51 protein-coding genes, 2 pseudogenes and 2 riboswitches are annotated in these 52,354 nt (G+C 71.7%); of the genes and pseudogenes, 27 read left to right on the plus strand and 26 right to left on the minus strand.

Translation table 11 applies throughout. The features are described 5' to 3' along the window. The first annotated feature begins 286 nt into the window (after positions 1 to 286). Positions 287 to 742, plus strand: coding sequence for a DoxX family protein (locus ACFYPM_RS06490; protein WP_387191909.1), 456 nt, complete (start codon positions 287 to 289; stop codon positions 740 to 742). A 107-nt stretch (positions 743 to 849) separates the two neighbouring features. Here ACFYPM_RS06490 and ACFYPM_RS06495 read toward each other — a convergent pair whose 3' ends face one another. Next, positions 850 to 1,155 (minus strand): ArsR/SmtB family transcription factor, encoded by a 306-nt coding sequence (locus ACFYPM_RS06495; RefSeq protein ID WP_387191911.1) that lies wholly within the window; start codon positions 1,153 to 1,155, stop codon positions 850 to 852. A gap of 91 nt (positions 1,156 to 1,246) precedes the next feature. Here ACFYPM_RS06495 and ACFYPM_RS06500 point away from each other — a divergent pair, with 91 nt between their 5' ends. From ACFYPM_RS06500 to paaN, 4 genes are all read left to right on the plus strand, one after another. Then, the gene (locus ACFYPM_RS06500; RefSeq protein WP_387191913.1) at positions 1,247 to 2,215 is read left to right on the plus strand and encodes a DMT family transporter; all 969 of its coding nucleotides are present in this window, start codon (positions 1,247 to 1,249) and stop codon (positions 2,213 to 2,215) included. A gap of 174 nt (positions 2,216 to 2,389) precedes the next feature. Then, a riboswitch (SAM riboswitch) is annotated at positions 2,390 to 2,525 on the plus strand. 10 nt (positions 2,526 to 2,535) lie between these two features. After that, the gene (thrC, locus tag ACFYPM_RS06505; protein ID WP_387191915.1) at positions 2,536 to 3,822 is read left to right on the plus strand and encodes a threonine synthase; all 1,287 of its coding nucleotides are present in this window, start codon (positions 2,536 to 2,538) and stop codon (positions 3,820 to 3,822) included. Positions 3,823 to 4,345: 523 nt separating this feature from the next. Beyond that, a complete protein-coding gene (locus ACFYPM_RS06510; RefSeq protein WP_387191917.1) occupies positions 4,346 to 5,365 on the plus strand; it encodes a GNAT family N-acetyltransferase in 1,020 nt (339 codons plus the stop codon). A gap of 254 nt (positions 5,366 to 5,619) precedes the next feature. Beyond that, positions 5,620 to 7,293 (plus strand): phenylacetic acid degradation protein PaaN, encoded by a 1,674-nt coding sequence (paaN, locus tag ACFYPM_RS06515; RefSeq protein ID WP_387191918.1) that lies wholly within the window; start codon positions 5,620 to 5,622, stop codon positions 7,291 to 7,293. A gap of 199 nt (positions 7,294 to 7,492) precedes the next feature. On the opposite strand, the gene ACFYPM_RS06520 is transcribed toward paaN, so the two are convergent. Continuing rightward, on the minus strand, positions 7,493 to 8,023 hold the full coding sequence (locus ACFYPM_RS06520) for a GNAT family N-acetyltransferase (RefSeq protein WP_387191920.1): 531 nt from the start codon (positions 8,021 to 8,023) through the stop codon (positions 7,493 to 7,495). Positions 8,024 to 8,305: 282 nt separating this feature from the next. Between ACFYPM_RS06520 and ACFYPM_RS06525 the strand changes: the two genes are divergently transcribed. The 3 genes from ACFYPM_RS06525 to groL all read left to right on the plus strand — a co-directional run bounded on the left by ACFYPM_RS06525 (position 8,306) and on the right by groL (position 10,767). Next, the gene (locus ACFYPM_RS06525; protein WP_088950422.1) at positions 8,306 to 8,509 is read left to right on the plus strand and encodes a cold-shock protein; all 204 of its coding nucleotides are present in this window, start codon (positions 8,306 to 8,308) and stop codon (positions 8,507 to 8,509) included. A 141-nt stretch (positions 8,510 to 8,650) separates the two neighbouring features. Further along, positions 8,651 to 8,875, plus strand: coding sequence for a hypothetical protein (locus ACFYPM_RS06530; RefSeq protein ID WP_387191922.1), 225 nt, complete (start codon positions 8,651 to 8,653; stop codon positions 8,873 to 8,875). Between the two features lie 269 nt (positions 8,876 to 9,144). Continuing rightward, the gene (gene groL / locus ACFYPM_RS06535; protein ID WP_030490078.1) at positions 9,145 to 10,767 is read left to right on the plus strand and encodes a chaperonin GroEL; all 1,623 of its coding nucleotides are present in this window, start codon (positions 9,145 to 9,147) and stop codon (positions 10,765 to 10,767) included. Between the two features lie 56 nt (positions 10,768 to 10,823). Here the strand turns inward: groL and ACFYPM_RS06540 are convergent, their stop codons facing one another. The 3 genes from ACFYPM_RS06540 to ACFYPM_RS06550 are packed head-to-tail and all read right to left on the minus strand — an operon-like array spanning position 10,824 to position 14,727. Then, positions 10,824 to 11,072, minus strand: a complete 249-nt coding sequence (locus ACFYPM_RS06540) for a hypothetical protein (RefSeq protein ID WP_357253725.1) — start codon at positions 11,070 to 11,072, stop codon at positions 10,824 to 10,826. Positions 11,073 to 11,129: 57 nt separating this feature from the next. Beyond that, positions 11,130 to 12,086 (minus strand): GNAT family N-acetyltransferase, encoded by a 957-nt coding sequence (locus ACFYPM_RS06545; RefSeq protein ID WP_387191925.1) that lies wholly within the window; start codon positions 12,084 to 12,086, stop codon positions 11,130 to 11,132. 40 nt (positions 12,087 to 12,126) lie between these two features. Further along, a complete protein-coding gene (locus tag ACFYPM_RS06550; RefSeq protein WP_387191927.1) occupies positions 12,127 to 14,727 on the minus strand; it encodes a S8 family serine peptidase in 2,601 nt (866 codons plus the stop codon). 273 nt (positions 14,728 to 15,000) lie between these two features. Between ACFYPM_RS06550 and ACFYPM_RS06555 the strand changes: the two genes are divergently transcribed. Then, a complete protein-coding gene (locus tag ACFYPM_RS06555) occupies positions 15,001 to 16,818 on the plus strand; it encodes a glycerol-3-phosphate dehydrogenase/oxidase (protein WP_387193361.1) in 1,818 nt (605 codons plus the stop codon). Positions 16,819 to 16,906: 88 nt separating this feature from the next. Next, complete coding sequence (locus ACFYPM_RS06560) at positions 16,907 to 17,440, plus strand: hypothetical protein (protein WP_387191929.1); 534 nt, start codon at positions 16,907 to 16,909, stop codon at positions 17,438 to 17,440. Positions 17,441 to 17,478: 38 nt separating this feature from the next. Here the strand turns inward: ACFYPM_RS06560 and ACFYPM_RS06565 are convergent, their stop codons facing one another. Further along, positions 17,479 to 18,879, minus strand: a complete 1,401-nt coding sequence (locus ACFYPM_RS06565; protein WP_387191931.1) for an FAD-binding oxidoreductase — start codon at positions 18,877 to 18,879, stop codon at positions 17,479 to 17,481. Between the two features lie 68 nt (positions 18,880 to 18,947). Between ACFYPM_RS06565 and ACFYPM_RS06570 the strand changes: the two genes are divergently transcribed. Next, complete coding sequence (locus ACFYPM_RS06570; protein WP_387191933.1) at positions 18,948 to 19,238, plus strand: DUF4031 domain-containing protein; 291 nt, start codon at positions 18,948 to 18,950, stop codon at positions 19,236 to 19,238. Here the strand turns inward: ACFYPM_RS06570 and ACFYPM_RS06575 are convergent. Continuing rightward, on the minus strand, positions 19,204 to 19,866 hold the full coding sequence (locus tag ACFYPM_RS06575) for a metal-dependent phosphohydrolase (RefSeq protein ID WP_387191935.1): 663 nt from the start codon (positions 19,864 to 19,866) through the stop codon (positions 19,204 to 19,206). The two genes, ACFYPM_RS06570 and ACFYPM_RS06575, sit on opposite strands and share 35 nt — an antisense overlap. A 139-nt stretch (positions 19,867 to 20,005) precedes the next feature. Here ACFYPM_RS06575 and ACFYPM_RS06580 point away from each other — a divergent pair, with 139 nt between their 5' ends. Further along, a complete protein-coding gene (locus tag ACFYPM_RS06580) occupies positions 20,006 to 21,208 on the plus strand; it encodes an aromatic acid exporter family protein (protein WP_387193364.1) in 1,203 nt (400 codons plus the stop codon). Positions 21,209 to 21,223: 15 nt separating this feature from the next. Here ACFYPM_RS06580 and ACFYPM_RS06585 read toward each other — a convergent pair whose 3' ends face one another. Further along, positions 21,224 to 22,489, minus strand: coding sequence for an aminotransferase class V-fold PLP-dependent enzyme (locus ACFYPM_RS06585; protein WP_387191937.1), 1,266 nt, complete (start codon positions 22,487 to 22,489; stop codon positions 21,224 to 21,226). 46 nt (positions 22,490 to 22,535) lie between these two features. Then, positions 22,536 to 22,656, minus strand: a riboswitch (SAM riboswitch). 23 nt (positions 22,657 to 22,679) lie between these two features. Here ACFYPM_RS06585 and ACFYPM_RS06590 point away from each other — a divergent pair. Continuing rightward, positions 22,680 to 24,161 carry a PrsW family intramembrane metalloprotease gene (locus ACFYPM_RS06590; protein ID WP_387191939.1) on the plus strand — a complete coding sequence of 494 codons (1,482 nt, stop codon included), beginning with the start codon at positions 22,680 to 22,682 and terminating at the stop codon, positions 24,159 to 24,161. Positions 24,162 to 24,185: 24 nt separating this feature from the next. On the opposite strand, the gene ACFYPM_RS06595 is transcribed toward ACFYPM_RS06590, so the two are convergent. Together ACFYPM_RS06595 and ACFYPM_RS06600 are read right to left on the minus strand one after the other, a co-directional pair. Continuing rightward, positions 24,186 to 24,353, minus strand: a complete 168-nt coding sequence (locus tag ACFYPM_RS06595; protein WP_357253742.1) for a hypothetical protein — start codon at positions 24,351 to 24,353, stop codon at positions 24,186 to 24,188. Between the two features lie 93 nt (positions 24,354 to 24,446). Next, positions 24,447 to 24,785, minus strand: coding sequence for a GroES family chaperonin (locus ACFYPM_RS06600; RefSeq protein ID WP_387191941.1), 339 nt, complete (start codon positions 24,783 to 24,785; stop codon positions 24,447 to 24,449). A 160-nt stretch (positions 24,786 to 24,945) separates the two neighbouring features. On the opposite strand from ACFYPM_RS06600, the gene ACFYPM_RS06605 reads away from it, so the two are divergent. Then, entirely contained in the window at positions 24,946 to 26,256 is a 1,311-nt protein-coding gene (locus ACFYPM_RS06605) for an AI-2E family transporter (protein ID WP_387191943.1), read from the plus strand. A 223-nt stretch (positions 26,257 to 26,479) separates the two neighbouring features. Here the strand turns inward: ACFYPM_RS06605 and ACFYPM_RS06610 are convergent. Together ACFYPM_RS06610 and ACFYPM_RS06615 are read right to left on the minus strand one after the other, a co-directional pair. Further along, positions 26,480 to 27,175: pseudogene (locus tag ACFYPM_RS06610) on the minus strand (ATP-dependent DNA helicase); the annotation flags it as partial. A 111-nt stretch (positions 27,176 to 27,286) separates the two neighbouring features. Continuing rightward, positions 27,287 to 28,642, minus strand: a pseudogene (locus tag ACFYPM_RS06615) (ATP-dependent DNA helicase); the annotation flags it as partial. A 143-nt stretch (positions 28,643 to 28,785) separates the two neighbouring features. Between ACFYPM_RS06615 and ACFYPM_RS06620 the strand changes: the two are divergent. Continuing rightward, complete coding sequence (locus ACFYPM_RS06620; protein ID WP_357253747.1) at positions 28,786 to 29,292, plus strand: DUF402 domain-containing protein; 507 nt, start codon at positions 28,786 to 28,788, stop codon at positions 29,290 to 29,292. Positions 29,293 to 29,311: 19 nt separating this feature from the next. On the opposite strand, the gene sigJ is transcribed toward ACFYPM_RS06620, so the two are convergent. Further along, positions 29,312 to 30,277 carry an RNA polymerase sigma factor SigJ gene (sigJ, locus tag ACFYPM_RS06625; protein WP_387191945.1) on the minus strand — a complete coding sequence of 322 codons (966 nt, stop codon included), beginning with the start codon at positions 30,275 to 30,277 and terminating at the stop codon, positions 29,312 to 29,314. Positions 30,278 to 30,504: 227 nt separating this feature from the next. Here sigJ and ACFYPM_RS06630 point away from each other — a divergent pair, with 227 nt between their 5' ends. The 3 genes from ACFYPM_RS06630 (at position 30,505) to ACFYPM_RS06640 (ending at position 33,219) form a co-directional block, all read left to right on the plus strand. Continuing rightward, complete coding sequence (locus ACFYPM_RS06630) at positions 30,505 to 31,446, plus strand: PPK2 family polyphosphate kinase (protein ID WP_387191947.1); 942 nt, start codon at positions 30,505 to 30,507, stop codon at positions 31,444 to 31,446. A gap of 128 nt (positions 31,447 to 31,574) precedes the next feature. Continuing rightward, positions 31,575 to 32,201: a DUF47 domain-containing protein gene (locus tag ACFYPM_RS06635; protein WP_053655020.1), complete on the plus strand. Its 627-nt coding sequence runs from the start codon at positions 31,575 to 31,577 to the stop codon at positions 32,199 to 32,201. Positions 32,202 to 32,205: 4 nt separating this feature from the next. Beyond that, entirely contained in the window at positions 32,206 to 33,219 is a 1,014-nt protein-coding gene (locus tag ACFYPM_RS06640) for an anion permease (protein ID WP_387191949.1), read from the plus strand. A gap of 51 nt (positions 33,220 to 33,270) precedes the next feature. Here the strand turns inward: ACFYPM_RS06640 and ACFYPM_RS06645 are convergent, their stop codons facing one another. Then, on the minus strand, positions 33,271 to 34,239 hold the full coding sequence (locus tag ACFYPM_RS06645) for a Gfo/Idh/MocA family protein (RefSeq protein ID WP_387191951.1): 969 nt from the start codon (positions 34,237 to 34,239) through the stop codon (positions 33,271 to 33,273). Positions 34,240 to 34,504: 265 nt separating this feature from the next. Between ACFYPM_RS06645 and ACFYPM_RS06650 the strand changes: the two genes are divergently transcribed. Next, complete coding sequence (locus ACFYPM_RS06650) at positions 34,505 to 35,338, plus strand: NUDIX hydrolase (RefSeq protein WP_387191953.1); 834 nt, start codon at positions 34,505 to 34,507, stop codon at positions 35,336 to 35,338. Positions 35,339 to 35,473: 135 nt separating this feature from the next. Here the strand turns inward: ACFYPM_RS06650 and pstB are convergent, their stop codons facing one another. From pstB to ACFYPM_RS06685, 7 genes are all read right to left on the minus strand, one after another. After that, entirely contained in the window at positions 35,474 to 36,250 is a 777-nt protein-coding gene (gene pstB / locus ACFYPM_RS06655; RefSeq protein ID WP_387191955.1) for a phosphate ABC transporter ATP-binding protein PstB, read from the minus strand. Positions 36,251 to 36,267: 17 nt separating this feature from the next. Beyond that, positions 36,268 to 37,356, minus strand: coding sequence for a phosphate ABC transporter permease PstA (gene pstA, locus ACFYPM_RS06660; RefSeq protein ID WP_387191957.1), 1,089 nt, complete (start codon positions 37,354 to 37,356; stop codon positions 36,268 to 36,270). Continuing rightward, on the minus strand, positions 37,353 to 38,444 hold the full coding sequence (gene pstC / locus ACFYPM_RS06665) for a phosphate ABC transporter permease subunit PstC (protein ID WP_387191959.1): 1,092 nt from the start codon (positions 38,442 to 38,444) through the stop codon (positions 37,353 to 37,355). The genes pstA and pstC overlap by 4 nt, the downstream gene beginning before the upstream one ends. Before the next feature lie 38 nt (positions 38,445 to 38,482). Next, the gene (pstS, locus tag ACFYPM_RS06670; protein ID WP_357370521.1) at positions 38,483 to 39,589 is read right to left on the minus strand and encodes a phosphate ABC transporter substrate-binding protein PstS; all 1,107 of its coding nucleotides are present in this window, start codon (positions 39,587 to 39,589) and stop codon (positions 38,483 to 38,485) included. 293 nt (positions 39,590 to 39,882) lie between these two features. Further along, on the minus strand, positions 39,883 to 40,809 hold the full coding sequence (gene mshD / locus ACFYPM_RS06675) for a mycothiol synthase (RefSeq protein WP_387191961.1): 927 nt from the start codon (positions 40,807 to 40,809) through the stop codon (positions 39,883 to 39,885). A 139-nt stretch (positions 40,810 to 40,948) separates the two neighbouring features. Continuing rightward, on the minus strand, positions 40,949 to 41,812 hold the full coding sequence (locus ACFYPM_RS06680; RefSeq protein ID WP_387191963.1) for a polysaccharide deacetylase family protein: 864 nt from the start codon (positions 41,810 to 41,812) through the stop codon (positions 40,949 to 40,951). A 154-nt stretch (positions 41,813 to 41,966) separates the two neighbouring features. Continuing rightward, entirely contained in the window at positions 41,967 to 42,686 is a 720-nt protein-coding gene (locus tag ACFYPM_RS06685) for a winged-helix domain-containing protein (protein ID WP_387191965.1), read from the minus strand. 242 nt (positions 42,687 to 42,928) lie between these two features. Between ACFYPM_RS06685 and ACFYPM_RS06690 the strand changes: the two genes are divergently transcribed. From ACFYPM_RS06690 to ACFYPM_RS06710, 5 genes are all read left to right on the plus strand, one after another. Continuing rightward, on the plus strand, positions 42,929 to 43,990 hold the full coding sequence (locus ACFYPM_RS06690; RefSeq protein ID WP_387191967.1) for a hypothetical protein: 1,062 nt from the start codon (positions 42,929 to 42,931) through the stop codon (positions 43,988 to 43,990). A gap of 104 nt (positions 43,991 to 44,094) precedes the next feature. After that, the gene (locus tag ACFYPM_RS06695) at positions 44,095 to 44,883 is read left to right on the plus strand and encodes a DUF2993 domain-containing protein (protein ID WP_387191969.1); all 789 of its coding nucleotides are present in this window, start codon (positions 44,095 to 44,097) and stop codon (positions 44,881 to 44,883) included. 92 nt (positions 44,884 to 44,975) lie between these two features. After that, positions 44,976 to 45,053: an Ms5788A family Cys-rich leader peptide gene (locus tag ACFYPM_RS06700; protein ID WP_310503780.1), complete on the plus strand. Its 78-nt coding sequence runs from the start codon at positions 44,976 to 44,978 to the stop codon at positions 45,051 to 45,053. Between the two features lie 206 nt (positions 45,054 to 45,259). Then, positions 45,260 to 46,108 carry a sulfurtransferase gene (locus tag ACFYPM_RS06705; RefSeq protein WP_357253771.1) on the plus strand — a complete coding sequence of 283 codons (849 nt, stop codon included), beginning with the start codon at positions 45,260 to 45,262 and terminating at the stop codon, positions 46,106 to 46,108. Between the two features lie 2 nt (positions 46,109 to 46,110). Then, positions 46,111 to 46,431: a DUF1416 domain-containing protein gene (locus ACFYPM_RS06710; protein ID WP_110563260.1), complete on the plus strand. Its 321-nt coding sequence runs from the start codon at positions 46,111 to 46,113 to the stop codon at positions 46,429 to 46,431. 69 nt (positions 46,432 to 46,500) lie between these two features. Here ACFYPM_RS06710 and ACFYPM_RS06715 read toward each other — a convergent pair whose 3' ends face one another. Beyond that, on the minus strand, positions 46,501 to 47,250 hold the full coding sequence (locus tag ACFYPM_RS06715; RefSeq protein WP_387191971.1) for a hypothetical protein: 750 nt from the start codon (positions 47,248 to 47,250) through the stop codon (positions 46,501 to 46,503). Beyond that, positions 47,240 to 47,425 carry a hypothetical protein gene (locus ACFYPM_RS06720; RefSeq protein WP_387191973.1) on the minus strand — a complete coding sequence of 62 codons (186 nt, stop codon included), beginning with the start codon at positions 47,423 to 47,425 and terminating at the stop codon, positions 47,240 to 47,242. Before ACFYPM_RS06720 ends, ACFYPM_RS06715 begins: the two co-directional genes overlap by 11 nt. Positions 47,426 to 47,765: 340 nt before the next feature. Between ACFYPM_RS06720 and ACFYPM_RS06725 the strand changes: the two genes are divergently transcribed. Next, on the plus strand, positions 47,766 to 48,251 hold the full coding sequence (locus ACFYPM_RS06725) for a winged helix-turn-helix domain-containing protein (RefSeq protein WP_387193367.1): 486 nt from the start codon (positions 47,766 to 47,768) through the stop codon (positions 48,249 to 48,251). A 59-nt stretch (positions 48,252 to 48,310) separates the two neighbouring features. Next, complete coding sequence (locus ACFYPM_RS06730) at positions 48,311 to 49,174, plus strand: hypothetical protein (protein WP_387191975.1); 864 nt, start codon at positions 48,311 to 48,313, stop codon at positions 49,172 to 49,174. 18 nt (positions 49,175 to 49,192) lie between these two features. Here ACFYPM_RS06730 and ACFYPM_RS06735 read toward each other — a convergent pair whose 3' ends face one another. The 3 genes from ACFYPM_RS06735 to ACFYPM_RS06745 form a co-directional block, all read right to left on the minus strand. Further along, positions 49,193 to 51,247, minus strand: a complete 2,055-nt coding sequence (locus ACFYPM_RS06735; RefSeq protein WP_387191977.1) for a glycogen debranching N-terminal domain-containing protein — start codon at positions 51,245 to 51,247, stop codon at positions 49,193 to 49,195. Next, the gene (locus tag ACFYPM_RS06740; protein ID WP_387191979.1) at positions 51,244 to 51,624 is read right to left on the minus strand and encodes an SCP2 sterol-binding domain-containing protein; all 381 of its coding nucleotides are present in this window, start codon (positions 51,622 to 51,624) and stop codon (positions 51,244 to 51,246) included. The genes ACFYPM_RS06735 and ACFYPM_RS06740 overlap by 4 nt, the downstream gene beginning before the upstream one ends. 78 nt (positions 51,625 to 51,702) lie before the next feature. Next, positions 51,703 to 52,077 (minus strand): DsrE family protein, encoded by a 375-nt coding sequence (locus tag ACFYPM_RS06745; RefSeq protein ID WP_030490116.1) that lies wholly within the window; start codon positions 52,075 to 52,077, stop codon positions 51,703 to 51,705. Positions 52,078 to 52,089: 12 nt separating this feature from the next. On the opposite strand from ACFYPM_RS06745, the gene mtfM reads away from it, so the two are divergent. Further along, entirely contained in the window at positions 52,090 to 52,194 is a 105-nt protein-coding gene (gene mtfM / locus ACFYPM_RS06750) for a small membrane protein MtfM (RefSeq protein ID WP_030327764.1), read from the plus strand. Positions 52,195 to 52,354: the final 160 nt, after the last annotated feature.

Below are 52,354 nucleotides of genomic sequence, written 5' to 3' on the forward strand. Positions count from 1 at the left end.
GGCGATCAAGGGGGTGGGGGCCTGGATCTGCCCCGATGTGGGGCAGCTCGACAGGCCGTACCCACAGTATGGGAGCGTGCCCACGGCGATTGGCGCGTCCTCGAATTTGTTCTATCCGCAGCTCAGGGGACATGGCCTCGCGCCTGCGACGTTACGGGCGCTCGACGTGGGACTGTGGACACCGGTACATTCCGACCAGGGACTTTCCCACTAGCAAGGAACTTGTAACCTTCGATACTTTCATGCCTCACATTGAAGAGATCCGCACCCTTCGATGGAGGTACCGATGAACGCTTCTCGGCTCGGCGGGCCGACCCTGTCCCTGTTCCGCATCGTGATCGGCCTGCTGTTCACGTTGCACGGCCTGACCTCGGTCTTCGGGTTGTTCGGCGGCAATCCGATGACCGGTACGGCGATACCCCTCGGCACCTGGCCGGGCTGGTGGGCCGCACTGATTCAACTGGTGTGCGGCGTACTGGTGCTGGCTGGGCTCTTCACCCGGCCCGCCGCACTCCTCGCATCCGGCTCGATGGCATACGCCTACTTCGTCGTGCACCAGCCGGACGATCTGCTGCCGCTGCACAACGGTGGTGAGCTGTCGGCGCTCTTCTGCTGGTCGTTCCTGCTGGTCGCGGCCCTCGGCCCGGGTTCCTGGGCGCTCGACACGCTGCTCGCCCGTCGCCGCGACGTTCGGCCCGCGCCAGTGGTGCCGGCGACCGAGCCCAGCTCGATGGTCATCTGACTGCACCCGTACCGCGCGTCGCCGGAGCCTCGACGAGGCGGCCCCGGCGACGCGCCCGGTCAGTCGCACCCGCCCCACGCGAGGGTTGGGGCGACGACGCGGGAGCGTCAGGCCGAGGTGCGTGCGCCGAGCACCGCGTCCAGGAGGCCGGGGTAGAGGCGGTCCAGTTCGTCGCGGCGGAGCCGGACCAGGCGGCTGGTGCCGGCGGCCCGGGTGCGGGTCAGGCCGGCCTCGCGCAGGACCTTGAGGTGGTGGCTGCGGGTCGCCTTGGAGACGCCGAAGTCGAAGCTCCCGCAGGCCGCCTCGCCATTCTCGACAAGCGCCCGCACGATCTGTAGCCGCACGTCGTCGGCGAGTGCGGCCAGCACGCTGGTGACCGGTACGTCGGTCAGGTCGGGTTCGTGCGGCTCCATGTGACCAGTGTAACCCTTGTTCGACAACCTTCGAACAACGTCCTATGGTCGACGTCGTTGGTTCGACGATACTCGAACATTGGAGCTGACGATGCGACCCCGTGCCGCCGCCTACCCGCTGCTCGCCGTGCTCGGTTGGGGCGTGATGTTCCCGGTCCTGGCCAGTGCGCTGACCCGGGTCGACCCGCTCAACCTCACCACCGCCCGCTACCTGCTCGCCAGCGCCATCCTGGTCGCGATCCTGCTGCTCCGCGAAGGTTCCGGCGCACTGCGGCACGGCGGTCGGACCGGCGAGATCGTGCTGCTCGGCGTGGTCGGCTTCGCCGGCTTCAACGTGCTCACCAACCTGGCGCTCGAACACGCCGCCCCGCAGCAGATCGCCCTGTTCGTGGCTACCACCCCGTTGATCACCCAGTTGGTCCGCTGGGCGCGCGACGGCGTACGGCCGAAGCCGCTCCTGCTGGCCCTCTCCCTGGTGGCGCTCCTCGGAGTCGGCCTGGTGATCACCCGCGGGAGCCTGGCCGGGCTCGGCCAGTTCGGTCTCGGTGGGCTGATGATGATCGGCGCGGTCCTCGGCTGGGGCATCTACACACACGGTGCCAGCCGGTTCGGCGACTGGTCCCCACTGCGCTTCACCACCCTGACGGCGCTCGCCGGCACGGCGGCCATGCTGGTCACGAGCATCGGCGCGGACGCCGTCGGCTGGCAGCACGCGCCGGCCGCCGCCGACCTCGCGGCGGTCACCCCACAGTTGGCGTACGCCGTGGTCGTCGGCGCGGTGATCGCGGTGCTGGCCTGGAACACCGGTGTGCAGCGGCTCGGTGCCGCCAACGCGGCGCTGTTCATGAACCTGGTTCCGGTCACCACCTTCGCGGTGCAGATCGCCCGCGGCTACCGCCCGGAGCCCATCGAGCTGGTCGGGGCTGCCATCACGATCGGTGCGCTGGTCGCCGCCAACCTCGCCACCCGGCCTCGGATTCGGCCCTCGTCGCCGCCGCGGTCGACCGCGACCACGGACCAGATCGCCGTGGTCGACCCGGTCGCGGTGAGCGCCCGCTGACCCACCCGCCGGTGCCCTCAGGCCCAGCGAGCCCTGCTGGCCGCCCTCGGTGCCGTGGCGATCTACCTCGGGGGGCGCCGCCGCCGGTAACTCGCTGAGTTGTTCGGCTCACAGCGTGGGATCCGCGGTAGAGGCGACGGAGATAGTTGCCTAGACTCGACGGCACAACTGCATACCTCATCCAGAGGGGCTGAGGGATACGGCCCGACGACGCCCCGGCAACCACCCCGCGCGCTCACCGCTGAGCGACCCGTGGGGCAGGTGCCAATTCCGTCCCCGCCGCACCGTGCGATGTGGGGAAAGATGAGAGGACCCTCGACATGACGTCGACGCTCGCCGCCTCCGGCATCGACACCTCCGCCAGCCCCGCCCGCGCCCTGGTCTGTCGCGCCTGTTCGGCCCGTTACCCGCTCGTCGCCCAGCACGCCTGCTACGAGTGTTTCGGCCCCCTCGAAGTCGACTACGACACCACCGCACTGGCCACCGTCACCCGCGAGCAGATCGAGGCCGGCCCGGAGAACATCTGGCGCTACGCGGCACTGCTCCCCGCCGGTCAGGACCCGGCCAGCCGGGTCACCCTCGACCCGGGGCTGACCCCGCTGGTGGCGGCCCCGCACCTCGCCGCCGAACTGGGCATCACCGCGCCGCTGTGGGTCAAGGACGACAGCGCCAACCCGACCCACTCGTTCAAGGACCGGGTCGTCTCGGTGGCGCTCACCGCCGCGAAGGCGCTCGGCTTCACCCGGTTCGCCTGCGCGTCCACCGGCAACCTGGCCAACTCGGTGGCCGCGCACGCCGCCCGCGCCGGGGCGCCCTCGGTGGTCTTCATCCCCAGTGACCTGGAGCAGGGCAAGGTCATCACCACCGCCGTCTACGGCGGCGAGCTGGTCGCCATCGACGGCTCGTACGACGACGTCAACCGACTCTGCGGCGAGTTGGTGGAGACTGACGAGTTCGAGGACACCGCGTTCGTCAACGTGAACGTCCGGCCGTACTACGCGGAGGGCTCCAAGACCCTCGGCTACGAGGTGGCCGAGCAGCTCGGCTGGCGCATCCCGGCGCAGGTGGTCATCCCGATGGCCAGCGGCGAGCTGCTCACCAAGATCGACAAGGCGTTCTCCGAGCTGGTGGAGATCGGCCTGGTCGAGGCGCCGGCCGGCGGCTGGAAGGTCTTCGGCGCCCAGTCCGCCGGTTGCAACCCGATCGCCACCGCGCTGCACGCGGACACCGACACGATCATCCCGGTCAAGCCCACCGGCATCGCCAAGTCGCTCAACATCGGCGACCCGGCCGCCGGCGTCTACGCGCTGGAGGCGGTCCGCCGCACCGGCGGCTGGATGGAGTACGCCGACGACGACGAGATCCGCGCCGGCATCCGCGATCTGGCCCGCACCACGGGCGTCTTCGCCGAGACCGCGGGCGGGGTGACCGTGGCGGTGCTCCGCAAGCTCGTCGAATCCGGTCGGCTCGACCCGGCCGCGGAGACCGTCGTGTTCAACACCGGTGAAGGTCTGAAGACCGTCGACGCGGTGGCCGGCGAGGTCGGACCGACCCACCACATCAAGCCCTCGCTGCGCGCCGCCCGCGACGCCGGCCTCCTCGGCTGACCGTCTGGCCCTGGCCCTGCCTTGCCCTGCCCTGACCGTCCTGCCCTGCCCTGCCCTGCCTCCGCGTCACGGTCGCTTTGCCCGCTTTGTGGGTATCGTCGGCCTTGGCTGGCCTTGGTCCACTCGGGTTTCTGGAAGTCGGGGTGTCCCCGCTGTCGGACACCCCGACTTCAATGAAACCGAGTGCATCAAGCGGTGGGTCGCGCTGCGGTGGGTCGCGGGTGCGATGGGTCGCGCTGTGTCTCGCCGGGCCGGTGGATCAAGCGTTGTCCGAGGCGGGCCGAGTGGATCAGTCTGTGACTGAGATTTCGCTGTGAGTGTGGAAAACCCGCCGCTGTGGACTTGACGGCAGGAACCGGACGGCGCAAGATGCTCCGTGCGGGAGGGCATTTCGCCGAAGACTTTTGAAGTTCTTGCGACCCAACGCCGGAGGCGTTGTGCGAGTGTCCCTCCCGACCACGTTCGATCGGGCCAGCGAGTAATTCGCTGGCCCGATCGCTTTTCCGGGCGCAGGCTCAGCGCCATGAGCATCACGATCGCGTCGTTCGACGGCACCGACCGAGTCGCGGTCGACGAGGCGTACCTGATCGGCGCGGCGGCCAAAGACGCCGATCTGCCGGACCTTCCACCCTTCTGTCGGCGACGCTTCGACGCGATCTTCCACACGCCGATGCCCGGTGTCGAGTCGCTCTGGGCGCTGGCCCGGCTCGACGGGGTGCCGGCCGGTCACCTCCAACTGGACCTGCCCTACCTCGACAACACCGACAACGCCAGCGCGGAGCTGACCGTGCATCCCGATCTGCGGCGGCAAGGCGTCGGTCGGGCGCTGCACGAGTACGGGGTGCGCCTGCTCCGCGAGCGCGGCCGCAAGCGGATGGTCGCGATGGCCGTCTCCGCACTGCCCGGCGGGCCGGCCCGAAGCGGGGCGGGCGACGCGTTCGCCGCCGCCACCGGTGCCCAGCCCGCCCTCGCCGAGGTGCGCCGCCGGCTCGTTGTCGACGAGATCGACCGGCTCGCGCTGCGGGCGGCGCTGGCCGAGGCCCAACCGCGTGCCGAGGGCTACCGGTCGGTCTGCTGGCAGGGAGCGACCCCGCAGGAGTACGTCGCGGACATCGCCTACCTCGACGGCCGGCTGATGATGGACGCGCCCATGGGTGACGTGCAGTGGGAGCCGGAGCAGGTGGACGCCGAGCGCATCCGCGGCAACGAGCGGGCGTTGGACGCCCGGGGTCGGCGGCGCTACCACCTCGGGATGCGCCACGAGGCGACCGGTCGGCTGGTCGCCTGGACCCTGCTGGACGTGGGCGCCTCCGCCGACTGGCACGCGTACCAGCAGATCACCATCGTCGACCCGGCCCACCGTGGGCACCGGCTCGGCCTCATCGCCAAGGCCGAGAACCTGCACCACCTGCTGACCCACGAGCCGGCGGTCCGCGTGATCGACACCTGGAACGCGGCCAGCAACGGTTACATGGTGGCGGTCAACGAGCAGCTCGGCTTCCGCCCGGTGGACGCCTGGACCGACTGGCAGCTCACGCTCTGACCCGCGACCATTGGCGCTACCGCTCGCGGACCGGACTCAGGCATGAGCCGCTGTCGGGCATTTGCGCTACTGCGCGCGGACCGGACTCAGGCATGAGCCGCTGTCGGGCATTTGCGCTACTGCGCGCGGACCGGACTCAGGCATGAGCTGCTGTCGGGCATTCGCGCTACTGCGCGCGGACCGGACTCAGGCATGAGCCGCTGTCGGGCATTCGCGCTACTGCGCGCGGACCGGACTCAGGCATGATGGCGGGCATGACGGAGACCCCGCAGCCCCTGTACGACAGGCACGCCGACACCCTCAACCGTGCGCTGACCGCGATCACGGAGCGGGGCTACTGGTCCGCCTATCCCGAATCTCCCAGCCCTCGGGTGTACGGCGAGACCGCCGCCGCCGACGGCAAGGCCGCCTTCGAGGCGTACCTCGGCGGTGACTTCCCGCTCGACCAGCCGGGCACCGGCGCCCGGGTCGCCACCGAGACGAGCCCGTTCGGGGTGGAGTTGGCGGTGCGTTACCCGCACGCCGGCCCCGGCGAGCTGATTGACGCCGCCTCCGCCGCGCTGCCGGCCTGGCGTGACGCCGGCCCGCAGGCCCGGGTTGGGGTCTGCCTGGAGATCCTCGACCGGCTGCACAAGAACATCTTCGAGCTGGCCAACGCGGTGCAGTTCACCAGCGGGCAGGCGTTCGTGATGGCCTTCCAGGCCGGCGGGGCGCACGCGCTGGACCGGGCGCTGGAGGCGCTGGCGTACGCCTACGCCGAGATGACCAGGCACCCGGGCACGGCGGGCTGGGAGAAGGCCGCAGGCAAGGGCGACCCGCTGCGAATGACCAAGACGTTCCACGTGGTGCCGCGTGGGGTGGCGCTGGTGATCGGCTGTAACACCTTCCCGACCTGGAACTCGTACCCGGGGCTGTTCGCCTCGCTGGTCACCGGCAACCCGGTGCTCGTCAAGCCGCACCCGCGCGCGGTGCTGCCGCTGGCCATCACCGTGAAGTACGCCCGGGAGGTGCTGGCCGAGGCCGGGTTCGACCCGAACCTGATCATGCTGGCGGCCGAGGCGCCCGGTGAGAAGCTCGCCAGCGACCTGGCCCTGCACCGCGCCGTGAAGATCGTCGACTTCACCGGCTCCACCGAGTACGGCGACTGGCTGGAGACGCACGCCCGGCAGGCGTCGGTCTACACCGAGAAGGCCGGCCTGAACACGGTCGTCATCGACTCCACCGACGACTTCGCCGGCATGTGCCGCAACCTGGGCTTCACGCTGACCCTGTACAGCGGTCAGATGTGCACCACCTCGCAGAACATCCTCATCCCGGCCGGCGGCATCGAGACCGACCAGGGGCACAAGAGCTTCGACGAGGTGGCCGGCGGGATCGCCGCCGCCGTCGGCAAGCTCACCGCCGACCCGGCCCGGGGCGTCGAGCTGACCGGCGCCATCGTCAACGACGGGGTGCTGGAGCGGCTGGCCGAGGTCACCAAGGTGGGCGAGCCGGTGCTGGAGTCACGGGCCGTGGCCCACCCGTCGTACGCCGACGCGGTGGTGCGTACCCCGACGATCGTGAAGCTGACCCCGGACGACGCGGAGACGTACGGCCGGGAGTGGTTCGGGCCGATCTCGTTCGCCATCGCGACCGACTCCACCGCGCACAGTCTGGAGCTGCTGCGCCGCACGGTCGGCGAGAAGGGTGCGCTCACCGCGGGGGTCTACTCCACCGACGAGGCCGTGCTGGACGCCACCGAGGCGGTCGCGGTCGAGGTCGGGGTGCACCTGTCCTGCAACCTCACCGGTGGGGTCTTCGTGAACCAGTCGGCGGCGTTCTCCGACTTCCACGGCAGTGGCGCCAACGCGGCGGCCAACGCCGCGCTGACCGACGGGGCGTACGTGGCCAACCGGTTCCGGATCGTGCAGACGCGGCGTCATGTCTGATTTCTAGTTGCGGTTGGGGTTTCTGGGGTAGCCCGTTGCTCGCGGTTGGGGTTTCCGGGGCAGCCCGCCCCGCTCCGGGCGGTCAGGCTTGATCCCTGCGCGGGGCGGGCTGCCCCGAAAACCCGTTGTGGGCACGGTTGTTTCGGAACTGCCAGCTTCGGGGCAGCACACTGGTTCTGCCTTGGAATGGTTCTCGGGTCTATGCAGTTCGACGCATTTGTAGCTCGGTCAGGGCTGGGATGGTGGGGTGGGGGACGCGTACGCCGGTGTCTCTGAAGCCCAGGCGTTGGTAGGCGCGGTAGGCGCGGTCGTTGCCGACCACCACCTCCAGCAGCAACTCCCCTCGGCCGCAGGCGCGTGACCAGGCGGCCACCCCGTCGATCAGCTCACCGAGCAGCCCGTGCCCCCGCCAGGCCGGCGTGACGTAGACCGCGTAGATCACGGTGAGCCCGGGTTCGCTCGGGGAGATCGTGCCACCGGCGTGTCCGACGAGCCGGCCACCCGGGTCGGCGATGAACTGCGCGTTGCCGGGGCCGGTCGCGGTGTACGCGACCCGGGCGGCGAACTCGGTGTGCGGCCGGGCCGCCGCGTCCGCCAGGGTCTCCAGGAAGGCCAACGGTGCGTCGGCGAGCATCTCCAGACGCAGTGCCCGCATCCGGGCGGCGTCCTCCGGCCGGACCCGGCGGATCTCCGCCCGCCGGAGGGCGGTCGCGCCCGTGTCGGTGGTCATGCCCGCATGCCTATCACAGCGTCGGTGGCCGTCACGGCCGAATTGTGTACGGCAGTCGCCGCCCTGGATCCGGTGCCTCGAAACCCGACCGACCAGCGCAATCGGAGCGCCCCGGTGCATGCCCGATTGGTGGCCGTGCGCGGCGCTGACTCCTCGTGTAGCGTGCGATTTCGGTCACCTTTTTCAATGGTCGCCATCGATCGCTGAGGTGGTGGCTGGTCGGCGTCCGGCCGTGCCGTGCGCCAGGTCAGGCAACACCGCGCATAGTGAGGGAAGTGCACCGTGGCACAGGGCTCCGTGAAGTGGTTCAACGCCGAAAAGGGTTATGGCTTCATTGCCGTCGACGGCGGTCAGGACGTTTTCGTTCACTTCTCCGCGATCGAGATGGACGGCTACAAGGCGCTGGACGACGGCCAGCGGGTGGAGTTCGAGATCGCCCAGGGCCAGAAGGGTCCACAGGCCGAGCACGTACGCGTCATCGCCTGAGTTTCCCTCCCGGTCCGCCCCGCGCGTCGGGGCCGCGACGCGGGCGCACAACCGGGAAGATCGTGGCCCTTCCAGCCAATGCTGAGCAGCGTTCAGGACTGACCAGCCGCCCGCGCCCACCCCACCCTCCGGGCCGGGTGGGTGATCAGCGGTGGCCAGGAGGAGGCGCGCGTCGCCGCGCTCGGCGCGGATCCCTTCACGTCGCCGGGCACCGCGGTCGGGGCGGTGGCGGTGATCGGGGTCACCGCCGTACTTGCCCTGCCGGCCCACCTGGCCCAGTTGATCCGTCTGCTGGTGACATACGTCGAGCAGCGCGCCCATGAGGCGCCGGTGAACACTGCCGGACTGGCCGCGGAACTTGGCTGAGCGGCCCCATCGTGCTTGCACTCGGCAGGGGAGAGTGCTAAACAAGTCATTGGCACTCGCGTACCGTGAGTGCCAACGGCCGGGACGGTGGGGCCAGGTTGCACCGGCGTGGAGACGCCGGAGCGGCACATGGCCGGTCGTCGCGGGCTATCCGGCCCGGCCGAAGGACGTCGTCGTCGCCTGGTGGCGACGTCCCAAGTGCGTAAACCAGGCGGCCCATCCGGGACACACACTCGGGTGGCCGTGAGTGTCCAGGAGGACAACGCCGTATGGCAAAGATGATCGCGTTCGACGAAGAGGCGCGCCGTGGCCTCGAGCGTGGCATGAACCAGCTCGCCGACGCCGTAAAGGTGACGCTCGGCCCCAAGGGCCGCAACGTCGTGCTCGAGAAGAAGTGGGGTGCCCCCACCATCACCAACGATGGTGTGAGCATCGCCAAGGAGATCGAGCTCGAGGACCCGTACGAGAAGATCGGCGCTGAGCTGGTCAAGGAGGTCGCCAAGAAGACCGACGACGTTGCCGGTGACGGCACGACGACGGCGACCGTCCTGGCCCAGGCCCTGGTTCGCGAGGGCCTGCGCAACGTGGCCGCTGGCGCCAACCCGATGGCCCTGAAGCGGGGCATCGAGGCCGCGGTCGCGAGCGTCTCGGAGGAGCTGTCCAAGCTCGCCAAGGACGTCGAGACCAAGGAGCAGATCGCCTCCACCGCCTCCATCTCCGCTGGTGACAGCACCGTCGGCGAGATCATCGCCGAGGCGATGGACAAGGTCGGCAAGGAAGGCGTCATCACCGTCGAGGAGAGCAACACCTTCGGGCTGGAGCTGGAGCTCACCGAGGGTATGCGCTTCGACAAGGGCTACATCTCGGCCTACTTCATGACCGACCCGGAGCGTATGGAGGCCGTCTTCGACGACCCGTACATCCTGATCGCCAACAGCAAGATCTCGTCGGTGAAGGACCTGCTCCCGATCCTGGAGAAGGTCATGCAGTCGGGCAAGCCGCTGCTGATCATCGCCGAGGACCTGGAGGGCGAGGCCCTCGCCACCCTGGTGGTCAACAAGGTCCGTGGCACCTTCAAGTCGGTCGCCGTCAAGGCGCCGGGCTTCGGTGACCGCCGCAAGGCCATGCTGACCGACATCGCCATCCTCGCCGGTGGCCAGGTCATCAGCGAGGAGGTCGGCCTCAAGCTCGACGCCGCCAGCCTCGACATGCTGGGCCGCGCCCGCAAGGTCGTGGTGACCAAGGACGAGACCACCATCGTCGACGGTGCCGGTGACGCCGAGCAGATCCAGGGCCGGGTCAACCAGATCCGGGCCGAGATCGACAAGAGCGACTCCGACTACGACCGCGAGAAGCTGCAGGAGCGGCTGGCCAAGCTGGCCGGCGGCGTTGCGGTCATCAAGGTCGGCGCGGCCACCGAGGTCGAGCTCAAGGAGCGCAAGCACCGCATCGAGGACGCCGTTCGCAACGCGAAGGCCGCCGTCGAGGAGGGCATCGTCCCGGGTGGTGGCGTCGCGCTGGTGCAGGCCGGCAAGACCGCCTTCGACAAGCTCGACCTGGTCGGCGACGAGGCCACCGGTGCGAACATCGTCAAGGTCGCGCTGGACGCCCCGCTGCGGCAGATCGCCGTCAACGCCGGCCTTGAGGGCGGCGTCGTGGTGGAGAAGGTCCGTAACCTCGAAGCGGGTCACGGCCTCAACGCCGCCAACGGCGAGTACGTCGACCTGCTGGCCGCGGGCATCATCGACCCGGCCAAGGTGACGCGCTCGGCGCTGCAGAACGCCGCGTCCATCGCGGCGCTCTTCCTCACCACCGAGGCCGTTGTCGCGGACAAGCCGGAGAAGACCCCGGCTGCCCCGGCCGGCCCGGGTGGCGGGGACATGGACTTCTGAGTCCAGTTCCGACACCGAACGGGGCGGGCCGCTGACGCGGTCCGCCCCGTTCGTCGTCAGGTCGGCAGTGGGCGCTGGTTGCGCCGCTTCTGCGCCCGGTTGTACGGCGGAAGCAGTTTGATCGGCGCGTCCACCATCTCCCGTGGCTCCTCGACGACCGCCGACTCGCCGTCGGTGGTCATCTCGGCCAGTTGCTCGGCGTCGCCGTAGTCGAGCCGATCGAACGGCACGTGCCCGGGAAGCTCGCCTACCGGTTTCCAGGTGATCGGCGGGCCGTCCTCGGTCTGGTCGTCATCCGTGGTCATGGCTGCCTCCTCTACCAAGACGGTAGGGGGCGTCGATGGCAGACGCGGGCGAATGAATCAATGCCCCTTTTGTTCCGGTTGTGCCACCGACAGGGCTCGCCGGTACAGGAAGAAGACCCGCTCGATCCGGGCACCCGCGCTGCCCGAGTAGAACGGCACCGGCCCCACCCAGCCGATCTCCGCCCGGGTCAGCCCCGCCGCCTGCTGATCTCGCAGGCACCGCCGCAGCAGCACACCGCCGATGCCCGACCCCTCGGCCGCCGGCGCGGTGCCCATCGGCCCGAACCAGCTCGGCCGGGACGACCCGTACGCGGCGAAGCCGAGCACCTCGCCGCCCCGCTCCGCCAGGTGACAACCGGCGCCGTCCCGACCCACCGACCCGGCCAGCTCACCGTCCCACGTACCGCCGAAGGTGGACCTGGCGAACGCGGTCAACGCCGGCAGGTCCGTCGGCTCCGCCCGGCGTACGGTGACGCCCTGCCCGGCCAGTCGCCGCTCCGCCGCCTCGGTGGACCGCAGCGCCGGCGACCCGTCGTACGACAGATCCGCGGTCATGTTCCAGGCGGTCCGGTCCTGCTGGTAGCCGAGCGCGAGGGCGGCGCAGACCGCTGGCGTGTATCGGACGTCGATGCCCGGCCAGGCGTAGTGCGGCGGGTTCCCGGCCAACAGAACCTCGGTCACTCCGCGCTCGGCCAGCACCTGCTCGGCCCGCCGCAGCAGCGCCCGACCGACGCCCCGGCGGCGGTGCTCCGGCAGGACCGCGACCAGGTCCACGTGCCCGACACCCGGCTCGATCGCCGACACCGAGCAGAGCAGCACCCCGACCAGGTCCACACCCCGGTACGCGCCCAGCCCCACCACCGGACGGTCGGCGGCGGCCCGCGGCCAGAGAACGTCCACGATTCCGGCCGCCTCGGCGGAGTCCTCGGGCAGATCGAGAGCCTGCTCGCAGAGCCGCGCCACGGCGGGGGCCAGGTCGGGGGTCAGTTCGGTGACGGTGATCTCGGCGTCCATGGTCGCCGACCCTAGATCACCGGGTGCCGGTCCGGGTACCTCACCGCCGGGCGGCCTGGACGGCCGCGTACGCGTCGACCTGGCCCGAGCCGGTGACGTTGGACGGACCCCCGCAGGCGTCGGCCGGGTTGTCGGAGCGGTAGGTGGGTGTCGCCGCCGTCGCGGTGTCCCGCAGGATCTGCCGGGTACGGTCCACGTCGCCGACCAGCGCCGGGTTCGCCGACCACATCAGCGCGACCACCCCCGCCACCTGCGGGGTCGCCATCGAGGTGCCGTCCAGCGCGGCGTACGTGCCGCCCGGCATCGCCGACACCACACCCACGCCCGGGGCCAGCACGTCCGGCTTACCCGGGCCACCGGGCGCCGGCCCGCGCGAGGAGAACTCCGCGACCCGGCGCTGCGCGTCCACCGCGCCCACGGTCAACACGTCCGCGTACGGTGCCGGCGGGTCGTCGATCGACGCGCACCACGGCCCGGTGTTACCGGCGGCGGCGACCACGAAGATCCCGGCGGCGTCCAGCGCGGCGGTGGCCGGCCGCAGCACACCCCTGTCGCAGCCCTCGATCGGCGGGCAGCCCCACGAGTTGGTGAGTACCTGCGGGGCGCGCTCCGGACGGCCGTCGGTGAACGGGTCGCCGCCGACCGGGAAGGGTGCCAGCATGAACTGGAGACAGTCCAGGTAGTGCGCGGGGCTGCCGAGGTTGCGGTCCAGGTTGACGCAGCCCACCCACTGCGCGTCCGGCGCCACCCCGATGCCGTCCCGCCCGACGGCGCTGCCCACCGTGTGGGTGCCGTGCCCGCCCTGGTCGGTCGGGCTGCGGGTGCCGTCCCACGGGTCGTACCAGGAGTCGTCCCCGCCGCGGAACCCGGCGCGCAGAGCCGGATGGGTGCCGTCCACGCCCGAGTCCGAGCTGCCGACCACGATGCCGGTGCCGGTCACCCCGAGCTGGGACCACACCCGGTCGGCGCCGATCTGGCGGATGTTCCACTCCGGCCCGGAGGGCTTGGGAGCGGTGCCCCGACTCTGCCCCGCCGGGGCCGGTAGCGGCCGCAGGCGTTGGCTGACCAGCACCCGGGCCACCTCCGGGCGACTGGCGAGCCAGGCCCGCACCGCCGGGCCGCCGTCCACCTCGACCGCGTTCACCAGGTAGTACGAGATCGGGTCGAGTCGCAGTCGACTCAGCCCTCGGAGCAGGTCGGCCTGGCTCTGCTCGGCGGTCGCCACCAACCGCCGGTAGACCTCCGCCGCGCGGGCGTCCCGCCCGGCCCGACCTGGCTGCCCGGCCGGCAGACCCGTCAGGTCGGCCTGCGAGCGCAGCACCACGAACAGCCGCTCCCCGTACAGGCCCGGCTGGCCGGGGCCGAGGTCGACCACGCCGAACGCCACAAGCAGCACCACGGCTGCCACCGCCGCGCCCCGACGGCTCGGGGTGCGTGCCGCCGGCCGGGCGAGCAGCACCGCGTACCCGATGGCGACCAGGACGGCGACGGCGAGCCCGGCAGCGGCGGCGGCCGCCACCCAGAACGGGACGTCGCGGGTGCCCACCAGCAGCAGGGTGATCTCTTCCGGGTCGGTGAAGGCCAGCGGACCGAGTGCGGCCAGGCCCACCAGCCAGCCGGTCGCCGACCGGCCGGCGCGCGCGGCGTCGGCCGGATCGGCGGTGGGCCGCCACGTCGCGGCCCAGAGCGCGGCCAGGGCGAAACCCGCAGGTGGCAGGGTCAGCAACGCGGGCAACTGCGCGCCGGACTGGCCGGCGCCGGCCGCGACCAGCAGCAGCGCCACCCCGGCGACCAGGCCGCCGACCAGCACCAGCCGAGCCGGCCGGGGTGGCCGACCGACTGCGAACCGCGACCAGAAGGTGGCGTCCAGCAGCGTCGCGGCAAGCCCTCCGAGCGTGGCCGCCGCCAGGAGCGCGAGCGCGGTCTCCAGGAGCCCGCCGAGCGCGCCCAGCCAGGCCCACGGCAACAGCAGCGCCACCCCGGCGGCGACCGCGAGCAGCGGGACCGCGCCGAGCCGCCGTGACCGCCTGACCGGCGCCGCGTTCCCGGTGGCCCCGGGCCGGGTTGCGTCGCGGTCTTCGGTGGCCCCGGGCCGGGCCGGGTCGCGGTCTCCGGTCGCTTCGGGCCGGGTTGCGTGGCGGCTTCCGGCGGTCCCGGGCCGCGCGGGGTAGCCGTCGTCGGTGGCTGCCGGGCCGCCGACAGCGCCGGCCGCTGCGGGGTACGCCCACCGGCGCGCCGCCCAGCGCACGGCGAGCGCGCCGAGCAATGCGACACCGGCCAGCGCGGCGAGGTACGCCTCGTGGTGCACCGGCGGCACGACCCGCAGCAGTGTCAGCACCCCGAGGGTGAGTGCCCCGATCAGCCAGACCCGCCCGGTGGCCCGGACCGTCGTGGATCGGGGCAGCACGGCGAGCAGCAGGGTGGGTGTGCCCACCAGCACGACGGTGGCCAGCCCGAGCAGCGGCCAGAGCCAGCCGATCCGGTCCCGTCCGAAGCCCAGCAGCACCTGGTCGGTGAGCCAACCACCGGCCTGGGTGCCCACGGTGACCGCGACCGTCCAGCAGCCGACGAACACGGCCGCGACCACCGGCCACGGGGAACTGGGGTCGCTGGACCCAGGATGCGCAGGTTGACCTTGCATCCGAGAACCTTACGACTCCGACGAGGGGTTTCGGCTCGACCGTCGGCTTCCGGAGCTTCGAAGACCTGTGCGGATCTTCGACACTTCCCGTTCCGCGGCGGGCCGCGCTGACGGAAACTGTCCAAGATCTCCGACTGGTCGGCCTGGATCGGGTGACGAGACGTGTCGTGCGCTGTGGGGCAGGCGCTGTGGGGCAGTTGGGCGCAGCGGGGCGGGCGGCGAATGTCGACACGGTGGCATGGCGGTTACGGTGGAAGGGTGCGTGACCCCAGTATCTCCCGATCCGTCGCCGGTCAGCTCTCGCCGATCCGCCGTGCGTCCGACCTGCGGCGGCTGCGCGCCGAGCGCTTCGACGTGCTGGTCATCGGTGGTGGGGTGACCGGTGCGGGTGCCGCACTGGACGCGGCGTCCCGGGGCCTGAAGGTGGCACTGGTCGAGGCGCGCGATCTCGCCGCCGGCACCTCCAGCCGGTCCAGCAAACTGATCCACGGCGGCCTGCGCTACCTGGAGCAGTTGGAGTTCCACCTGGTCCACGAGGCGCTCACCGAGCGTGGCCTGCTGGCCACCCGGCTCGCGCCGCACCTGGTGCGCCCGGTGCCGATCATGGTGCCGCTGCCGGCCGGACGGGGCCTGCGGGACCTGCCGGCCCGGATCTTCCGCCGCTCGTACTACGGCGCCGGGGTGGCCGCGTACGACGTCTTCGCCGGAGTCTTCGGCGGTGGCCGGGGCATGCCGCTGCACCGGCACCTGACCCGGGAGGGTGCCCGGAGGATCTTCCCGAGCCTGCGGGCCGACGCGGTGTCCGGCGCGATCCGCTACTACGACGGGCAGGTCGACGACGCCCGGCTGGTCGTCACCCTGGCCCGCACCGCGGCCAGCCTCGGCGCCACGGTGGTGAGCAGCGCCCGCGCCGTCGGACTGATCCGGCAGGCACGCGAGGTGACCGGCGTACGCGTCCGGGACCTGGAGGCGCCGCCGGGCTCACCCGACGCGGAGTTCGAGGTGCATGCCCGTACCGTCATCGCCGCCACCGGGGTGTGGAGCGACGACATGTCGCGGATGCTCAACGACGTGGGCCTGCGGCCCGGCGTCCGGGTGCGCGCCTCCAAGGGGGTGCACCTGGTGGTGCCCCGCTCGGCGATCACCGGCGAGACGGGGCTCATCCTGCGGACGGCCAAGTCGGTGCTCTTCGTCATCCCGTGGGGCGGGCACTGGATCATCGGTACGACGGACACCGACTGGCGACTGGACCGGTCCCACCCGGCCGCCTCGGCCCGCGACATCGACTACCTGCTGGAGCAGGTCAACACGGTGCTGGACCGGCCGTTGGCCACCGCCGACATCGAGGGGGTGTACGCCGGACTGCGGCCACTGCTGGCCGGCGAGGCCGACTCGACCTCGAAGCTCTCCCGTGAGCACGCGGTCTTCGAGCCGATGCTCGGGCTGCTGCTGGTCGCCGGTGGTAAATACACGACGTACCGGGTGATGGCGTCCGACGTGGTCGATCGTGCCGCCCGGCGGCTCGGTGGCGCTCGCTCGTCGCGTACGGCCGATCTGCCGTTGCTCGGGGCGGACGGCTTCCCGGCGATGTGGCGGGACCGGGCCGATCTGGCCCGCCGGCACGGTGTGCCGGTGGGCGTGGTGGAGCATCTGCTGGAGCGGTACGGCACCCTGACCCTGGATCTGCTGGCGCTTGTCGACGCTGATCCACTGCTCGCGTCTCCGCTGGCCGGTGCTCCGGAGTACCTGGCGGCGGAGGTCACCTATGCGGCGCGGGCCGAGGGTGCGCTGCACCTGGAGGACGTGCTGACCCGGCGGACCCGGATCTCGTTCGAGACCAGCCACCGGGGGTTGGAGTCGGCGGAGCACGCCGCCGAGTTGATGGGCGCGGTGCTCGGCTGGGACGCGGCCACCCGGGTCCGGGAGGTCGAGCACTACCGCGTCCGGGTGGAGGCGGAGCGGCAGTCGCAGTTGATGCCGGACGACGCCGCGGCGGACGCGGCCCGGCTCGGCGCTCCGGACGTTCGGGGTTATGCGGCCGATCGGGGCGGCGACGACGATCAGGCTGAGCTGCGGCCGTCCACTTGGTGACGAATTGTAACGTTACCGCTTGGTAACCATCGATACCGGCCCGGATGGTGGTTTCGAACGCTACCTACGGTGGGGTAGGTTTCCGCGCGTGCTTCCCCGCGCGCACCCTCGTCTGCTGCTACCGGTCGTCGCCGTCGTCCTCGGCGGCGCCCTGACCGGGTGCTCGCTGTTCAACCGGGAGCCACGGGGCACTTCGGTGGCCCAGCCGACGGCCCCGACGGGTGGTGGCGCGCAACTGGAGATCCCCACGACGGTCGCAGTCGGCCAGGTCAGTCTGGTCCAGCGGCTCGGCGAGGACGGCCCACTGCGCACCCTGAGCGTCGAACGCGACGGCGCGTGGCAGTGCCTCGACTGCGCCGGTGACGGAGTCACGTCCCGGGGCACCCTCGCCCCGGAGTTGACCGAACGGCTCCAGGTGCTGCTCGCCAACCCGGCACTTGCCGACGAGACCGATCAGGCCCGGAGATACCGCTCCACCTGCATCGACGCGCTCACGTCCAGCCTGCTCACCTCGACCGGGCTGATCACTTCGCAGGACTGCCCCGGCGAGGAGCGCACGCCGGTCGCCGGGGAGATCCTGCTGCTGCTCACCCAGGCGACCCCGGCCGAGATCAAGGGCTGACCCCGGGCCAGTTCAGGTCAAGGCTGTTCCCCGCCAGCTCAGAGCACCTTGCCCGGGTTGAGCAGACCGGCCGGGTCCAGTGCCGACTTGATCGCCTGGTGCACCCGGACGCCGACCGGCCCGATCTCCCGGGCCAGCCAGTCCCGCTTGAGCAGCCCCACCCCGTGCTCTCCGGTGCAGGTGCCGCCCAGGTCCAGACCCAGCCGCATAATCTCGTCGAAGGCCCGCCGGCCCCGCTCCACGCTCGCCGGGTCGGCCCGGTCGAGGACGATGTTCGGGTGCATGTTGCCGTCCCCGGCGTGCCCCACCACGCCGATCGGCACCTCGCACTCCACGGCGATCCGGGCCACCCCGTCCAGCAGAGCGGCGAGCGAGCCGCGCGGCACCGCCACGTCGTCGATCACCAGACCGCCGTTGCCGCCCGGGTAGGCGTCGGCGGCGAACTTCTCCATCGCCGGGTGGGCCAGCCGGCGGGCCTGCAACAGCGCCGCGGCCTCCACCGAGTCGGTGGCCGCGTACACCTCGTCGGCACCGGCCGCCGTGCACACCTCGGCAAGGTCGGCCAGGTCGTCGGCGGCCCGGGGGCCGGTGTCCGCGGCGGCCAGCAGCAGGGCCTGGGCGTCGGTGCGCAGCCCCATCGGCTGGTACGCCTCGATCGCCCGCAGGTGGGTCTGGTCCAGCAGTTCCAACAGGCTGGGGGTCAGCCCACGGGCCGCGATCTCGGCCACCGCCGCGCCGGCCGCCGCGGTCGATCCGAAGACCGCCACCAGGGTCAGCGACTCGGCCGGGGCGGGCCGCAGCGCCACGGTCACCTCGGTGATCACGCCGAGGGTGCCCTCCGAGCCGACGAAGAGCCGGGTCAGGTCGTAGCCGGCCACCCCCTTCGCCGTCCGCCGGCCGGTGCGCAGCACCTCACCCGAGGCGAGCACCACCTCCAGGCCGAGCACGTACTCGGTGGTCACCCCGTACTTCACGCAGCACATGCCGCCGGCGTTGGTGGCCACGTTGCCGCCGATCGTGGACGACTCCCAGGAGCCGGGGTCCGGCGGGTACCAGAGCCCCTGCCTGGCCACCGCGCCGGCCAGCGCCGCGTTGACCACTCCCGGCTGGACCACCGCGATCCGGCTCACCGGGTCGATCTCCCGGATCTCGTCCATCGCGACGGTGCTCAACACCACCGCGCCGTCCACCGCGTTCGCCGCGCCGGCCAGCCCGGTCCGCGCGCCCTGCGGCACCACAGGTACGCCGTGTCGCGCCGCCGCCCGGACGACCGCGACCACCTGTTCGGTGCTGCGCGGACGGGTCACCACGAGCGGGGTGCCGGCCGCGCACAGGTCCGCCTCGTCCCGCTCGTGCGCGCGCAACAGGTCCGGGTCGGTGAGCACGGCGTCGGCACCGAGCGCGGCGCGGAGATCGTCCAGGAGCGTGGTGGGGGCCATGCAGCCGAGGCTAGGTCGCCGGCAGCCGATCATCAAAGTGATCAACTACGCGGGATAGTTTGGACGTCATGCTCTATCTGGACCGGCCGGCCTGGCCGTGGCGTGGGCGGCTCTGGTCACACCTGATCAGCGACGTCTCGTACGCCGAGCTGCACGCCTTCGCCGAGGCGCTCGGCGCGCCCCGGCGTGGTTTCGACCGGGACCACTACGACATCCCCGCCGAGCGGTTCGCGGCGGCGGTGTGGCTCGGTGCCCAGGTGGTGCCGAGCCGGGAGCTGGTCCGGTTGCTCCGCGCCGCCGACCTGCGCCGCCCGAAGCACCTGGTCAGCCCGCGCCCGTCGGCGGCACCGCAGCGCTGAGCGTGGCCAGTTCCCGGCGTACGTTGCCCCGGGCCGGCTCCTCCCAGCGGGCCGCCAGCGGCGGCAGCCGGAACAGCGCGGGCAGCGCCAGCAGGCCGCCGAGCACGGCCGCCCGCCCAGCCCGGAAGGCCGGCTCCGGCACGTGCGCGTACTCCCGTCGGATCGCCGTCGCGTACCTGTCGTACGCCGCCGGGGGCGCGGCCAGCACGGCGAGGTCCGCGTCGCAGAGCAGCGCGCCGTCCCGGTCGTCCGGAACCACCACGTGCCCGGCCGTGAGCAGCACCAGCCGGCGTACCTCGGCCGCCGTGGGCACCGGCGCCCCGAGCCCGCTGAGCACGCTCTCGGCCAGCGCGGCGCTGTCCTGTTCGTTGGCGTCACCCGTGGCCCGCGGGTCGTAGACCGCGTCGTGCCACCAGGCCGCCAGCCGGACCAGGTCGGGCCGGTCGGCCAGTTCGGCGTGCTTGTCCACCACGTCGAGCACAGCCGTCAGGTGAGCGACCGTGTGGTACTGCCGGTGCGGCTCTTGCCACCTGTCGAGCAGCCGCTCCCCGGCCCGGGTCCACCCCGCACCCGGCTTCGCACCAGCACCCCGGGCTGCTGCCCGCCACCGCTCCAGCAGATCGGCCACCGGCCGAGTCTGCCGCATCCGGGCGCGGCGCGCGACGCGGAAGGATTCAGCCGGCCTGTCCCGGGTAGTCGCGCCCATGGCCGTGGCCCGGGACAAGCGACCACCAATCGTGCGACGTGCCGCGCTGCGCGACGGGCTGGTGGACGTCGACGGCGCACGGATCGCCGAGGCCACCGAGCAACTGCGCGACCGCGGCCGGGCCACCCTGCACGACCGGCTGCACCGGGTGCGGATGGCCGGCGGCCTGGCCGTGCAGGCGGGGCTGGCCGCCGGGCTGGCGTACCTGATCTCGCACAAGGTGCTCGGCAACCCGCAACCGGTCTTCGCGCCGATCTCCGCGGTCGGCACCCTCGCCGCGTCGGTGGGTCAGCGGTTCCGCCGGACCATCGAGCTGATCGCCGGGGTGGGGATCGGGGTGGCCATCGGCGACTTCCTGATCTATCTGCTCGGCACCGGGGCCTGGCAGCTCGGCCTGGTGGTCACTGTCGCGATCCTGTTCACGATCTTCGCCGGGGCGAGCGTCGCCATTGTCATCCAGGCGGCGGCCACGGCGGTGCTGATCGTGACGCTGAGCCCGTCCACCCAGAATCTGGAGATCCCGCGCTTCGTGGACGCCTTCCTCGGTGGCGGAGTCGCGCTCCTGGTGACGGCCGTGCTGCTGCCGCTGAACCCGCTCCGGGTGATCAACCGGGCCGCCCGGCCGGCGCTGGACCTGCTCGCCGCCCAGCTCGACGCCACCGCGGACGGGCTGCGCAACCGGGACCGCGCCGGCGTCCAACGCGCCCTGGACCGGCTGCGCAACAACAAGGAGGAACTGGCCACGTTGGCCGAGGCGATCGAGGGGGCGAAGGAGACCGCCACCCTCTCCCCGGCCCGCTGGCACCGCCGCAGCGAGCTGATCCACTACGCGGAGGCGGCCGACCCGATCGACCGGGCGATGCGCAACACCGGCACGCTGATCCGCCGGTCCGTCACATTGATCGAGGACGACGAGCCGGTGCCCGATCCGATGCCGGACGCGATGGGCCACCTCGCCGAGTCGGTCCGGCTGCTCAAACACGAGTTCGCCGCCGGCGAGGAACCGGAGAAGGCCCGGGAGCGGTCGCTGCGCGCGGTCAGCGAGGCCGGGCGGGCGTACGGCGCCGGCGTCGGCTTCTCCGGCAGTGTGGTCGTCGCCCAGATCCGGACCACCGCCAGCGACCTGCTGGTGGCCTCCGGGATCGAGCAGGAGGACGCGAACCGGTGGATCCGCACCGCCTTCGGCGAGCAGGAGCGCCCGATGGGTGAGCCGGCCGAGCCGGGCGAGGCGCCGAAACCGCCGACCGCCCCGCCCGTCGGCTGACAGTTACCGCGCGCCTCAGCCCAGCTCGGCGAGCGCGGCGAGCAACCGGTCCACCTGCTCGACCGTGCTGCCCAGGCCGATGCTGACGCGCAACGCCGTGGGCGGCAGGTCCCGTCGGCCGGTACGCCCCGCCGCCTCGGCGAGCAGCCGCCGAGCCAGCGGGTGGGCACAGAACAACCCGTCGCGTACGCCGATCCGGTGCGCGCTGGCCAGCCGCGCGGCCACGTCGGCGGAGTCCCAGCCGGCGACCACGAACGAGACGATGCCCACCCGGTGCGCGTCCGGGCCGAAGGTGCGCAACTCCACCACGTGCGGCAGCGCCTCGATGCCGGTCCGCAGTCGTGCCAGCAGTGCCTGCTCGTGGGCGGCCAGCGCCACCCGGTCGGCCGCGCCGAGCGCCGCGCACACGGCCGCCAGCGCGACCGCGCCGAGCAGGTTCGGGGTGCCACCCTCGTGCCGGGCCGGACCGGTTGCCCAGGTCACGTCGTGGGTGGCCGGGCCGACGTGGTTGGTGGCGCCCCCACCCGCCAGGTACGGCGGGGCGGCGTCCAGCCAGTCCGCCCGGCCGATCAGCACGCCCGCACCGAACGGCGCGTACAGCTTGTGGCCGGACACGGCCAGGTAGTCGACGTCCAGCGCCAACAGGTCGACCGGGGCGTGCGGGGCGAGTTGTGCGGCATCGAGCACGATCCGGGCACCGTGCCGATGCGCCACCCGGGCCAACTCGGCGACCGGCCACCGCTCACCTGTCACGTTGCTCGCACCTGTCACCGCGACCACCACCGGCAGCGCCGGACTGCTGCCCCGGCGCAGCTCGGTGAGGGCGGCGGCGAGGTCACGTACCGCTCCGGCGGGATCGGCTGGCACCGGCAGCCGTACCGAACCGCGGGGCCAGGGCAGCAAATTGGCGTGGTGCTCGGAGGCGAAGGTGACAACCGTCGTACCGGCCGGCAGCGACCGCGCCAGCAGGTTGAGCGCGTCAGTGGTGTTGCGGGTGAAGATCACGTGATCGTCTGCCCGGGCGCCGAAGAAGTCACCGATCGTCTGCCGGGCCTGCTCGTACGCGAGGGTGCAGCGCCGCGACAGCGCGCCCGCGCCGCGATGCACGCTGGCGTACCAGGGCAGCAGTTCTGCCACCGCGTCGGCGGCGGCCCGCGCGCAGGGTGCGCTCGCCGCGTAGTCCAGGTTGATCTCACCGGGCACGCCGAGGACGTCCAGCGGCACCGACGCGGGCGCGACGGTGGGCAGGGTGGGCAGCGAGGGAACGAGGGTGACGGGCACGCCGGAACCTCCGGGGTCAGGGACCCCGGATGCGGCATCGGGACGGGGTCCGCGCTTGCCCAGCACGCCGATCGGGCTGGGCCCGGTCATCACCCGGGGCACCCCACCGCGAACTCGACGAGGGTTGCCGGCCAGCAAGCCGGGGCTGAACGCTGGCACTCGTGACCTTCGGGCAGCATAGCGGCAACCGATGCGACCGGACCAGCCGGCGGCGGATGGCTACGCTGACCGCATGGCCGACACCCCGCCCGGTACGCCCCTGCCGTCGCCGCCCGCGCCCGCGGCCCCGTCCGTCGGCGGGGCGCCCCGGATGCCGCTGCGCCGGCTGGGCTGGCGGCGGTTCCTGGCGTTGGCCGGGGTGGTGCTGCTCATCGCCGCCTGCGCGGTGTTCATGGTCTTCAGGCTCGGCGAGTCGCTCGGCGCGCAGGCACTGCTGATCGGGGTGGCCGCCGCCATCCTGCCGGTGCCGGTGCTGGTCGCCTGCTTCCTCTGGCTGGACCGGTACGAACCGGAGCCGTTGAAGTATCTGATCTTCTGCTTCGCCTGGGGAGCATTCGTCTCCACCGCCGCCTCGCTCACGGTCAACGAATTCGCCGCCAACCGGTTCGCCGCCTGGGGGCTGCCCGACGCGCTCACCGGCGTGCTGGTGGCGCCGTTCATCGAGGAGTTGACCAAGGCGCTGGGCCCGATCCTGCTGCTGGTGTTCCGGCGGCGGGAGTGGTCCGGGATCACCGACGGCCTGGTCTACTGCGGGCTGTCCGCGGTCGGCTTCGCCATGGTGGAGAACATCCTCTACCTGGGTCGGCTGGGCTACGCGTCCGGAGCCGACCGGTACGGTCCGGTGACCGGCGTCAATCAGGTCATCTCGATCTTCATCCTGCGGATCCTGCTGTTCGGGTTCGCCCATCCGCTCTTCACCTCGATGACCGGTGTGGGGCTGGGCATCGCGGCGCGGACGGCCGACCGGCGGGTCCGGGTGCTCGCCCCGATCGCCGGCCTGCTGCTGGCGATGATGTTGCACGGCACGTGGAACCTGCTGCCCACGCTTACCCAGGCCACCGGCGAGGCGTTGATCATGCTGTACGGCTTCCTGGGCCTGATGGTGCCGGTCTTCTTCGGCATGGTGGGCTTTGCGGTGTGGTTGCGCGCCTGGGAGGGGCGGCTCACCGAGCGGACCCTGCCGGACTACGTCCGCGCCGGCTGGCTGAGCCCACCCGAGGTGGCGGCGCTGAGCAGCCTCGGCCGGCGGCACGCGGCCCGCAGTTGGGCGCGGCGGGTGGCCGGCGACGCCGGGGTGCGGGCGATGCGCGGCTACCAGTCCGCCGCCACCCGACTGGCCCTGCTGCGCGACGGCTCGCTGCGCGGCCTGGACCGCAAGCCCGCCGACCAGGAACGGACCGCGCGGGAGGAGCGGGAGCTGCTGGACGCGATGAACGCGTACCGGTCGTTCTTCGTCGGCCGGGACCCGCAGGCCCCGACGGGGGTCTGGGACGGCAGCCGCTACCACCTGCGCTTCCCGGACGGTACGCAGCGGCCGGTGGAAGCGCCGGACGACCCGGTGGTGCCGATCCCGGTGGTGCTGGCCCCCGCGCCACCGCCTGCGGTGGGCTACGCCCCGCCCGGTTGGCCCGGCCCGCGCTCGGCGGCGTCGTGGCCCACGGGACACCCCTGACGGCGGGCGCCCCCGGCCGGGGCCTCACGTCATCAGCGAGGTGAGGAAGTCCCCGAAGCCCTGGAACATCGCCATCAGCGCACCACCGATGGCCTTGAAGATCTGCGCGGCGCCGTCCGGCCGGAAGGCCATGAAGTAGATCAGGAACGCGACACTGCCCCAGGTCAACAGCTTCTTCACGAATACTGGCATCGTCCCTCCCCAGGGCCACGGTCGCCGGATGGCTTCCCGTCGTGCGGCCGGGCAAACGATGCGCGGCGCGGCCTGCTGGCCGGGGGAGGTGCCTCAGAGGTAGAGGCCGGTGGGGTCGTCCTCGATCCGCTCGGCGGCCACCGCGTGCACGTCGCGCTCCCGCAGCAGCACGTACCCGCGGCCGTGCAGCTCGACCTCGGAGCGGTCGTCGGGGTCGAAGAGCACCCGGTCGCCGGACACGATGGCGCGCACGTTCGGCCCCACACCGACTGCTGTCGCCCAGGCGAGGCGCTTACCGACCTGGGCCGTCGCCGGGATGACGATGCCGGCGGTGGAACGGCGCTCGCCCTCGCTGCCCTCCATCCGCACCAGCACTCGATCGTGCAACAGGCGGATCGGCAGGCCGGCGTCCAGATCATTGTCCGCGGTCACGCCGCAGACGCTACCGTGTGGCCGACGGCGGGTCCGCCGGTGGTTACGCCGGTGGTGGTCGGGGCATTGTGTGGCGGAACTGCCCTACGGTGTCCGGAACGGACGTATGCTGTCCGGCCTGTCGCTGTGGGCGGGCCGGTCTAACTGCCAGGAGGTGCGCTTGAGCCGCTTCGAGCGGGTACGCGGGCGGCTTCGTCGCGCCTACCACTCACGACAGGAGTCGGCCCGCGCCGACGAGGGCATTTCGCCCGACGAGTTGGGTGACGTGTCGGACGCCGCCAGGGTGGCGTCGCCCGCCGTGCCGGGGCCGACCGCACCGCCGACGGCCTCCGTCTTCGGCGCGGAACCTCCGGTGGACCTGCACAGCTCGACCTCCAGCCGGGACGACGCCGACGTCCCGCACGGGCTGCGGATCGCCGCCGCCTGGTGCTGGCGGCTGATCGTGATCGGTGTGGTCGCCTGGGCCCTGCTCAGGATCGTCAGCACCGTCAAGATCGTGATCATTCCGCTGGCCATCGCGCTGCTGCTCTCCGCGCTGCTCGCGCCGGCGGTGGGCTGGCTGCTGCGGGCTCGGCTGCCCCGGTCGCTGGCGACGGCGGTGGTGCTGGTCGGCGGTCTCGCCGCGGTGATCGGCACGCTGACGCTCGTGGTGAACGAGTTCATCCGAGGTGTGCCCGAGCTGAGCGAGAAGTCCTCGGAGGGCGTCCGGCAGATCCAGAACTGGCTGAAGACCGGCCCACTGCACCTCTCCGACACGCAGCTCGACCGCTACATCGACGAGGCGCAGGCCTGGATCAACGACAACACCTCCAAGTTCACCAGCGGCGCACTGAGCACCGCCGCCACCCTGGCCGAGGTGCTGACCGGCACGCTCCTGGTGCTCTTCGCGACGTTCTTCTTCCTGCGCGACGGCAACCGGATCTGGCGCTTCCTGGTCCGGCTGCTGCCGGTGGCCGCCCGGTGGAAGGTCGACGACGCGGGCCGCGCCTCCTGGCACACGCTCGGCGCCTACGTGCGCGCGACAGTCCTGGTGGCCTTCATCGACGCGGTCGGCATCGGCATCTTCCTGGTCGTGTTCGACATCCCGTTCGCCTTCCCGCTGGCCGCGCTCGTCTTCCTCGGCGCGTTCATCCCGATCGTCGGCGCGGCGCTCTCCGGTGGCGTGGCGGTGTTGGTGGCACTCGTCGACAGCGGCCCGGGTATCGCGTTGATCATCCTCGGAGCAGTGATCCTCGTGCAGCAGGTGGAGGGCCACATCCTCCAACCGCTGATCATGGGACGAGCGGTCGCCCTCCACCCGCTCGCGGTGATCATCGGGATCGCCGCGGGTGTCGTACTCGCCGGCATCACCGGAGCGCTGGTCTCCGTGCCGCTCATCGCGGTGCTGAACACCGGGGTCCGCCGGCTCGCCGCCCGGAGGGTCCCGGACACCCCGCCCGACGCGGTGGTCGTCGCCTCCCAGGCCCCCTGACCCACGCCGGCCGCCGTGCCCCCGGCCGGCGCTGCCAAGGTCACGCGCGATCGTGGATGTAGTGGCCTCCCCGCTCGGGGAGGCCACTACATCCTTGTTGTAGCGCGATCTTGGCGGCGCAGGCCGAGGGCGGCGCAGGGCGAGGGCGGGGCGCGGCGAGGGCGGCGCAGGCCGAGGGCGGCGCAGGGTGAGGGCGGGGCGGGGCGCGGTGCGGTGCGGCGGGTCAGGACTTGGCGAGGCGTTGCAGGGCGCCTCGGGCCACCTCGGGGCGGGTCGTGTACCAGAACGGCGGCAGCGAGCGGCGCAGGAACGGCCCGTAGCCACGGGCCGTCTCCAGCCGGGAGTCGAGCACCGCGACCACGCCCCGGTCTCCGGTCGCCCGGATCAGCCGGCCCACGCCCTGGGCCAGTCGCACCGCCGCGATCGGCACACTGACCGCGGAGAAGCCGGAACCACCGCCGGCGTCCACGGCCGCGGCACGGGCCGCCGCCAACGGCTCGTCCGGGCGCGGGAAGGGCAGCCGGTCGATGACGACGAGTTGGCAGGCGTCACCCGGCACGTCCACGCCCTGCCAGAGCGACATCACGCCGAACAGGCAGCTCGCCCGCTCCTCCCGGAAGCGGCGGACCAGCAGCGGCAGCGACTCCTCGCCCTGCAACAACACCGGCAGGTCGGTCCGCGCGCGCACCAGCTCCGCCGCCTGCTGCGCGGCCCGCCGAGAGGAGAAAAGCCCGAGAGTACGACCACCGAGCGCCTCGACCAGCCCGAGCAACTCCTCCCCGGCGGCGTCGGGCAGCCCGGAGACGCTGGGGCGGGGCAGGTGCGCGGCGACGTACAGGATGCCCTGCCGGGCGTAGTCGAACGGCGAACCCACGTCCAGCGAGCGCCAGCCCGGCCCCTCGGTCGCTGGTACGACAGCACTCGGGGCGGCGTCGCCGGCGAGCCGACGGCCCGGTGACTCGGCGACCGGGCGACCCGGGCCGGTGCGGGCGGCCAGTGCGGCGGCGGCGGGGGTCGGCGGGGCGGGTGGCGGGGCGTCCAACCCGAGGGCGCGGGCCACCGTGTCGAACCGACCGCCCAACGCCAGGGTCGCGGAGGTGGCGACGACGGTGCGCTCGTCGTACAGGTGGGTGGCGAGGGTGCCGGCCACCGACAGCGGCGCGACGACAAGCGCCCGACGGCTGCCGCTGTCGTTCTTCTCCACCCAGGCCACGTCGTGGTCGCCCTCCTCCAGCAGCCGCTGGGCGGTGGTGGACAGCTCGTCCAGGGCGGCCTTGGCCTGCTGCTTGCGGACCGGGTCGGGGTCGTCGGACTTGATGTCGCCGATCGCGTCCAGGGCGGAGCGGGTCGCCGCGTCGAGCAGCGTGCACGCCTCCCGCAACGGCGTCGGCAGCCCGGCGGTGAGTCGCCCGGCCGGCGCCTCGGCCAGCCCGACCGCGAGGGCGTCAGCGGCGGCGGTGAGCGCCTCGGCGGTCTCCGGCCGCAGCAGCGTACGGGCCCGCCGGGTGGTCCGGTCGATCAGCTCCGGCACCAGCTCCGCCTGGGCCGCGGAGGAGACCCGGTCGGCCAGCTCGTGTGCCTCGTCGACGATGAGCAGCTTGTGTGGCGGCACGATGTGCCGGTCGGCGAGCATGTCGACAGCGAGCAGGCTGTGGTTGGTCACCACGATGTCGGCCTCGCGGGCACGGGCGCGGGACGCCTCGGCGAAGCACTCCTGCCCGAACGGGCAACGGGTCGCGCCGACGCACTCGCGGGCCGGCATGGACACCAGCCGCCAGGCCTGGTCGTCGACGCCGGGGTCCAGCTCGTCGCGGTCGCCGGTGGCGGTCTTCTCGGCCCAGTCGCGCAGCCGCTCGACCTGCTTGCCCAGCCGGCCCGCCTCACCGAGCCACTTCGTGCCGCCCCCCGGACGCGCCGCGGGGGCGTCGAAGAGGGTGTCCTCCGGTTCCTCCTCGGTGGAGTTGTCCAGTCGGGCGAGGCAGAGATAGTGGTGGCGACCCTTGAGCACCGCGAAGGTGGGCCGACGGCCGAGCACCGGCTCGACCGCGTCGGCCAGCCGGGGCAGGTCGTGGTCGACCAGCTGGGACTGCAACGCCAGGGTGGCGGTGGAGACCACCACCGGGCCGTCCACGGTGAGCGCCGGCGCGAGGTAGGCAAGCGACTTGCCGGTGCCGGTGCCGGCCTGCACGAGCAGGTGCTCGCCGCCGGCCACGCACTCCTCGATGGCCGTGGTCATCTGCTGCTGGCCGGGGCGTTCCGCGCCGCCGGGCACCGCGCCGACCGCCGCCGCCAGCAGCTCCGTGCCGCTGGGCCGGGCACCCCGCCGCCGGCCCTTGGCGCGGGCCGAACCAGTGGCGGAACCGGTGGTGCTGCGGGGCGGAGTCACCGTGCGACGGTACCCGCCGCCGCCGACACCGGCCGTGCCCCTCCGCCGCGTGGCGCGCCACCGGCCACGCTTGTCGTCCAGGTCGCGCCGCCCGGTTACCGCCGCACTACGACGGGTGGGCAGTATCGGTTAGGGTGCGAATCATGCCGAGCGACATGGTCCGCGTGATCTACCGCAAGTACGACGGCAGCGCCCACCGCGACTACCCGGCCCGCCGGCTCACCGAGGACGACCTCGGCATCTGGCTCGGCGTGCCCCAGGGCACCGAGTCGGTCTACCACGGCCGGCCGTCGGTGGAGAAGATCCCGTTCGTTCTGCTGGTGCCGCACCGCGCCTGGTGGACGGCCATGTTCAACCCCCCGCCCCGCACCAGCGAGGTCTACTGCGACATCACCACCCCGGCCCGCTGGGAGTCCGACGACACCGTCCACCTGATCGACCTCGACCTGGACGTCGTCCGCCGTCGGGCCACCGGCCTGGTGGAGCTGCTGGACGAGGACGAGTTCGCCGAGCACCGGGCGCGCTTCGGCTACCCGGACGACGTGGTCGCCGAGGCCGAGGCGGCGGCGCAACGGCTCTTCGGGGCGCTCGGCGACGGCACCGAGCCGTTCGCCACCTCGTACCGCAAGTGGTTGGGCCTGGTGGTCTGACGTCGCACGCCCGGCCGGCTCACCAGCGCGGTGGCCAGCGGTCGTCGTCGCCGAGCGGGGGCAGGTCGGCCAGCTTCTCCGGGTTGATCTGGTTGTAGATGGCGGTGATCCGGCCCTGGTCCACGGCGAACACGGTGACCAGGAGGATCGGCCGCCCGTCACTGTGCTCGGTCTCCATCTGCAGGCCGAGCGCGCCATCGACGAGCACGAGCCGGGCCAGCACCCGTCCGGCGTAGCGGCCGGTCCGGCCGAACAGGCCGAGCGTGAAGCGACCCACGGCGTCCGCGCCGACGACCGGCTGGCGGGCCGAGGGGTAGTGCCCGCCCGAGTCACCGACGAAGACCACGTCCGGCGCGAGCACCTGGAGCAGTTGGTCCAGCTCGCCGGACTCGGTGGCGGCGACGAACGCTTCGAGCACCCGGCGCTGCTCGGCCAGGTCCGCGGTGTGCCGGGGTACGTCCGGCGCGGTGACCGCCCGGCGTGCCCGGTGGGCGAGCTGCCGGGCGGCCACCTCGGTGGTGCCGAGCACGTCGGCGACCCGGGCGAACGGCATCGCGAACACGTCGTGCAGCACGAGCGCGACCCGCTGCTCCGGCGCGAGTCGCTCCAGCACGACGAGCAACGCCGTGCCGACCTGGTCGGTGCGGACCGCCCGTTCGGCCGGGTCCGGCGCGTACCCGTCCGTGAGCGCCGCCGCGCCCAACGGGCTCACCACCGGCTCCGGCAGCCACTGCCCGGGGTACGTCTCCCGGCGGACCCGCGCCGAGCGGAGCACGTCCAGGCAGATCCGGGCGCAGGTGGTGGTCAGCCACGCGGACAGCTCGCGGATCTCGGCGCGGGCGCTCGGGTCGCCGAGAGCCCCGGCGTAGCGCAGCCAGGTCTCCTGCACGGCGTCCTCCGCCTCACTGCGGCTGCCCAGCATCCGGCGGGCCACCGAGAGCAGCCGCCCCCGCTCGCCCTCGAACTCTGTCGCCAGATCCTGCACGACCCACCACCCTCCCCGCCGGCACCGCCCAGGCGTCCATCCTCCCGCCGACCGGGCGCGCCGGCAGCCCCGCGCCCGACGGCGGGCCGACCCGCGGACCGTGCCGACCCCGCCGCGCCGGCGGTCCCGTCCCCGACGGCGGGCCGACCCGCGGACCGTGCCGACCGGTGGTGGGGCGGGGTGGGCCTCGGCGGGCGGATCGCCTGCGATTGGGCGATGATCCGTGGATGAGCGCACCCCAGCAAGGGCAGATCGTGGCACCGGACGGCGGTTCCGTGCGGGAGTTGCTGCGGGCCACCGCACCTGTGGATCTGGGCGCGGTCGACCCGCGGTCCACGCCCGGCGTGCCGAGTACGGCGGGGCGCGGCGAGCACCGTAAGGCCTGGGCGCGGGAGCAGGTGGAGCTGGTCGGCGGCGAGCTGGCCCGGCAGCAGGAGATGCTCTACGCGCTGGCCAAGACCGGGTCGGACCGGCCGGCGCGCCGGGTGCTGCTGGTGCTCCAGGCGATGGACTGCGGTGGCAAGGACGGCACGATCAAGCGGGTGGCCGGCGCGATGAATCCGCTGGGCCTGCACATCCGCTCGTTCGGGCCGCCGACCCGCCAGGAGTTGCGGCACGACTTCCTGTGGCGGATCCGGCGGGAGTTGCCGCCGCCGGGGTACGTGGGGATGTTCAACCGCTCGCACTACGAGGACGTGTTGATCGCCCGGGTCGGCTCGCTGGTGCCGGAGGCGACCTGGCGAGCCCGCTATGACGAGATCAACTCGTTCGAGCGGGAGTTGACCGAGGGGCGGCTGACCGTGCTCAAGGTGATGCTGCACATCTCGTACGCCGAGCAGGGCAAGCGCCTGCTGGAACGACTCGACGACCCACGCAAGCACTGGAAGTACAACCCCTCCGACGTCGACTCCCGGTCGCACTGGGACGACTACCAGGCCGCGTACGCCGAGGCCCTCAGCCGGTGCGGCACGGACGCCGCGCCCTGGTTCGTGGTGCCGGCGGACCGTAAGTGGTACCGGGACTGGGCGGTGGCTCATCTGCTGCGTGAGACGTTCGACACCCTCGACCTGGGGTATCCGGCTGCCGATTTCGACGTCGAACGTGAGCGGGAGCGATTGGTTGCTGGGGGAGCGGATGCGGGTGGGACGGCCGAGATGAACAGCAGGTGAACGAGCGGTGAATGAGGCTTGGCCAGGGGTGGGCCGGCGAATTCGCGGTTCTACCGGCTCCTAGCATTCACCGAGCGGCCGTTCTTCGGGCGCCGCCACCCTTCCACCGACGCGACGAGGTCTGTGCTGTGAAGTTTTCCTTCCGCCCCACCGAGGGCGCCTTCTACGAGCTCTTCACCAGGGCCGCGCAGAACCTGGTCCGGGGCACCGCGCTGCTCAACGAGCTGGCCCTGCCGGGCGTGGACGTGCAGTCCGTCAGCGAGCGGCTGACCGAGGTCGAGCACGACAGCGACCAGATCACCCATGACCTGTACAAGAAGATCAACTCGACGTTCATCACGCCGTTCGACCGGGAGGACATCTACCGGCTCGGCTCGCTGCTCGACGACGTGATGGACCACCTGGAAGCGGTGGGTGACCTGCTCTACCTGTACGGGCTGACCGAGCTGCCGGCGCTGCCCCGCGAGCTGCACGAGATGGTCAACGTGCTCGACCAGCAGGCCAAACTGACCGCCGACGCGATGCCCCGGCTGAAGTCGATGAAGGATCTTGAGGACTACTGGATCGAGTGCAACCGGCTGGAGAACGAGGGCGACCGGATCAACCGGCAGTTGCTCGTCCGTCTCTTCTCCGGTGAGTACGACGCGTTGACGGTGCTGAAGATGAAGGAGGTCGCCGACGAGCTGGAGGCCGCCTGCGACGCCTTCGAGCACGTGGCCAACACCGTCGAGACCATCGCGGTCAAGGAGTCCTGAGCCGGTGACCTTCACACCCGAACTCATCGCCGTCCTGGCGGTGATCGGGGTAGCCCTGGCGTTCGACTACACCAACGGCTTCCACGACGCCGCCAACGCGATCGCGACAAGCGTCTCCACCCGGGCGCTGACCCCCCGGATCGCCCTCGGCCTCGCCGCGGTCGGCAACTTCGTCGGCGCCCACTTCGGCGCCGGTGTGGCCAAGACCGTCGGCGACAACCTGGTCACCCTCCCGACCGGGGTGAGCAGCCTCGGCGTGGTCTTCGCCGGGGTGCTCGGGGCGATCGCCTGGAACCTGATCACCTGGTACTTCGGTCTGCCCTCGTCGTCCTCGCACGCGCTGTTCGGCGGCCTGGTCGGCGCGACCCTGCTGTCCACCGGCGGCATCGTGCAGTGGGGCAACATCGGCGAGAAGGTGCTGCTGCCGATGGTGCTCTCGCCGATCGTCGGCCTGACCCTCGGCTACCTGCTGATGCTCGCCATCCTCTGGCTGTTCCGGAAGGGGCAGCCGGGCAAGCTCAACCGGGGCTTCCGCTGGGCGCAGACCGTCTCGGCGGCCGCCATGTCGGTCGGTCACGGCATGCAGGACGCCGCCAAGACCATGGGCATCGTCGTGCTGGCGCTTTACACCGGCGGCTTCCAGGAGAGCAAGACGCACATCCCGGGCTGGGTGTTCTGGACCTCGGCGACGATGCTGGCCCTGGGCACGTACGCCGGCGGCTGGCGGATCATCCGGACCCTCGGTCGCAAGATCATCGACCTGGGGCCGCCGGAGGGCTTCGCCGCCGAGACGGTCGCCAGCGCGGTGCTCTACTTCAACGCCCTGGTGCTGAAGGCCCCGATCTCCACCACCCACACGATCACCTCGGCGATCATGGGTGTCGGCGCGACGAAGCGGCTCTCCGCGGTCCGCTGGAACGTCGCCGGCAACATCGTGCTCGCCTGGATCATCACGTTCCCGGCCGCAGCGCTGATCGCCTGCGTCACCTACCTGCTGGTCCGGCCGCTCTTCGGCTGACCGGACCCGGCACCTCGACGGCCCCGGTCACCACGACCGGGGCCGTTCGGGTCACTCGTACCGCACGCCGATCTGCTCGCGGACCGTGTCCAGCAGCGCCATCACCTCAAGGGTCGTGGAATGCGGCACCACCGGGCTCTCGGTCAGCCCGGCGGCCAGGCAGCGCTGCACCTCGATCGCCTCGTACTGGTAGCCGTTGCCGGCCCCGTCGGCGACGATCGTCTCCGGCTCCGCGCCGGCCCGGTGCAGGACCACGGAACCCGGCCGGAAGAACGGCTCCGGCAGGTCGATCCGCCCGGTGGTGCCCGTGATCGAGGCGGTCTGCCCGCTCAACCCGACCATGCCGCAGCTCAGCGTTGCCAGCGCTCCGCTGTCGTAGCCGAACAGCATGCCGGTGTTCTCGTCCGTCCCCTCCGGGCCGAGCTGCGCCCAGGACCGGATGTGCTGCGGCACGCCGAGCAGCAGGTGGGCCAGGCTGATCGGGTAGATCCCCAGGTCGAGCAGAGCGCCCCCGCCCAGCGCCGCGTTGCGCATCCGGTGCTCCGGCGGGAACGGCCCGGCCACCCCGAAATCGGCCCGGACGCCGGTCACCGTGCCGATCGCCCCGTCCGCGATCAGGTCGACCACGCGCAGGATCAGCGGATTCAGCCGCATCCACATGGCCTCCATCAGGAAGACCCCGGCGGCGCGGGCGGTGTCGATCAACTCGGTGCTGGTGGCCAGGTCGAGGGTGAACGGCTTCTCCAACAGCACCGCGCGGCCGGCGGTCAGGCAGGTCATCGCCGCCTCGTGGTGCGCGGAGTGCGGGGTCGCCACATAGATCGCGTCCACCTCCGGGTCGGCGGCCAACTCCACCCAGGAGCCGTAGGCGCGCTTCGCGCCGTACGTGTCGGCGAACCGCCGCGCGCTCTCGACGGCGCGGGAGCCGACCGCGACCAGCTCGGCGTCCGGCACCAGCCGGAGGTCTTCGGCGAAACGGCTGGCGATGTGGCCGGTGGCCAGGATGCCCCAACGAGTCATGCAGGGCACGCTAGCCGAGCCAGGTGAACCGCCCACCGCCCGGCCGCCGGCCAGTTCATCCGGCGGGACCCCGTGCGCTCCTGGCCGCTGCGCAACGTCCGCCGAACCCCGCGTCCCGCCGACCGACCACCCGTACCCACGCCCTTTGCTCTGCTTCAACCGACGCAACAGGGAGCGGACATCCTTGGTGCCTGGATTGAAGCAGAGCAAAGGAGGCGATGCCGGCGAGCCAGCGCCAGCTGGTCGGGGAACTAGGCTCGCGGGCATGACGATCGACAGTGACGGCTTCGCCGCCCCGGCCGCCCTGGTCGAGCACGCCCGCCGGTTCCAGGCCGAGGGCGGCACCCCGGCGACGCCGCGGGTCGCCGCCACCGTGCTGCTGCTGCGTCCGACCGACGTCGACTTCGAGGTGTACGTCATCCGCCGGGTCGCCGCGATGACCTTCGGCGGGATGTATGCCTTCCCCGGCGGTGGGGTGGACCGCTCCGACTCCGCTGCACACCTGGACTGGGCCGGTCCGGCACCCATCGAGTGGGCCGGGCGGCTCGGGGTGACCCCGGAAGCCGCCCAGGCCGTGGTCTGTTCCGCCGCCCGGGAGGTCTTCGAGGAGGCGGGCGTGCTGCTTGCCGGCCCGGACCCGGCGACCGTGGTGGGCGACGTCAGCGGGGACGACTGGGAGGCCGCCCGGCAGGACCTGGAGGGGCGCCGGCTGGGCTTCGCCGAGCTGCTCGCCAACCGGCAGCTCACCCTGCGGTCGGACCTGCTGCTGCCGTGGAGCCGGTGGATCACCCCGGAGTTCGAGCCGCGTCGCTTCGACACGTACTTCTTCGTGGCCCTGCTGCCGGCGGGCCAGCGGACCCGCGACGTCTCCGGCGAGGCCGACCGCACCCTGTGGATACGCCCGGCGGACGCGCTGGCCCGCGCGCAGGCCGGCGAGCTGACCATGCTGCCACCGACTCTGGTCACGCTGGCCCAGGTGGCGGCGGCCGGTGACCTGGCCGGGGTGGCGCGAGCGGCGGCCGATCGGGACGCCGCCAGCCCGGTCAGCCCGCGCCTGGACCTGCCCCCGGACGGCGCACCCCGCTTCGTCCTGGGCTGACCGGGAGTTGCCGCGCTGCCCGCTGGGCTCGCTCCTACCGAAAGATCGCGCTCGAACATGGAAGTAGTGGCCTCCGTTGCACGGTGAGGCCCCTACATCCCTGATCGAGCGCGATCCTGGGTAGGGGTATGCGGCTCAGCCGAAGCGGCCGGTGATGTAGTCCTCGGTCTTCTTCACGCTGGGGTTGCTGAAGATCTTCTGAGTGTTGTCGTACTCGATCAGCCGGCCCGGGTCGCCGGTCTTCTCGATCGAGAAGAAGGCGGTCCGGTCCGACACCCGCGCGGCCTGCTGCATGTTGTGCGTCACGATGATGATCGTGAACTTGTCCTTGAGCTGGAACATCAGGTCCTCGATCGCCAGGGTGGAGATCGGGTCCAGCGCCGAGCACGGCTCGTCCATCAGGACGACCTGCGGCTCGACCGCGATGGTCCGGGCGATGCAGAGCCGCTGCTGCTGACCGCCGGAGAGGCCCGCGCCGGGCTTGCCCAGCCGGTCCTTGACCTCGTCCCACAGGTTCGCCGAGCGCAGCGCCCGCTCGGCCGCGTCCTCCAGGATCGACTTCTTGCGGACCCCGTTGAGCTTCAGCCCGGCCACCACGTTCTCGAAGATGCTCATGGTGGGGAAGGGGTTCGGCCGCTGGAATACCATGCCGATCGTGCGCCGGACCGCGGTGACGTCCACGTCCCGGTCGTAGATGTCCTGGTCGTCGATGGTCAGGCTGCCCTCGACCCGGGCGCCGGGCAGCACCTCGTGCATCCGGTTGATCGACCGCAGGAACGTGGACTTGCCGCAACCGGACGGCCCGATCAGGGCGGTGACGGTCTTCGGCTCGACGGTCAGGTTGATGTTCTCGATCGCCTTGAAGCCGCCGTAGTACGCGGTGACGTTCGAGGCGGAGACGCGCTTGGCCATGGTGGTACCTCCGGGGTTCATCGGCTGAGCCGGTTGCGACGGGCCAGCAGCTTCGCCGCGATCGTCAGGATGAGCACGAGGGCGACCAGGGTGAGTGCCGCGGTCCACGCCCGTGCCGGTGCGTACTTCGACGCGTCACCGGCCTGCTGGTAGACGAAGAGGGACAGCGACGACTGGCTGTTCTCGAAGGGGTTCGTGTTGATCGCGGCGCCGCCGCCGGCGACCAGCAGCACCGGTGCGGTCTCGCCGGCCGCGCGGGCGATGGCGAGCATGACGCCGGTGACGATGCCGGGCAGTGCCGTCGGCACCACCACCCGCAGGATGGTCTTCCACTTGGGTACGCCGAGCGCGTACGCGCCCTCGCGCAGTGGCGCCGGGACGAGGCGGAGCATCTCCTCGGTGGACCGGACGATGGTGGGCAGCATGAGCACGCTCAGCGCGAGCGCGGCGGCGAAGCCGGAGAAGCTGGGCCGGCCGTCGTTGAACCACGGCGACACGACAAGCACCCAGAACGCCAGGACGAAGAGGCCGGAGACGATCGACGGGATGCCGGTCATCACGTCCACGAAGAACCGGATCGCGAAGGCGAACTTGCCCCGGCCGTACTCGACGATGTAGATGGCGCAGAGAACGCCGAGCGGAACGGTGATCAGGGTGGCGATGCCGACCTGCTCCAGCGTGCCGACGATCGCGTGGTACGCGCCGCCGTTGGCGTCCCGGGCCCCGATGTTGTTCATCGAGGTCTGGAAGAAGTTGCCGTCCAGCCGCTCGGTGCCCTTGCTGACCAGTGTCCAGACCACCGACACCAGCGGCAGCACCGCCAACACGAACGCGGAGTGGATCAGCGCACTCCAGGTGCGGTTGCGGGCCGACCGGCGCCCCTCGACCGCGTTGGCCGCGCCGAAGAGCCCGACCAGGTAGAGCACCGCGCCGAGGACGACCACGAGGACCGGGCCGCCGATGTCGGTGCCGTAGACGAGTACGGCGGAGAGCGCCAGGGCCGCCACAGCGATGGCCGGGGCGGCGTACCAGGGCAGCCGCCTGGCCCGCAGCGAGTCGGGCTGGGCCGGTGGCCGGGTGCGGTGGGAGGTGACGGTTGTGGTCATGCGGCCGACTCCGTGAACTCCCGGCGGCGGTAGATGATCGCCCGCGCCGTGATGTTGACGATCAGCGTGATGGCGAACAGCACCAGGCCGGAGGCGATCAACGCGCCCCGGCCGGTCTCGTTCGCCTCGCCGAACGCGTTGGCGATGTTGGCGGCGATGGTGTTGCCGCCGTTCTGGATCAGGTTGAACGAGATGTTGAAGGTGATGCCGAGGGTCAGCGCCAGGGCGATGGTCTCGCCAAGCGCCCGGCCGAGGCCGAGCATCATCGCGGCGATGATGCCGGGGCGGCCGTACGGGAGCACCGCGGTGCGGAGCATCTCCCAGCGGGTGGCGCCCAGGGCGAGGGCGGCCTCCTCGTTCGCGGTCGGCGTCTGGAGGAACACCTCGCGGGAGAGCGAGGTGATGATCGGCAGCACCATGATCGCGAGCACCAGGGCGCCCAGCATGACGGACGCCCCGAAGGGGCCGTCACCGCCGAAGAGCGGGATCCAGCCGAAGTGCTGGTTCAGCCAGAGCGAGAAGTCCCGCACCGGGCTGCTGAAGACGTCCCGTCCCCACAGACCGAAGACCACGCTCGGAACGGCGGCCAGCAGGTCGACCAGGAAGCCGAGCGCGGTGCCCAACCGGCGCGGCGCGTAGTGCGAGAGGTAGAGCGCGATACCGAGCGCCACCGGCACCGCGATGAGCAGTGCGAGCGCCGAGCTGAGCACGGTGCCGAAGGCGAGCGCGCCGATGCCGAACTTCGGCTGGGTTTCGTTGGGGGACCAGCCCTCGTAGGACCAGAAGTTCTCGGTGTTGGCGCGTAGGGCCGGCACCGCCTTGGCGACCAGGAAGATCGCGATGGCGGCGATGATGACCAGAACGGCGGTGCCGGCGGCCAGGGTGAGACCGCGGAAGGCCCGCTCGGCGCCGAACTTACGGCTGCGCGGCAGCGCGCCGCCGCCGCCCAGCCCGGTGCCGCCCGGGGAACGGGTGCTGACTGGTGCCTCGGCCACACGCGCCGAGGCACCGGCGGACCACTCGTGACTCTGGGTCACGCGCGTCCCACCGGTGCCGGCGTCGGCCGAGCGGTGAGGGGTTTCACCCATCTGCTCGCTCGATTCGGTTGCGGAGGTGTGGAATCGGGTCAGGAGAGGTTCTTGACCGCGGTCTCGACCTTGGTGCGGACCGTCTCCGGCAGCGGGGCGTAGCCCAGCTCGGTGAGAGAGGCCTGGCCCTCGGCGCTGGCGGCGTGGCCCAGCAGGCCCTTGACCAGCTTCAACTTGTCGGCCGCGAGGCCCTTGCTGCAGACGATCTCGTACGTCGCCAGGACGATCGGGTAGGCCCCGGCCTCCTTGGTGTTGTAGTCGATCTTCAGCTTGAGGTCGTCGCCCTGGCCCTCGATGCCAGCGCCGGCGATGGTCTTGCCGGCCGCCTCGGCGGTCAGCGCTGCGAACTCGCCGTTGCCGTTGCCGATCTTCGACATCTTCAGACCGGCGTTGTCGGCGAACGACCACTCCATGTAGCCGATGGAGCCGTCGGCAGCCTTGACCTTGCTGGCCACGCCGTCCGAGCCCTTGGCACCGGTGCCGCCCGGGGCCTTCCACGCCTTGGCGTTGCCCAGGGTCCAGTCGCTCTCAGCGGTCTTCGAGAGGTACTTGGTGAAGTTGTCGGTGGTGCCCGACTCGTCCGACCGGTGGATGGTCTGGATCGTGGTCGCCGGGAGCTTGGCCTCCGGGTTGTCGGCCTTGATCGTGGCGTCGTCCCACTTGGTGACCTTGCCGGCGAAGATCTTCGCCAGGGTGGCCGGCTTGAGCTGGAGGTTGTCCACACCGCTGACGTTGTAGGCGACGGCCACCGGGCCGATCACCATCGGCAGGTGGATGGCCTTGCCACCGACGCACTTGGCGTCCGCCTGCGGCTGCTCCTCCGGCTTGAGCGCGGAGTCCGAACCGGCGAAGTCGGCGGTCCCGGCGATGAACGCCTGGATGCCGGCGCCCGAGCCGGAAGCCTCGTAGTTGATCGTGGTGCCCTGGCACTTCTGCTGGTACGCCTTGATCCACTCGGCCATGGCGTTCTTCTGCGCCGACGAGCCCTGGGCGTTAAGCGTGCCGGTAGCGCAGTCGACCGCGGCGGCCGAGCCCGAAGCGTTCGCGCCGGAGGCGGGCTCGTTGTTGTCCGAGCCGCATGCACTGAGGCCGAGCGTCGCGGCAAGAGCGAGGCAGGCAATAGTGCCGTACCGCTGGAGCTTCACCTGAGGGGGTTCCCTTCGCGTCTGACTTGGCGCCCCGATCCCGGGGCCCGAGGACCGGCGATGACCGGCTGACACGAAAGTTAGAAGTGCGAGGTAGCCGGTTCGCCGGTCGCAAGTGAACGCGAGGTGAACACGTACGGCCGCCGAGATGACCGCTTGCTGAGGGCGAGTTGTCCGTTAAGTGAACCCGGATGCACCTGTCATAAAGTATGGGCATATTTCCGGTTCGTCGTTATGCTGCCGACGCCCGGCCGTTACCCACCGGTGACCCGCCCACCGCGACGGTCGGGCGGTCAGCCCAGGTGATAGTTGATGTGTGCGGACCAGCGGGCGAAGCCCAGCCGCTCGTAGAGCGCGACGGCCCCGGCGTTCGACTCGTCCACGTAGAGCATCACCCGGTCCAGGCCCCGCTTGTCCCGCAGGTACGCCAGCCCGGCGGTGGTCAGGGCCCGGCCGAGCCCGCCGCCGTGCGCGGTCGGCTCCACGCCCAGCACGTACACCTCGCCGATCCGGGCCGACCCCGGGCGTTCGTGCACCTTGGTCCAGTGGAAGCCGAGCAGTCGACCGGTGGCGGTCTCCTCGGCGAGCAGGAAGCCGGCCGGGTCGAACCACGGCTCGCCGAGGCGGACGCGCAGGTCGTCCGAGGTCCACCGCCCCTGCTCGGGGTGCTCGGCGAAAGCGTGTGAGTTGAGGATCAGCCAGGCCGCGTCGTCTGCCCCGGGCCGGAACGCGCGCAGCGCCACCCCGTCGGGCAGGCGCGGCTCACCCAGCGGAACGGCCAGGGGGCGGCGCAACTGCCAGAGCACCCGCGCCCGGGTGAACCCGAGGTCGACGCCGAGCGCCGCGGCCGACGGGTGGTCGCCGTGCGCCCACGCCCGCAGCGGCCCGGTGGCCGAGGCGAGTACCCCCCGGGCCAGCGCGCGACCGGTGCCCCGGCGTCGGTAGGCGGGGTGCACCACCAGCTCGACCCCGATCCCGCCGACCGGGTCGGTGGTGTCCAGGTGCGCGTACCCGGTGAGGGTGCCGTCGTCGGCGCGGGCGATCAGGTGCAGGGCCGGGGCGTCCGGGTCACGGAGGCGGAGCAGGACGTGCTCGTCCAGCGGGTCGGCGCCGTCGGTGTCGCCGGCGGCGCTGGCGAGGGCCAGTATCTCGCCGATCTCCGCCGGCGCCAGTCGGTCGGTCCGGGTCACCTGGTCGCTGGTCGGCTCCGCGCTGCTCATTCCGCCACCGTATCCGCTGCGTGTCCGGACGAATCTCCAACGCGACGGGTCGTCGTCTGGGAGCGCCGCAGGCCGGCCAGGGGCGGGACCGCTCGCGGTCGCTCACGGCCAGCATCGGCGCGGACCCGGACGCCGCGCCTCACGTCGGGTCGGTGGGCAGCGCCTCCAGCTCGAACCTCGCGGTCAGGTCGGGCAGGATCCGGCGCAGCGCGTCCACGGTGCCCTGCCGGTTCCCGCCGGCGTCGTGCAGTAGTACCACCGAGCCCGGTTCGGCCTGCGTCAACACGGTCGCGGTGATCTTGCCGGCGCCAGGCAGTTCCCAGTCCGACGGGTCCACCGACCAGTGCAGCGGGGTCATGCCGAGTTGCCGAGCCACCGACACCACGGGGTACGTCCACGCGCCGCCCGGCTGGCGGTACCAGACGATCGGAGCGTTCGGCACCGCTGCCCGGATCGCCGCATTGGTGCGCAGCAGGTCGGCGCGGATCGCGTCGGCCGAGCGGGCACCCAGGCCGACGTCGTGGTGCCACGAGTGGTTGCACAGGGTGTGCCCCTCGTTGACGATCGCCTGGATCAGGTCGGGGTGGTTCTGCGCGTTCTCGCCGACCACGCAGAACGTGGCGTGCACGTCGTACTCGCGCAGGAGGGCGAGCACCTGTGGGGTGTAGCGCGGATCGGGGCCGTCGTCGAAGGTCAGCGCGAGACGTGGGGAGCCGGAGGTGGCGTGCGCGCCGAACAGGTTGTCGGTGCCCGCGCCCGGTGCCGACCCGTCCTGGCCGGTCTCGGCGGGGCCGGTGCTGGCGCTCGGGGTGCCGCTGGGCTCGCTGCCGCCGGGCTGGTCGGCGTAGTGCGGCCCGTCGGCACGTGTCGTGGCCCCGGTGGAGAGCCCCGGAACCTGGTCGGGCACGAGACTGCGGCCCAGCGCGTACGCCGAGCCGAGCAGTGCCGCCACCACCACCGTCACGATCCCGGCCGCCCTCGCGGTCGAGTTGCCCCGCGTCACGGCCTGTGCCCGCCTGGCCGGTCACGCCGGCCCGTCGCCCCCGTGGTCAGTGCGCGCACAGCCGCCCCCTTCTCCGACAAACCCGGCAGTCAGAATAGGACTGCCAAGCTGCGCAAAAAGGGCATATGGGAAATCGCTCGGAGCGACTCGCGGATCAGACCGGCAGTGGCGCGTGCTCCGCCTCGGCAAGCGAACGCGACGGCGGAACGACGAACTTGTAGCCGACCTGGCGAACGGTGCCGATCATCGACTCGTACTCCGAGCCGAGCTTGGCTCGCAGCCGCCGGACGTGCACGTCCACCGTGCGGGTGCCGCCGAAGTAGTCGTAGCCCCAGACCTCACGCAGGAGCTGGTCCCTGGTGAACACCCGACCCGGGTGCTGGGCCAGGAACTTCAACAGTTCGAACTCCTTGTAGGTGAGGTCCAGCGGCCGACCCTTGAGCTTGGCGGCGTACGTGTCCGGGTCGATGTTCAGCTCGCCGGCCCGGATCGAGCCGCCCGCGCCAGCCGTCGCGTTGCTCAGCCGGCCCACCGCCAGCCGCAACCGGGCCTCGACCTCGGCGGGGCCGGCCGAGGCGAGGATGACGTCGTCGACGCCCCAGTCCGCGTTCAGCGCGATCAGGCCGGCCTCGGTCACCACCGCGACGAGCGGCACGCCGAGCCCGGTGGCGTGCAACATGCGGCACGTCGCGCGGGCCTCGCTCAACTCCGATCGGGCGTCCACCATCACCGCGTCCGGGCTGGGGCCCGCGACCAGGGTGCGAACATCGCGCGGCGCGGTGCGAACCGAATGCGGCAGCAGGTCGAGTGCCGGCAGCACAGCCGACGGTTCGCCTGCGCGCGCAGTCACCAGCAGCAGGATCTCCACGATCACCTCCGTCCCGGCGGCGCACGGCCGCACGCGACCAGACACACTCACGGGGGAGCGCGCTGAGAAATTGCGTGGTCCCGGCGTCGCTGACGGGCGGGGTAACGGGTTGAGCGTAACCGATCGCCTTGGCCGCGCCGTCAGGCCATTTCCCGTTTGTCTAGCTTGCCCCTGATCGTGGCCCAGGTTTTAACGTTGCTGAAACCCGTGACCACCGCTTCGGGCCGCCGGTCTGGCACGATCGGGTCGTGTTTCCCTCCACGTCGCCCGAGGCCGGCCGCGAATCGTGGCCCGCCGGGCCCCACCCGGGTCCGGCCGCCACACCGACCCGCGACCAACCGCCCGCGCCGCGTACCGGCCCGGCCACCACCACCGACGGCGGTCGCCGCGAACGGGGTGGGCCTCGTCGGGCCCGGCGGGCCGGCGAGCCGGCCCGCCGATCCGAGGACGAGGTCGACGAGCCGGAGGAGGAGGTCGTACCCCCGGTCGAGGTACGCCGCCAGTTGGCGGTGACCATCGCCGGCTTCGCCGCGCTGCTCGGACTCGGTCTGGTGCTCGGCGCACAGACCTCGGGTCCCGGTCACCGCCTGCCGTTCGCCTTCATCATCTTCGGCGTCCAGTTGCTGTTCGTACTGGCCTGGACCATGGCCATGCGACCGCCCGCGCTGCTGGTCGTCGCCGGGATCAGCGCCGTGGTCGCGGCGCTCGTCGACATCGCCGCGGTGCAGACCGACGTCGCCGGACTGGCGCCGCTGGGTTACCTGGCGGCCGGCGGGTTCCTCGCCGCGGTTCTCGGCCAGTTGGTCCGTCGGGTCGACCGGGTCCGGGTCACCGACTCACTCGGCGCCACGCTGCTCATCGTGGTCGGGGTGGTGGCCTTCGGCACGCTGATCGTGCTCAGCCGGATCCCGGCCGGCACCCAGGCGATCACCGTCTGCCTGTCCGCCAGCGGCGTCGCGCTGACCGTCGCCCGGCTGACCGACGCCGTGCTGCCCTGGCCCCGACTGGCTCCGCAGGTGCCGCGGGGCGCCGCTGGCGTGGTGGCCGGCGCGATGGTCGGCACGCTCACCAGCGCACTCCTGGGGAGCTACCTGGTGGCACCCTTCACGCCGACCCGAGCCGCCGTGATCGGCCTGGTCGCGGCGGTCACCGCCGTCCTCTCCGATCTCGCCGTGGGGTACGCGGAGGCGGGGCGGCTGATGGCCGGCGAGACGCCCACGATGTGGGTGGCCCGGCACATGCAGGGTCCGCTCGGCGGCTTCGCCCTCGCGGCACCGGCCGCGTACGCCATGTGCATGCTCTTCCTCTGAGTCACGGTTGAGCGCGGAGCCGCTCGGGTACCAACGGGTGCGTCGGCCTGCGGCGTCGGCATGAACGACCCGTCGCGGCGCGACGGGCGGAGACAGGAGGCGGCGTGGCGCAGGACTATCCGGTGGACGAGGCGCGACCCCGACGGCGTGGCCGCAAGCTGCTCATCGGGCTGTTCGTGCTGCTCCTGCTGCTGGCCGGGTTGCTGGTCGTCGCCGACCGGGTGGCCGTCGGGGTCGCCGAGCGGATGATCGGCGAGCGCGTCCAGCAGGAGGTCGCCAAGCAGGGCGGGCAGGCCACCAAGCCGGACGTGGAGGTCGCTGGAGTCCCGTTCCTCACCCAGGTGCTCGACGGTCGCTACGAGCGGATCTCGATCAGACTGCGGGACGTGCAGGCCCCGGTCGAGGGTGACACCGTGCGGTTGCCGGTGCTCAACGTGGACGCTCGTAACGTGCGGGCCTCGGTGGACACCCTGCGCACCGGCCAGGGCGACGTCGTGGCGGACACCGTCAACGGCACCGGCACGATCAGCTACGAGAGTCTGACCGCGCTGCTGAAGCGCCCGGGGCTCGTCCTCGGCGAGCAGAACGGCAAGCTCGCCGTCACGGGCCCGGCCGACATCCTCGGTCAGAAGATCACGATCAGCGGCACCGCCGACGTCACCGTCGCCGACAACGGCGCGGTCGCCCTGCGGTTCAACGACCTGGACGCCGCGGGTCTGCCGAACCTGCCGCTGGCCCGCACCTTCCTGAACAACTTCGCCAAGAGCATCTCCATCGACGTGCCCCTGCCGGAGCTGCCGTTCCAACTCGCCGTCCGGGAGGTCCGTCCGCTGCCGGAAGGCTTGGCGGTCACCGCCGACGCGAAGAACGTGCCCATCAATTCCGTCAGCTGAGTGGCGACCCGGGTCGGACGACGGCCCGGGTCGTTCCCGGATGGTGGTCGGCCCAGTGGCAGCACGGTCACCGGCTGGTAGGCTCCCTGCTCATGGGGACCCACCTCACCAAACGGCGCGCGGTCGACCTGTGCCGCGTGGCCACCTGCCTGTGTCGCCCCGTCATCTGACGGCGGGGCTGTCTCCGGCCGCCTGACGGCGGCCATCGGCACAGGGTTCTCGCACCCTCCGGTGATCCCACCGAATGCCCGGCAGCGGCGCCGTCGCACGAACCCGTGATCCCGTCCTTCCGCTGGGTCCCGCGCGTGGTGCGACAGTTACACCCATCAATGCTCGCGCGTTGGCTCACCATCCATCCTCACCAGGGAGTGATTCGATGAGTCGCGACACCGCACTCGTTTCGGCCGAGTGGGCCGAGAAGAACCTCGACGCCCCGGGCGTCGTCTTCGTCGAGGTCGACGAGGACACCTCGGCTTACGACACCGGCCACATCGCCGGCGCCATCAAGATTGACTGGAAGACCGACCTGCAGGACCAGGTCCGCCGGGACTTCGTCAACAAGACGCAGTTCGAGGCGTTGCTCTCCGAGCGGGGCATCAGCAACGACGACACCGTCATCCTCTACGGCGGCAACAACAACTGGTTCGCCGCGTACGCCTACTGGTACTTCAAGCTCTACGGCCACGGCGACGTGAAGCTGCTCGACGGCGGTCGCAAGAAGTGGGAGCTGGATGCCCGCCCGCTGGTCACCGACTCGGTGACCCGCCCGGCGACGCAGTACGTCGCGCAGGAGCCGGACACCTCGATCCGGGCCTTCCGGGACGAGGTCGTGGCGGCGATCGGCACCAAGAACCTGGTCGACGTGCGCAGCCCCGACGAGTTCGCCGGCCGGCTGCTCGCCCCCGCCCACCTGCCCCAGGAGCAGGCGCAGCGGGGCGGTCACATCCCGACCGCGATCAGCGTCCCGTGGTCCAAGGCGGCCAACGAGGACGGCACCTTCCGGTCCGACGACGAGCTGCGCCGGATCTACGGCGACGCGGGCCTCGACGACGGCAGGGAGACCATCGCCTACTGCCGCATCGGTGAGCGCTCCTCGCACACCTGGTTCGTGCTCCAGGAGTTGCTGGGCCACCGCAACGTCAAGAACTACGACGGCTCCTGGACCGAGTACGGCTCGCTGGTCGGCGTGCCGGTCGCGCTCGGTGACGAACCCGGGGAGGCCTGATCATGACCCTCCCCATCGCCGCGGGTTGCGCCGCGCCCGACCAGGCCGCGCCGCTGCCGGCCAGCCTGGACCTGGAGAAGGAAACCGTCATCACCGGGATCGTCCGCTCCGCTGAGGACGAGCCGGTGCCGGGTGCGTACGTCCGGTTGCTCGACTCGACGGGCGAGTTCACCGCCGAGGTGGTGACCTCGGCGGCCGGCCAGTTCCGGTTCTTCGCCGCGCCGGGCTCCTGGACGCTGCGGGCCCTGTCCCGGCACGGCAACGGCGACACCGCCGTCACCGCCGGCCGGGGCGTCAACGAGGTTGGCGTCACCGTCGCCTGACCCACTGCTCCGATCGACCGGGGCCGGACACCCACGCGGGTGGCCGGCCCCGGTCGTTCGTCGGCAGGGTCAGTAAGCTCGCATCCTGCTCTGGTTGTCGGCGGGGGCTGAGTCGGGCGGAACCACCTTGTATTGGAGTTCCTCCAGCGCTCGAGCGGCGATGCCCGGAGCATCACGTACCGCGGCCAGTAACTGCAGCTTGCGCCACTCCTCCCGACCTTCCCCGACTGCGTCCCGCCATCCCTCGACGGTGTCGACGGAAAACTCCTCCACCACGGCCTGGAGGACGTCCTCCACACAAGGTCGAAAGCGGTGTCCGCCGAGCGGGAAGTGGAACTTGGCAAGCCGTGGGACCTCGTGCCTGCGCTTACGGGCTCTTGGGCGCCCGCTCGGCCCGTCCTGCATGACAAAGGCGAATTCGTCACGGTGGCCGTGTACGTGGAGGTGCGCGCATGGCACGCCGGATTGGAACTCGCGGACGTACTCGTAGCGAAACAACGGTGCCTTTTCGCCCTTGGGTGTGACATGGAGCCAGGAGGCGTCCGTCGCCAGGTGCCTGCCGCTCGAATCCATGCAGCAGTTGAACTTGATTAGCAGGTCAAGGCGGTGCTTGTTGTCGATGTACAGCGGAAACGTTCCGAAGTCGTCTCCCTCGACGATGCCCACCATGACGCGACCGCCGTTCCTGCCGGGCATCAGCAGCGCGGACAGGTGCTTGTCTGTCCTCACCACTCGTTGCACTCGGCTGGTGATGTCGTCGGCGAAGGCGCTGGCTCGGGCGATCAGGCCCGGAGAGACGGGAGTCCCGTCAGTCGTCATCGCCGAGCAGGTAGTCGATCGAGCGGACCATCTCGTAGACGCCGCGTTCGTCGGCGCGGAGCTCGAAGTTGCGCCCCAGGTCATACAGCGTCTCTTTGCTCATGTGGACGCGCTCCAGGAGCCGAGCTCGCCACTCGCGCAGCTCCTGCGGGGTCTTGACGATGGCGGTGCCCATTGCTGGTCCTCTCGCCGTCGACGACGTCGCTGTTGGCGTCACCCTAGTGCCTCCCTCCGACGACGCGGACCGCGTTGCGGATCCTCGCGTCACTAGTCCACTACCCACCGTCAATCGACGGCACCGGCTGTTGGGTCGCGTTGGTGTCGGTTTCACGACAGTGTGTGCGAGTGGTGCGGCCGGGCAAGCCGCGAGCGGGTGGACCTTGTGGTAGGCGGGAGAATTTCAGTGGCGCCAGGAGTGCGGATGGCCAATCAAATTCATTGGCGTACGTCACTATCTACTGGTGGAAATCACGGTTGGTGCGCAGGGTGGCGGCGAGTCCGGCGCGGAGGTTCCGATCGTCGTCTGCGTCAGCGCGGATGCCGGGGTGCTCGGTCGGGTGCTGCGCCGGCTCGACGGGGTCGGCTCGGTGGTGAACTGCGCCGACCTGACCCAGTTGCGGGCGCTGCTGTCCCCGTCGCCGGGTGGCTCGTCGTCGGTCGTCGGGCCGGTCGCCGCGCCCGCGACGCCGCAGGGACCCGTCCGCTGGGGTGAGCTGGTCGTCGACCCGACCGCACAACTGGTGACCTGGCGGGGCGACCCGCTGCCGCTCTCCCGCACCGAACGGGAACTGCTGGCCCGGCTCATCGGCCCGCCGCTGGTGGTGTGGAGTTACGAACAGCTCTGCGCCTCCGCGCTGGGTGGCGCCGACACCGCGGCGCTGCAGTCCACGATCAAGCGGCTCCGGCGCAGGTTACGAGGCCTGCCGGGCGGACCGCAGGTGCACGCGGTGCGCGGCGTCGGCTATCGACTCGACCCGCCGCCGCGGCTGAACGACCACTGACCGTACCGCCAACCGCCTCCGCCGCCGGGCCGGCGGCGGGCGCGTGACACCATGACCGGGTGAGCGGTGCTGTCCAGACGGGTCGGGCCTCTTCGGCCGGTCCCACCGTGCCGGCACCCGCCCGGCGACGGCGGCGCTGGCTGCTGGCCGCGACCGTGGTGTGGGCCGTGCTGCTGGCCGTGCTCACCACCATGTCGGTCCGCAGCGACCCGCCGACCGTTCGCGAGCAGCGTTCCCTCGACCAGGCCGGCCCGGTGGTCGACCGGGCGATAGGTGAGCTGGCGCGGGCCGCCGGTGCCGCCGGCCTGCTGGAGCTGAGCCCGCCGCGGATCGCTGCCGGCTGCCGGGTCACCCCGTTCGCGGAGGGGGCGAGGCTGCGACGCGAGATCGGCGTACTCGCGCCCGCCGGCACCGAGAGGGCCGTGTTGGACGGCATCGCCGATCGGCTGCCGGCGACCTGGCGGGCCGGCGTCGGCTCCGGGCTGGACGGCCCCGAGCTGTACGCCGACGCGGGTGAGTTCGTGGCCGTCGAGGGGCGGCCGACCGTGGACGGCCGAGTGCTGTTGCTCGTCGACACCGGTTGCCGGCCGGTCGGCTCCGGCTACCGACCAGCCCAGCCGACCGCCGCCGGTCCGGAAGCCGCCGCACTGACCGCCGCGCTGGCGGCCCTCGGCCGGCCCGGTGACACCGCGCCGGAGCTGGTCACCGCGCCCTGCCCGGGCGGCGGGTCGGCTCGCACCGCACGGTCCGCGGGCGGTCCCGGCCCGGCCGCGTCGCCGGCCGCCCTCGCCCCACTGGCCGACGCCGCCCCACTGCTGGACAACCCCCCGGTGTACGCGTACCGCACCGGCGCGGTCACGGTGCTCGCCGAGCTCGTCCCGGACGACACCCGGCTGGCCGCCACCGTCGGCTGTCCGAGCTGAACCGGGCAGGTCCTCGGGTCAGCCCTCACCCGGTGCATCCGGCTGTTCGCGGCTGCGCCCCAACGCGTCGACCAAGCCCCACCGGCCCGGGATGTCCAGCAGCTCGAGCCGGCCCATCCCCGGTGGCACGGCCGGGTCGATGATCAGGTGCTCGCCCTGCGGCTCGAGCCCCAGCATCACCCGCAGCAGCAGCAGTGGGGTGCCTGTCGACCAGGCCTGCGGGCTGCACGCCGTCGGGTACTCCACCGGGTAGTCGGTGAGATCCCGGTCGTAGCCGGCGAACGCCTCCGGGAGTCGCCCCTCGAAGTATCGGGAGGCCGCCAGCAACGTGTCGCAGAGCTTCCCCGCCTCGTCCCGGAAGCCGTACCGCCACAACCCCCAGGCGATGATCGAGTTGTCGAACGGCCAGACCGTGCCCACGTGGTAGCCGATCGGGTTGTACCGTCCCTCGTCCGCGGCGAGCGTGCGCACCCCCCAGCCGGAGAACAGCCGTGGCCCGAGCAGGTGCTCGACCACCTTGCCGGCACGGGACTCGTCCACGATTCCGCTCCACAGCAGGTGCCCGATGTTCGAGGTCAGCGCGTCCACCTGCCGGCCGTCGGCGTCCAGCGCGACCGCGTAGTACTCGCGGTCGGCGATCCAGAAGTCGCGGTCGAACCGCCGCTTGAGGTCGGCGGCCTCCCTCTCCAGTTGGTCGGCGAACTCCGGGTCGTTCCAGACGGTCCGGGCCAGCCGCGCGGCCCGGATCTTCGCGTCGTACGCGTACCCCTGTAGTTCGCAGGTGGCCCGGGGGAACCCGGGGAACTGGCCGTCGGCGTACGAGATGGCGTCCCAGGAGTCCTTCCAGCACTGGTTCTGTAGGCCGGTCTCCGGGTTGCGGGTCTGGTACCAGAGGTAGCCGGTGCCGAGCAGGTCGCCGTACGTGTCGATCCACTGCAACGCCGCGCGGACCTGCGGCTCCAGCCGGCGCACCAGTGCGGAGTCACCGGTCCAACGCTCGTACTCGTCGATCAGGATGATGAACAGTGGTGTCGAGTCGGCCGACCCGTAGTACGGCGAGTGCGGCTGCTCCTCGAAGCCGGCGGTCTCCCCGTACCGCAGTTCGTGCAGGATCTTGCCGGGCTCCTCGTCCCGGAAGTCGTCCACCCGGTGCCCCTGGAGTCCGGCCAGCATCAGGATGGTCGGTGGGACCAGCTCCGGCAGGAACGGCAGCACCTGTAGAGAGGTGATGATGCTGTCCCGGCCGAACAGGGTCATGAACCAGGGTAGTCCCGCGGCGATCAGCCGCACGCCCAGGGCGATCGACTCGTAGCGCAGGGCGGCCAGGTCGTTGAGGCTGCGCCGGTACGCCCCGGCCAGGGGTTCGCAGTCGCACCCGAGCTTCGGCGCCCGGTCGATCAGCTCCTGCTGCTCCGCCCGGATGACGTCCGCGCTGCGGCTGCCCCCGTACGGCAGGGTGGCCCGGATGTCCTCACCACGGGCTCCGTAGACGACGCTTGACACGTGCAGCCGGGTGGTCCACCTGCTGTTCTGGGCCACCCGGATCCGAAAGGTCATCCCGGTCGCATCGACCTGCGCCGGCGCACTGGTGCTGACCACCGTCTCCCGGTGGAACGCCTCCCGCCGGTAGGTCAGCCGCAGCTCGTTCTCGGCGACCGAGACGGTGGTCCGGCCCCGCTCTTCCCGCGAGTTCTTGATCTCGAACAGGTCGGCGAAGTCGGCCCCGATCTCGATCCGGACGGTGCACTCGACGTCCGCGCCGAGGTGGTTCAGCACGGTCAGCTCCTCCTCGAAGCTGCCCACGATCGCCCGGCTGCGGATCACCGATGCCTTCGCGTCCAGATAGTGCGTGGGTTCCCCGGGGGCGAGGAAGAACTTGGTGCGGTACGACTCGGCGTCGTCGACGGAGAGGGCGTGCAGCCGTTCGCCGTCCAGGGTGAGCACCCACGTGGACAGGAATCGGGTGTCGAAGGAGAACAGCCCGGTGGGGAAGTCGAAGGACGGTTCGATGTCCCCCCGCCGGTCGCTGACCAGGAAGGTGTTGCCGTCCAGGATGCTGACGAGTTCCTTCACGCCGGTCGTCCGGCTGTCCGGCGTGCCGTTTCCCGGGGGTCGCGGGTGCCGGGCGGGTCCGGGAAGAACCGGCGGAAGGCGAGGAAGAGCACCACGTCGCCGCTGAACGTGCTCTCGTTGCGGAGCACCGCCGCGACGCCCTGGGCCTCGCCGACGATCAGTCGGTCGAAGAGAGCGACGCTGCTGTACCAGATGGCGTCGGCCGGCCCGCGCCCGCGGCTGACCTGCACCGACCCGGGTCGCATCCGGACCAGCCAGTGCTCGGTCTGGTGGTCGTCGTCGAGGTCGATCTGCAGGGTTCCGTCGGCCAGGCCGCCCAGGATGTCGGGGGCGCGGGACGGCAGTGCTTCGAAGAACCTCTCCGTCGCCTCGGTCACATCCGAATCGTAGGCAGCTGCCCGGGTTGTCGGGCCAGTATCCGCACTCCGCTCGAATCGACGAACCGCGTGAAGCGGTCAGTAGACGAGCGCCTGTGCACCCTCCGCCATCGCCTCCTCGACGAAGACGGCGGCGCCCGCGATCCGGACCCCGGGCAGTACGTCGTCCGGGCCGATCTCACGTCGGGCCGCGCACTGGGTGCACGCGGTCACCCGGCCACTGGTCAGGATGACGTGCAGCAACTCGGCCAGCGGCGCGGAGTGCGGCAGCTCGAACTGCTGGGCGCGACCGGGCAGGGCGAACCAGGTCGACTCACCGGTCAGCCAGAGCGATACGTCCACGCCGGCCGCGACCGCCGTCGCGGCGACCGTGAATGCCTGTGCGCACCGCTCCGGGGCGTCCGCCCCAGCGGTGGCCTTGACGACGAGAGTGCGGGCCATGTGGCCCAGCATAGGATGGTCGGGATGGTTACCGAGATCGGGTTTGTCAGCCTGTTGGTCGCTGGCCTGGGCGGGCTTGCCGGCGGCCTGGTCTACCTTGCCGTACGGATTTCGAGAGGACGTTGGTGACGCTGGTGAGCGCGAGGAGTGAGCCGGGTCTGCGAGCCCCGCAGTCGCGAACGAAGGTGGCACTGTGAGCGCGAGGAGTGAGCCGGGTCTGCGAGCCCCGCAGTCGCGAACGAAGGTGGCACTGTGAGCGCGAGGAGTGAGCCGGGTCTGCGAGCCCCGC

This window comes from Micromonospora sp. NPDC005203, assembly GCF_042872705.1.
Taxonomy (GTDB): Bacteria; Actinomycetota; Actinomycetes; order Mycobacteriales; family Micromonosporaceae; genus Micromonospora.

Bases quoted from the DNA above. Each gene is read 5' to 3' on its own strand.
- ACFYPM_RS06490 (WP_387191909.1), top strand. From the start codon at position 287: ATGAACGCTTCTCGGCTCGGCGGGCCGACCCTGTCCCTGTTCCGCATC.
- ACFYPM_RS06495 (WP_387191911.1), bottom strand. From the start codon at position 1,155: ATGGAGCCGCACGAACCCGACCTGACCGACGTACCGGTCACCAGCGTG.
- ACFYPM_RS06500 (WP_387191913.1), top strand. From the start codon at position 1,247: ATGCGACCCCGTGCCGCCGCCTACCCGCTGCTCGCCGTGCTCGGTTGG.
- thrC (WP_387191915.1), top strand. From the start codon at position 2,536: ATGACGTCGACGCTCGCCGCCTCCGGCATCGACACCTCCGCCAGCCCC.
- ACFYPM_RS06510 (WP_387191917.1), top strand. From the start codon at position 4,346: ATGAGCATCACGATCGCGTCGTTCGACGGCACCGACCGAGTCGCGGTC.
- paaN (WP_387191918.1), top strand. From the start codon at position 5,620: ATGACGGAGACCCCGCAGCCCCTGTACGACAGGCACGCCGACACCCTC.
- ACFYPM_RS06520 (WP_387191920.1), bottom strand. From the start codon at position 8,023: ATGACCACCGACACGGGCGCGACCGCCCTCCGGCGGGCGGAGATCCGC.
- groL (WP_030490078.1), top strand. From the start codon at position 9,145: ATGGCAAAGATGATCGCGTTCGACGAAGAGGCGCGCCGTGGCCTCGAG.
- ACFYPM_RS06540 (WP_357253725.1), bottom strand. From the start codon at position 11,072: ATGACCACGGATGACGACCAGACCGAGGACGGCCCGCCGATCACCTGG.
- ACFYPM_RS06545 (WP_387191925.1), bottom strand. From the start codon at position 12,086: ATGGACGCCGAGATCACCGTCACCGAACTGACCCCCGACCTGGCCCCC.
- ACFYPM_RS06550 (WP_387191927.1), bottom strand. From the start codon at position 14,727: ATGCAAGGTCAACCTGCGCATCCTGGGTCCAGCGACCCCAGTTCCCCG.
- ACFYPM_RS06565 (WP_387191931.1), bottom strand. From the start codon at position 18,879: ATGGCCCCCACCACGCTCCTGGACGATCTCCGCGCCGCGCTCGGTGCC.
- ACFYPM_RS06570 (WP_387191933.1), top strand. From the start codon at position 18,948: ATGCTCTATCTGGACCGGCCGGCCTGGCCGTGGCGTGGGCGGCTCTGG.
- ACFYPM_RS06590 (WP_387191939.1), top strand. From the start codon at position 22,680: ATGCGACCGGACCAGCCGGCGGCGGATGGCTACGCTGACCGCATGGCC.
- ACFYPM_RS06595 (WP_357253742.1), bottom strand. From the start codon at position 24,353: ATGCCAGTATTCGTGAAGAAGCTGTTGACCTGGGGCAGTGTCGCGTTC.
- ACFYPM_RS06620 (WP_357253747.1), top strand. From the start codon at position 28,786: ATGCCGAGCGACATGGTCCGCGTGATCTACCGCAAGTACGACGGCAGC.
- ACFYPM_RS06630 (WP_387191947.1), top strand. From the start codon at position 30,505: ATGAGCGCACCCCAGCAAGGGCAGATCGTGGCACCGGACGGCGGTTCC.
- ACFYPM_RS06645 (WP_387191951.1), bottom strand. From the start codon at position 34,239: ATGACTCGTTGGGGCATCCTGGCCACCGGCCACATCGCCAGCCGTTTC.
- ACFYPM_RS06650 (WP_387191953.1), top strand. From the start codon at position 34,505: ATGACGATCGACAGTGACGGCTTCGCCGCCCCGGCCGCCCTGGTCGAG.
- pstB (WP_387191955.1), bottom strand. From the start codon at position 36,250: ATGGCCAAGCGCGTCTCCGCCTCGAACGTCACCGCGTACTACGGCGGC.
- pstA (WP_387191957.1), bottom strand. From the start codon at position 37,356: ATGACCACAACCGTCACCTCCCACCGCACCCGGCCACCGGCCCAGCCC.
- pstC (WP_387191959.1), bottom strand. From the start codon at position 38,444: ATGGGTGAAACCCCTCACCGCTCGGCCGACGCCGGCACCGGTGGGACG.
- mshD (WP_387191961.1), bottom strand. From the start codon at position 40,809: ATGAGCAGCGCGGAGCCGACCAGCGACCAGGTGACCCGGACCGACCGA.
- ACFYPM_RS06700 (WP_310503780.1), top strand. From the start codon at position 44,976: ATGGGGACCCACCTCACCAAACGGCGCGCGGTCGACCTGTGCCGCGTG.
- ACFYPM_RS06705 (WP_357253771.1), top strand. From the start codon at position 45,260: ATGAGTCGCGACACCGCACTCGTTTCGGCCGAGTGGGCCGAGAAGAAC.
- ACFYPM_RS06710 (WP_110563260.1), top strand. From the start codon at position 46,111: ATGACCCTCCCCATCGCCGCGGGTTGCGCCGCGCCCGACCAGGCCGCG.
- ACFYPM_RS06715 (WP_387191971.1), bottom strand. From the start codon at position 47,250: ATGACGACTGACGGGACTCCCGTCTCTCCGGGCCTGATCGCCCGAGCC.
- ACFYPM_RS06720 (WP_387191973.1), bottom strand. From the start codon at position 47,425: ATGGGCACCGCCATCGTCAAGACCCCGCAGGAGCTGCGCGAGTGGCGA.
- ACFYPM_RS06745 (WP_030490116.1), bottom strand. From the start codon at position 52,077: ATGCTGGGCCACATGGCCCGCACTCTCGTCGTCAAGGCCACCGCTGGG.
- mtfM (WP_030327764.1), top strand. From the start codon at position 52,090: ATGGTTACCGAGATCGGGTTTGTCAGCCTGTTGGTCGCTGGCCTGGGC.